The sequence below is a fragment of the Microcystis protocystis FBCC-A270 genome, assembly GCF_050500235.1.
Lineage (GTDB): Bacteria > Cyanobacteriota > Cyanobacteriia > Cyanobacteriales > Microcystaceae > Microcystis > Microcystis ichthyoblabe_A.
Map to the genome: position 1 here is coordinate 341,488 of NZ_CP191407.1, position 57,671 is coordinate 399,158.

Below are 57,671 nucleotides of genomic sequence, written 5' to 3' on the forward strand. Positions count from 1 at the left end.
CGACGAAATAGAAAGACAGAGTGTTTAATTAAATGCCTTGAGGAGAATGATGAAATTAGTTCAAAAACATCTAATTAAATTTAATCACAAAAATTATTCAGTAATTGATAAATTAGGATTTTTATCGAAGAATCTGTATAATTGTGCTGTTTATTTAAACCGTCAAGTTTTCTTTTCACATCAACCATTTTTAACAATGACTGAGTTACATCATGCCTTAAAAATGAGTCCAGATTATCAAGCCTTACCGGCCAAAGTAAGTCAGTTAGTATTAAAGCAAGTAGAAAAAACCTTTAAATCCTACCAAAAAGCGAAAGAACAATACAAAAAATCGCCAGATAAATTTACAGGAGAGCCTAAGTTGCCAAGATACAAAGACAAGGAAAAAGGTAGAAACGTTTTAACTTATAACTATCAAGCCATTTCTAAAAAAGCGTTGAAGCAAGGTTTAATCAAGCTATCAGGGACTAATTTAGAATTTAAAACTAATTTAAAGGAAGTTTTAGAGGTCAGGATTATTCCTAAATTGGGTGCTTATTGTTTAGAGATTGTCTATGAACAACCATCCTCATCAAGTCAAGAGGGAGAAAGATATGCTTTTATCGATTTAGGCTTAAATAACCTAGCTGCTGTTACCTCTAATATTCCCGAATTTCAGCCAACTTTAGTATGTGGAAAAGCCTTAAAATCCTGCAATCAAAAGTACAACAAGACACTAGCTAAACTCAAATCGGAATTACCCAGTCTCCAGAAGACCAGTAAAAGAATACAAGGTTTAACTTTAAAGCGTAATTGCCAGGTGGATTATTACCTCCACACCGCTAGTAAATATATTATTGATAAATTACTAGCTCATCAAATTAACCTTTTAGTTATTGGTCATAATCAAGGCTGGAAACAAAACATTAATATTGGAGATAGAAATAACCAGTCCTTCGTAAATATTCCTCATTCAAGGTTTATCGAACAACTTACCTATAAAGCAAATTTAGTAGGAATAGAGGTCAAAACAACTAATGAAAGCTATACCTCTAAATGTAGTTTCTTGGACTTAGAGTCTATTCAAAAGCAAAAAAGCTATTTAGGCAAGAGAATTAAAAGAGGACTATTCAGAAGCTCGTCGGGTTATTTCTATGGAGCAGATATTAATGGTTCCTTAAATATTGGAAGAAAGGTAGTCGGAGAGGCCGCCTTTAGCGGGAATCCGATAGAGAGGTTCGTAGTTAACCCAGTACGGGTCAAAGCGTACAAAGCTAATTCTAGATGCAATATTTGCGTACAGAATTAGTAACTATTAGGGAGTAATATTTAGATAATCAACAGCTTAACATTGCCGTCTTTTCACTGATTACTGATTACTGATTACTGATTACTGTTCCCTGAAAAGCTAGATTACTCTACGACAATTCGCCATTCATGGAGTTCGTATTCCACACAACCATTCTCGATTAAAGGATCGCGAACTATAATTGCTTGGGCTTCCTCAAGAGAATCGGCCTTAAATAATAACATTCCGCCGCCCCTTTCTGCCCAATAACCAGTTTTTGCTGCTCGTCCTTGGCTAATTAAATCACGCACATAGTCCTTATGGGCGCTGACATAGCGATCGAAGGTAGTTTTATCAACAATGCCTTTTTCTATCTTGACAAACCAGGGCATAAATTCTCAGGAGGCTAGGACTGATTAACAATCATATAATTATACCGATTAATCTTGGCCGTCGAGGGTGCAATATAACAGAGATATACAATTAGCTAGAGTTGTGGAAGACTGCTAGAATCGAGGTGACAGCTTTATTTCTGTAGCTTTGCTTGCTTCCATGAATCAACCCCAGGGATCTCTATTTTTTATCGCACTTTTGCCGCCGCCAGAAGTACAGGAAATTGCCACAAAAATCAAGTTAGAGTTTGCAGAAATTTACAATAGTCGCGCTGCCCTGAAATCGCCTCCCCACGTCACTCTCCAACCCCCTTTCCGGTGGAATTTAGAACAATTACCGGATTTAGAAAGATGTTTAGAGGAATTTGCCCGCTTGCACGCTCCTATTCCCCTGATTCTCCAGAATTTTGCCGCCTTTAAACCGCGAGTCATTTATATTAATGTCCAGAAAACCCCAGAATTATTAACCCTGCAAAAACGGCTTTTACAGCAGCTAGAATCTTCCCTGAATATCATTGATAATGCCTCAAAAAGCCGAGCTTTTTCGCCCCATTTAACCGTTGGCTTCCGAGATTTAACTAAAGATAATTTCTGGAAAGCTTGGTCAAAATATGCTAATCAAGAGCTATTTTTTGAGGTGATGATCGATCAAATTACCCTCCTAATTCATAACGGTAAGCGCTGGGAAATTTATCGGGAATTTTCTCTATAATCCAGACCCTTGCAGGTTTCTATCTACAGAGGAAGGGGTTCTAGTGGTAAAATAGGAGAGAGCAGTTTTTAAAGCTTAATTTCTGGCTTTTTTGCGATATTTTAACCTATAGAGCCATTTTACTGCGACTCCGCCGCCCTGAAACCTATGTTACTCAAAAATCCCCCGAAAATCTCCCCCAATCTGATCAAACAGCTAGAAGCGATCCTTGGCAAAGATGGAGTCATCCGTCGCAAAGATGAATTATTAACCTACGAGTGCGATGGTATCACAGGATACAGACAAAGACCCGCTCTTGTGGTGTTGCCTCGCAGTACCGCAGAAATTGCGGCGGTGGTGAAACTCTGTCACGATAACGAGATTGCCTGGGTAGCAAGGGGTGCAGGAACGGGCTTATCGGGAGGGGCGTTACCCTTAGAAGAGGGGATTCTCATCGTCACGGCGCGGATGAATCAGATTCTCAGGGTTGATTTAGATAATCAAAGGGTGGTGGTACAGCCCGGGGTGATTAATAATTGGGTGACGCAAGCGGTAAGCGGGGCGGGATTTTATTACGCACCGGATCCCTCTAGTCAAATTATCTGCTCGATCGGCGGTAATGTGGCGGAAAATTCCGGCGGGGTTCACTGTTTAAAATACGGTGTCACCACCAATCACGTTATGGGCTTAAAAATCGTCCTTCCCGACGGTTCAATTATCGATGTGGGGGGTGCGGTACCGGAACAACCGGGCTACGATTTAACCGGTTTATTTGTGGGTTCCGAGGGAACTTTAGGCATCGCCACGGAAATCACCTTAAGAATCCTGAAAACTCCGGAGTCTATCTGTGTTTTACTGGCTGATTTTACCAGTATCGAGGCGGCGGGCCAAGCGGTGGCGGATATTATTAAATCGGGAATGATTCCGGCGGGGATGGAGATTATGGATAATCTCAGTATCAACGCCGTGGAAGACGTGGTGGCTACCGGCTGTTATCCCCGGGATGCCGAGTCAGTTTTATTAGTGGAATTGGATGGTTTAGGAGTAGAAGTCGTCAGTAATAAACATCGGGTTGCCGAGATTTGCCGTCAAAATGGGGCGAGAAATATCACCACGGCTAATGATGCCGAAACCCGCTTTAAACTCTGGAAGGGCAGAAAAGCGGCTTTTGCGGCGGCGGGGAAAATTAGCCCTAATTATTTTGTCCAAGATGGGGTGATTCCGCGCACTCAATTGGTGTCTGTTCTTCAGGAAATTAAGGCTTTAAGTGAAAAATACGGTTATAAAATCGCCAATGTTTTCCACGCCGGGGATGGCAATTTACACCCGTTGATTCTCTACAATAACAAGGTAGAGGGGGCCTGGGAAGAAGTGGAGGAATTAGGCGGTGAAATTCTCAAACTTTGTGTGCGGGTTGGCGGCAGTTTATCGGGGGAACACGGTATCGGCATCGATAAAAATTGTTATATGCCTGCTATGTTCAACGAGATTGACTTAGAAACTATGGGCTATGTGCGGGACTGTTTTAATCCCAAAGGTTTAGCTAACCCGGGGAAATTATTCCCCACCCCGCGCAGCTGTGGGGAAGCCGCTAATGCGAAAATACAAGGGTTTGCGGGGGTGGATGTGTTTTAGGTTATCGGTAAGTATTGACTGATGACTGATTACAGTCCAGCTTGGGGTGCTAGGGGCAGATTGATATTAGAGGGGAAAACTGGGACTTGTCTTTCCAGAAAACGCTGAATGATTAATTCTCGGAAAATCTCTAGGTCTTTTTGCCATTGTCCCAGATATTGTTTGAGCAGATTGAATCGATCGCGGCCCTCGGACAGATTATAGTTAAAGTTGCCGGCAAATAATAGCGCCCCTAAAATTTTGCCATCGGGTAATTGCAATTTTGCCTCGTTAATCGCCACGGATAGCTGAGAGGTTTCTAACTGATAAAATAGATTGATGCCGGCTTGTAGGGGGGCCGTACCGAAATTGTGCCAGGGACCGGGGGCGAGAAGAGTTTCGGTGATGTATTTTTTAGCGGCATCGGGGCTACTGGGGAGAGGAACAATACTTTTCGGGGCGATATTCAGGGCTTGATATTCGGCTAAAGGGAGTTTATCTAGATATAAACCGACAATTTCTGGCAGTTTCAGGTTCAGGCTATCGGGGGATTTAATTATCTCCACAAAGGTAATTTTCCGGGGTTGAGCGACGATGCTGATGCCATTTTGAAAATTAACTTGAGCGTAATTGGGATTGAGTACCGGCTGGCCATTTAATTCCCAGTCGGGGGGAACTATTCCCGAATATTTGAGGAAATCAATCGTTAGCATGGCGGGATTGAGGCTTTTGGCGGTAATTGCGATGGCAAGTTCTTGTATTTCCCGCAAACTAGCCAGTGGTTGATTGGAGTTATTGTCAGTAGTGGCAATCATCAATTTTCTCCTTTTGGATATTTATCTTTTCTTTCTAAGTGGGTGGGGGTTAAAAATTGTTCAGATATCCCCCTTATTAAGGGGGGATTAAGGGTAGGGTCGTTTCATTCTCTCAAATGTCATTCTCTCAAATCCTTATCTGGTAACGTTTTTAGTCGATTTCTCCGAATAAATAGCTGAAAATTTCTAAAAACGTCGTGCTTTGCTTACCGCATAAGCGATTAAAGGTAGCAAAAAAAGAATTAGATTGCGAGAATGAAACAGCCCTAGGGATTAAGGGGGGATCAAAGACAAAATCTATCTTCAATTTAATTGAAACCACTTAAGTAGGTAGGCGTTAAAAGTTGTCAGACACCCCCCTTATCAACTATCCCTTATAGGGATCTTTCTTAACAATTTTTGCAGTAAGCACTCCAACCCTTATCCTGACTTGATTTCAGTTTTTTCTTTGTCAGTAAGGGTGTCAACAAGGAATATTACAAATTGTTAACCGAGTCTTGAAAGCCTTGTGCTACAAAGGTTTGAAATGTTAAGAAAGATGTGACTAAAGGACAGCTTATCAAGGGGGGCAGGGGGGATCCCCCCGCCTATCGGCACCCCCCTTATCAAGGGGTGAAGGGGGGATCGAACCTAAAATCCATTTTTAATTTAATTATAACCAGCTACTTACTTAGGGTTACAGTTAAATTATTCCGGGTCTCGGTGGCTTAGTTACTAATCAACTCAGACACAGGACAAGAGAGCCATTCTAGATAAGTATTACTCAATTCTTTCACCGCTAATTCATAGAATCTCTGACCGTGTTCGGGAGTCGCTAAAGCAGGATTGGAACCCATACGACCATCGGGGTAATTTTGGCGAAAATTAGCCGCACCGTAAATACCATGACCAGAAGCCACTTTTTCCGATAAAAAGGCATTTTTACGGCTTTCAGGGTAAAGATACTGAGTTAATGCCACTTCGCTCGGTGTAGCGTGGGAACCTTCCTGATCTCCATACAATTCTTTGGCTAAAAGATAAACTTCTCGCACCATAAACCAGTTGGCCACTTGACATTTAACCTCGTTTGTGTTAGGCAAATTGAGGGTATCCAAATGATAATAGGTTTCCGAAAAAGCGGCTTTTAGGGTGGCAATATTGCCCCCGTGACCATTAATAAAGAAAAATTGACGAAAACCAGCTCTAGCTAAACAAGTCACATAGTCGAGGATGACTTGAATCAAAGTGCTAGGACGAAGACTAATTGTACCAGGGAAAGCCGTGTGATGTAGGGCCATACCCACATTTAAGGTGGGTGCTACCATTGCTCGTACCTGTTTCCCCACTCCTTTAGCGATCGCCTCAGCACATAGAGCATCTGTACCAATAAGTCCCGTCGGCCCGTGTTGTTCCGTGGAACCAATAGGAATAATAATTCCCTGAGATTGTTCTAGATAGGATTCCACCTCTAACCAGGTGGATAACTGTAATAACATTCGGCTCTACCCCCCCGAGTGCAGGTTGACCAATTGAGATAAAATTAGGACGAATAATCAAGTATTTTTATGTTAACCCTTGACACCCCCCCCTTGTCGGCGAGTACGGATTTCGTTCCCAATCATCGGATTTTAATCGTTGAAGATGAAGAAGTGATTCGGGATATGATTATTTTGGCTTTGGAAGAAGAAGGTTACGAGGCGCTCGGTGTTAGTGATGGTCGGGCTGCTTTAGAATTGCTGCAAAGTCAAGAATCTACTAATCACGGTGAATCTCGGTTTGATTTGGTCGTTTTGGATTTAATGCTACCCCAAATCAGTGGTCTTGATATCTGCCGTCTGTTGCGCTATCACGGCAATATTATCCCGATTTTAATCTTAAGTGCTAAGGCCAGCGAAACCGATCGAGTTTTGGGTTTAGAAGTGGGTGCCGATGATTATCTGACTAAACCTTTTAGTATGCGCGAATTAGTCGCTCGTTGTCGCGCTCTGATTCGTCGTCAAGGATTTACTTCCCTAGCTGCCGCTCCCGTGCGAAAATTCCGCGATGTTCTTCTTTATCCCCAGGAATGTCGGGTGACGGTGCGAGATGAAGAAATTAACCTTTCTCCTAAAGAATTCCGTCTCCTCGACCTATTTATGAGTTATCCGCGCCGAGTTTGGTCAAGAGAGCAGTTAATTGAACAAATTTGGGGGCCAGATTTTTTAGGAGATACCAAAACCGTCGATGTTCACATTCGCTGGTTACGCGAAAAACTGGAAATCGATCCCAGTCAACCAGAATACCTGATTACTGTACGCGGTTTCGGTTATCGTTTTGGCTAGGTGAGCGATTATATTTTCAAGTTTAGCGATCGCCGCTCGCGCAGACAATGACTATTTTCGCTTTTATTTTCGGAGTAGTTTTAGGTTTGAGTATTTGTTATTGGCAAGTCTCACGCTTAAATAGAGAGTTAAAGCGAACCCTAAGCGCTCTCTCGGATTCGGTGGATTTGTCGGCCTCTTTTCCCGTTACCTCCCTGGTGCGTCGAGAATTACAGTTTCTCTCCCAAAGTCTGCAAGAGCGAGAAAAGAGTTTAGAAATTCAGAAATCCTTGCTAGAACTAGCGCCGATCGCCTATCTTCATATAGATACCGATAATCAACTGCTCTGGTGTAATCAACAGGCAATTACCCTCTTAAAACTCGATCGCTGGCAGCCAGATCAAGTGCGTCTGCTGCTGGAATTAGTGCGCTCCTACGAATTAGATCAATTAATTCAAGAAACTCGCCAAAAACAGAGTCCACAGGTGCAAACTTGGACTTTTTACCCGACTAATTATCCTGTCAACCCCATTAGCGATCGCCAAGTGATTGCTCCTAAATCGATTGCCTTGAAGGGTTACGGTTATCCCTTGCCAGAAGGTGAAATCGCTGTATTTATCGAAAATAGACAGCCTTTAGTGGAATTATCGCAAAATCGCGAGCGAGCTTTCTCTGACTTAACTCACGAGTTACGCACTCCCTTAACCTCCATTTCTCTCCTTACCGAAGCTTTACAAAAACGCCTCCAAGCTCCCGAAAGACGCTGGTTAGAACAAATGGGGAAAGAAGTGGAGCGTTTGAGTCAATTAGTCTGCGATTGGCTAGAAATCAGTGAATTACAAGCGGATGCGGGGCGATCTTTACAATACCAGATGATTAATCTAGAGGAATTAATCAGCGCTGCTTGGCAGACTGTCACCCCAATAGCCGCCCAAAAACAGATTAGCTTAGATTATTCCTCTCCGGTGGATTGGACGGTAGAAGTCGATCACTCTCGTCTGCTGCAAGTTTTCCTGAATCTCTTTGATAATGCCATTAAGTATAGTCCCGATCAGGGGAAAATTCGCCTAGAAATTCGAGAAATATCCGATACTATCGGGGAAAAATGGCTGAAAATTGACGTTATCGACAACGGGAAGGGATTTAACGAAGCGGATCTACCCTACGTTTTTGATCGCCTCTTTCGTGGTGATCCTTCCCGCACCCGTCAAAAACAAAGCACAAAGGATTATAGTACCGGTTTAGGTTTATCGATTGCCAAAGAGATTATTCAAGCCCATGGCGGTTCGATCGTCGCTCAAAATGATCCTAACACCGGTGGCGCTCGCCTACAAGTCACTCTCCCCCGTCAAAAAAAGGCAGTGGGGTGATGGGTGTGGGGTGTGGGGAGAAAAAAATCTGTCAAGTTCTCTAGACAACTGTACAAAATCGAAAATTTTCTTGTTATCACTGTAGAGAAAGAGTAGTTTTATGTTAAGCGAATCTGACCGTGAGCCTATCCAAAGAAACCAATCATCCCGATCGCACCTATTTCGCTCGTTCTCTCCAGCGATTGGAACAGGATGTGCTGAGAATGGGAACCTTGGTCGAAGAATCCTTTCGTCTTAGTCATCAATCCCTTTTTGCTAGGGATTTAGAAATGGCGAAAAAAATCCCCCCCCTTGACAAGGAAATCGATCGCTACTACCGTCAAATCGAGTTAGATTGCGCCACTCTCATGACTCTACAGGCTCCCGTAGCCCAAGATTTGCGGCTTTTAAGTGCTTTTATGCAATTAGTGCGCGATTTGGAACGTATCGGCGATTATGCTAAGGATTTAGCCGAAATAGCACTCAAGTTATTCGCCTACACTCCCCACGATTGTATGGGTGAGATCGAGGCTATGTCCCACCATGCTCAGTATATGTTAGCCACGAGCCTGGTTGCCCTGGCCGACCTCGATCAAGAAGCCGGTCCCAAGGTCAAAGAACTAGATAATACGGTCGATCGAGCCTATGATTATCTCTATCACACTCTCGCCCATCAAAGAGATATCAAGGGTGTGGTGGAACCAATCTTGCTGATGGCTTTACTAATCCGTCATCTGGAACGCATGGCCGATCACGCCACCAATATCGCCCAAAGGGTATCTTACATCGTTACCGGACAGAGAGGCTGAGGGTGTGGAGGCTCCTGAGATGATTTCTCTCGAACTCTGGCCCTTGCTTTTAGCGTTTACGACTCAGGGGGTTTAAAATTTCACTTAACCCCTCTCCCAAGAGAGATAAACCCACCACCATCGTGGTCATTGCTAATCCGGGGAATAAAGTGGTCCACCAGATACCTGTAGATAAATCCGCCAAAGCTTCCTTGAGATCATGACCCCATTCCGGCACTTCTTCTGGTAATCCTAAGCCTAAAAAGCCTAAACCGCCTAAAACAAGGATCGCATCCGCCGCGTTGAGGGTAAACAGAACCGGGACACTCTGGACGACATTAAAGAAAAGATATTTTGATAATATACGACCCGGTGTAGCTCCGATCGCTCGCGCCGCTTCGATAAATAACTCATTTTTAACGCTGGCGGTTTGATTTCTGACCACGCGAAAATATTGGGGAATATAGGCAATGCTAACAGCGATCGCTACATTGAGGATACCACGACCCAAAACGAAGGCCAGAGCCACCGATAATAATAACCCCGGCAAGGTGTAGAGGGTATCCATGAGAAAGAGGAGAACGCGATCGATTTTACCTCCCAAATAACCGCTAATTAACCCCAAAGGAACCCCGATGACTAAAGATAATCCTGTGGCCAAAAATACCACGGACAAGGCCGCTCGCGCCCCGAATAGGGTGCGGGAAAAGACATCATAACCGCGCACATTCGTCCCGAACCAATGGGCAGAACTGGGGGCTTGTAGGGGATAATTGCTTAAAATGTCGGTTGGATCCTGAATCAGTCCGAACGCTTGCAGAAGGGGCGAAAACAGGGCAATCAGGATAAAAATAATTGTCAATACCAACCCAACCCCTAGGAGTTTAGTGGTTAGGTTGGGTTTCAGAAAAGGATCGATCGGCAATTTAACAGGAGTCATCGACAAAATTTAGCCATTGCATAGAACGCTAATTGTACAAGAGCAGTGTTTTTTCAAACAGCCGGGGCCGAAACGACCATAAACCAGAGCAAGACTGCTAAAGCTAAAACAGTTAGTTTAATCAGGACATAAAGCAGTCCGTTGGGATAAAGGAGATCGTGAAACATATTGCCTCCTCGGGAGAGAGTAGCGATTGTCCCTCTCTATCTTTGATCCTAAGTCTTTTTCTGTTCACCTGACGCACAACTTAACAAAACGTGCGATTATAGGGAAAAAGATTTTTTTTACTAGCTATGGCATTACTGACCACAGGAAAACCATTTATTCGCGATCTGGAACAATACGGTGCTTTAGGCGTTTACGCACCCTTAGAAGGGGGTTACGAGGGACGCTATCAAAGACGTTTACGGGCCACTGGTTACAATGTCCTGCATATCACCGCTAGAGGTCTAGGGGATTTAAGTGCCTATCTTACCGGCATTCATGGAGTCCGTCCCCCCCATTTAGGTAAAAAAAATATTGGTCGGGAAGCAGCCGTGGGACCGGTTTATTTTATTCCTCCCATTGCTACCTATCAATTGGAAAATTTACCCCCCAAATCTAAAGGTTTAGTGATTTGGATTATTGAAAGTTTTGTTTTATCCTCGGAAGAAAAACAATACTTAATTAGTCTTAGTCAACAGGAACCCCGGTTAAAATTTGTCCTCGAATTGGGTGGGGAAAGATATTTCCGTTGGCAACCTTTGAGCAAATCTTTAGTCGCTGCCTAAATTACCGAAATAACACGGTTATTGAAATATCTCATCCTCAAACCCTCTCCCCGGAGAGGGAAACTTCAATTCTTGAGAGTTTGTTGTTCCTTTCTCACCCTTTGGTAGCTATTCATTTAATTTTCTTAATTTTGCGAGTTGGCCTAGGGGAATTTGCCATAATATGGGATATCGTTGCCGCAAAAAACCTAGGAGTTAGATCGTGACAGTAAGAGTTCGTATTGCCCCCAGTCCCACGGGAAATTTACACATTGGAACCGCGCGCACAGCCGTGTTTAACTGGCTTTTTGCCCATCATCACCGGGGTAAATTTATCTTGCGCGTGGAAGATACAGATTTAGAACGTTCTCGACCAGAATATACCGAAAATATTCAAGCGGGCCTACAATGGTTAGGACTGAATTGGGATGAAGGTCCTTTTTTTCAAACTCAACGCCTTAATTATTATCGTCAAGCTATTCAAACCCTGCTCGATCGAGGTTTAGCCTATCGTTGTTATTGTACCCCGGAAGAATTGGAAAAAATGCGGGAAGAACAAAAAGCCCGCAATCTTGCCCCCCGTTACGATAATCGTCATCGTTATCTCACCCCCGAACAACAAGCTCAATTCGAGCAAGCGGGAAGAAAAGCAGTAATTCGTTTTATTATTGATGATGATCGAGAAATTATTTGGCAGGATTTAATCCGGGAAAAAGTTATCTGGAAAGGTAGTGATTTAGGTGGCGATATGGTGATCGCTCGTACCTCGGAAAATGCGGAAGAAAACTTCGGTCAGCCTCTCTATAATTTAGCGGTAGTTGTTGATGATATCGATATGGAAATTACCCATGTTATTCGTGGGGAAGATCACATCGCTAATACGGCTAAACAAATTCTTTTATACGAAGCTTTAGGGGCAAAAGTGCCGGAGTTTGCCCACAGTCCTTTGATCTTAAATCAGGAGGGTCGCAAGTTATCTAAACGGGATGGAGTCACTTCGATCGATGATTTCCGAAAACTGGGTTTTTTGCCGCAAGCTTTGGTTAATTACATGACTCTCCTCGGTTGGACTCCTCCCGATTCCACTGAAGAAATTTTTACCCTTGAAGCGGCCGCTGAAGTGTTTAGTTTAGAACGGGTAAATAAAGCGGGCGCAAAATTTGACTGGACGAAATTGGATTGGATTAATAGTCAATATCTTCATCGTTTAACTGGTGAGGAATTAGTGCCTTTACTTCTCCCCTACTGGCAAGAAGCGGGGTATAATTTTGATGCTGAAACCGATCGAGCTTGGTTGATCGGTTTGGCTACTCTCATCGGTCCGAGTTTAACTCGTTTAAGCGATGCTGTCGCCGAAAGTCGCTTACTTTTAAACCCTCTGGCTAATTATAATCAGGAGGCTTTGAGTCAATTACAATTAGAGGGAGTTAAGGATATTATCAAGGATATTCTCGCCGCTATTACTCCCGCTTTGACTGGAGAAGTTGCTAAGGGTATTGTGGAGACAACAACTAAAGCCCATCGGGTTAAAAAAGGTCTGGTGATGAAGTCTCTACGCGCTGCTTTGATGGGGGAGTTACACGGTCCGGATTTAATGCAGTCTTGGCTACTTCTCAATCAAAAAGGTTGGGATCTATCCCGTCTTCAGCAAGCAGTAAATAGTTAAATTGATCGGCTATCAGTTATCAGAAAATTTCTCGTATATTAGGGTTGACAAATGCCCTAATATTGCTATATACTTTCTAGTATAATGGGAATCCGTGTCGCCCTGCATACCCTGCTCGTGATCGATTACTGAGGGGATGGGGGCGAATTTTTCGTTTTTTTCCCCTAGCTGTCAGGGACGATCTAGAAACTTTCTTAATTTTCAGGCATTATCCACAACTTTTACCTAAATATAGATTTGTTAATCTCCTGACAAAAAGCTATGGGTGAAAAAAAACGAATTGGAATTCTCACCAGTGGTGGCGACTGTGCGGGTTTAAATGCCGCCATTCGTGCCGTTGTCCACCATGCCAGTGGCAATTATGGCTGGGAAGTGGTGGGTATTCGAGAAGCAACTAACGGATTAGTTAGCCGTCCCCCAAAAACCACTATCTTTGATATTGAAGGAGTCGATCGCCTGTTAGTGATGGGGGGAACAATTCTCGGTACTACCAATAAGGGGGATCCCTTCGCTTTCCCGATGCCGGATGGAACCCTGATCGATCGCTCTCAGGACATCATCGACGGCTATCATAGTCTGGGACTGGATGCCCTGATCGGCATCGGTGGCGATGGTAGTCTGGCGATTTTGCGCCGTATTGCCCAACAGGGAGGCATTAATCTGATTGGTATCCCAAAAACCATCGATAATGATGTGGGAGCTACAGAAGTCTCCATCGGCTTCGATACAGCTACTAATATCGCCACAGAAGCCCTCGATCGCCTCCATTTTACCGCCGCTAGTCATAACCGGGTGATGATTCTAGAAGTTATGGGTAGAGATGCCGGCCATATCGCCCTGGCTGCCGGTATTGCGGGGGGGGCCGATATCATTCTCATTCCCGAAATTCCCTACCGATTAGAGAAGGTCTGCGAGAAGATCCGGCAACGGCAGCGTATGGATAAACAGTTTTCTCTGATTATTGTCTCCGAGGCTGTGCGTACCGAAACTGGCAATCGCCTAGTGCAAAAGGAAGCCCTAGGAGAAGATCGTCTCGGGGGTATCGGTCGCTATTTAGCCGAAGAAGTTGCCAGGGAAACCGGGGCCGAAACGAGAGTGACTTTCCTGGGCCACATTCAACGGGGGGGTATTCCTTCTCCGATGGATCGCTTACTGGGGGCGGCTTTTGGCGTGGCGGCCGTGGATCTGATCGCCAGGAGGGAATTCGATCGCATGGTGGCCTGGCAAAATCGGCAAGTGGTCAGTGTTCCCATTGAGGAGGCGATTAAAACCTATCGCATCGTCGATCTCGAAGAAACTTTAGTCAAAACCGCCAGGGGTTTGGGTATTTGTCTAGGGGATTGAGATTAAATCTAGGGGAATCGGTGCGAGAATTAACCCTTAAGTATCGCCCTTTCCCCACCGATTAAAATTACCCCTCAAATAAAGAAGTTATTTCACCATTAATATAACTGCTGTAATTAACTTACGTTATGGTATAGAATTACAATATTTATTAAATTTTACCCTATCGATCCAAAAAATCTTTTTCTACCACAATAAACTACTTTTGAGCAATTAATTAATAAAATTTAATAAGTAGAAGCACAGGCAAAAAATAAAACCCTCTCAACTGACTGAATGAAGGGGCATTTATGGTATTTTTGTCAGCAATTTAGCCTACTTTTATGGTTTGAGTTTGCGTTTGAGGGTTGAAGCTGCGCCGAGAGTGCCGAGGGTTAATAAGCTGAGGACTGTAGAGGGTTCGGGAACTGTAGTTGAGATCATAAAGCTTCCACCATCCGCAGCAACTGTTAGACTAGGATTTCCCTGTAGCTTGATGTTCAAGGTGGAAAAAGTCCCCAACAACGCCACAGAACCGTAAGCGGAACGAGCACCAGTAGTCGGAGGGGGAGTGAAGGGAGAAAGACCAACGCCAGTAAACGGATTCACATCGGCGATGATTTTGTTCGTGGTATCGACTGTTAAACCATCGCCACCACCACCGTTACCGCTCAATAAACTGAGTGCGATTGAACCATTGCTGGGATCGGAGAAATCATAGATCATCTCGTCAAGATTGGCAACGTGGAAGGTGGGATTGGTCACGGGCGAGCTAAACTGAATCGTTAAAGTCGCACTCTGGCTGCTTGCTCCTGCGAACATACCATAACCTACCCGATCACCTAAATTTTGGGATGGAGTATAGATGTTGCTGTAGCTGTATTGGGGAGTAGTATTATCGATTGTTGTTCCTGCCCAATCTGTCGGGTTAATGCCTAGAATCTGAAAGTTAGAGGAGCCACCAGCGAGTATAGAACCTGTAACGTTCACTCCCCCTAGGGTTCCCGCGAATGTTCCTGTGCCTGGTCCCCCAGGGGTAAAGGTATTCAAGTCAAGGAAAACTACTGCTGCTTTCGCTTGGGGGGTCGCGATGAGGATACTGCTTGTGAGCGCAGAGATGGATAACAATGAGACAAATTTCATTTTTTAGTGGTTTTAAGATAAACGTCGGCAAATATACACACTTCTCCCCCCCCCATTGTATTAAAAGCTACAATTTTATAAATCTTTACATTTCTCTCCCTCATGGCTGACGCTAGTATCTGCGCTACTTCCTTGTCAGCATCAGGATTTTCAGCGATTTTGGGATTTTCAGGATTATTGGATGACGATGTAAAATAATACACCACCAATGCCGGGCGATATGGAATCACTACACTCCGAAGGAAATGCGATCGCTAAAATATTGAAATGTTTCCTTAAACTGATTATTATATGAAAGAGATTGTTTTCTATCGTACCCAGTCAGGAGCCAGCCCCGTTGAAGATTTTTTAAATTCTCTGTCTGGAAAACAAGCTCAAAAAGTTGGGTTTTACGCTTAATTCAGGAGTTAGATTCTGTCCCGAGTCAATACCTGAAAAAATTAGTCAATACTGATGATATTTGGGAAGTGAGAGTTTAGGTTGGCAATAATATATTCCGTCTGCTGGGCTTTTTTGGAGAAAGTGATTTAATGATTTTAACGAACGGATTTGCCAAAAAGACTCAAAAAACACCATCCCAAGAGATTAATTTGGCACAGCAACGAAAACGAGACTACTTAAACAGGAGATTCGACGATGAGTGATGTGGAACAATATATTAACAGAAGAAAACAAACTGACAGTCAATTTTCCCAAGGCTTCGAGTCTGGTTATCTCAGTTTCAAGCTGGGAGTTATATTAGCGCAGGCAAGAGAAGAAGCTGGACTGACCCAGGAAGAATTAGCGCGTAAGTTAAATTGGGATAAAGCAACAGTTTTCAACCTAGAAGAGAACGTGGAATCTGTCGGTATTTCTACTTTCTGGGAAGGTCGATTAATTGCCAAGCTAATTTAGCAGCCCCCACCATCCCGGCGCGATTACCTAACTCAGCCGTTAACACCTCTAATCCTTCTCTGGAACTAGGTAAAACCCGTCTTTCGATTTCTGTGAGGAGAGAGGGAAAGAAAAACTTAGCACTGGCACTAATACCGCCGCCGATAATTACCGCCTCTGGGGTGAGAACATAGAGTAAACTGGCGATACCAGCCCCCAGTAAACAACCGTAACCCTGCCAGAATTCTAAAGCCTCTCGATCGCCTTTTTCGGCCAATTCCGCCAATTGCTTCGGTTCTTTGCCAGTCATCCGGCGAATAGCTTGCAGGGAGGCGTACTGTTCCAAGGAACCCTGATTACCGCTATTGCACAATGGACCGTCAAAATTGAGGGTTATTAAGCCTAATTCTGCGGCCGCTCCCTTGCTGCCCACAAATAAGTTACCATCGAGGATAATTGCCCCTCCTACTCCCGTTCCCAAGGTCAACAGGATCAAGTTTTGAAAGCGTTTGCCCGCTCCTAACCAAGCTTCTCCCAAACCGGCACAATTGGCATCATTGGCTAAAATTGTCGGCATTCCCGTACTTTCTTCTAACCAATCGGCCAGGGGAATATCCCGCCATCCTGCCAAATTAATCGCTATTTTGGCAATTCTTCCCTGAGCATCCGTCGGACCCGGCGCTCCCACACCGATGGCTTGACAACTTTTATCTAAATTTACTTGACAAATGCCTTGATGTATGGTATGGGCGACTTCTTTGGGTGTAGCGGGTTGGGGAGTGGGCAAGGTGAGAGATTCGAGACAATTGCCCTCTTGGTCAAATTTACCAATTTTAATAGCGGTTCCACCTAAATCGACACCTATGACTGTTTTCACCATCGGGCTTTCCTTGTTACTCTGGGAATAGGTAGGTTTATTATCACTCTTTTTGGCGGTTTTTTTCGCAGTTAGATGTGATCGAGAGGATAATTAGGCTAAACTGGCAAAACTAGCTCATTGATTAGCCCCAAATTTCTTCTATAGTTTAGATACCTGCACCTTATTTCCTGATTTTTACCCATTTTAAAAATGATGAATATTACCATCCCCACTCTCTACGATAGCGATTATCAGCTTTGGTTAGAAAATACTATCAACCAATTGCGTCAAGGGGATTTTCAAGGGGTAGATTGGCAAAATTTATTAGAGGAGTTGGCAGATTTGGGGAAAAGTGAACGACGAGCATTAGAAAGTTTATTAACTCGACTTTTAGAACATTTACTGAAGTTAACTTACTGGCAATCCCAACGGGATTATAATCAAGCTGGATGGAAAAAAGAAATTCGCAATTTTCGGATTCAGATCAAAAAAATTCTTAAAGAGAGTCCCAGTTTAAAGCTCTATTTAAGAGAAATTTTGCAGGAATGTTATCTCGATGCTCGCAATCTGCTTATTGACGAAACCGAATTAGATGCTAGTATTTTCCCTCTGGAAGTGTTAGCTAATCTAGAGGAGATTCTCGATCAAAATTGGCTGCCGGATTGGGAAGCTATCAGCAAGGATTCTGAACAGTGCAATTAAGGAGTAAAAAATGATGAATATGACCATTTCAAATCTCTACGATAGGGATTATCAACTTTGGTTAGAAAACACTATCAACCAATTGCGTCAAGGCGATTTTCAAGGGGTAGATTGGCAGAATTTATTAGAGGAGTTGGCAGATTTGGAGAAAAGTGAACGACGAGCATTAGAAAGTTTATTAACTCGACTTTTAGAACATTTACTGAAGTTAACTTACTGGCAATCCCAACGAGATTATCATCAAGCAGGATGGAAAGGGGAAATTAGAACCTTTCGGAAACAAATCAAGAAATTACTGAGAGATAGTCCCAGTCTCAAACCCTATTTATCCGAGATACTTGAGAAATGTTACAGCGATGCTCGGGAGATAATTATTGATATAACCCAATTAGATGCCAGTATTTTCCCCGGGGAATTGTTAGCTAATCTCGAGGAGATTCTCGATGAAAATTGGCTGCCGGATTGGGAAGCTATCAGCAATGATTCTGAAAAGTGCAATTAAGGAGTAAAAAATCATGAATATTACCATCCCAAATCTTTACGATAGCGATTATCAACTTTGGTTAGAGTCCACTATCAACCAATTGCGTCGGGGGGATTTTCAAGCGGTAGATTGGCAGAATTTATTAGAGGAGTTAGCAGATTTGGGAAAAAATAATCGACGAGCGCTTAAGAGTCTCTTAACTCGACTTCTAGAACATTTACTGAAGTTAACCTACTGGCAATCCCAACGAGATTACAACCAAGCGGGATGGAAAAAAGAAATCAGGAATTTTCGCCTACAAATTGCTGATCTTTTAGCAGATAGTCCCAGTTTAAAGTCCTATTTAAGGGAAATTTTAGCAAAATGTTATCTCGATGCTCGCAATCTGCTTATTGACGAAACCAAATTAGATGCCAGTATTTTCCCCGGGGAATTGTTAGCTAATCTAGAGGAGATTCTCGATGAAAATTGGTTGCCGGATTGGGGAGATATAAACAGGGATCAATCTTCCGAGGTGAACTAAAGATTAGCTTCACCTACCCGGTTTACAGACATTATAGTCCTCGTGAGAGATCACCGCCTCTGGGACGAGAAGATTGCCGTGGTCGCGACAGATGAGGCGATAATTGCGGGTAACGGGGATACTGATAATAAAGCGATCGTGTCGCAATCGTTTACCGTGGAAATCTCGATAATTGCGGTGATTTTGCAATCCTTGCAGGATTTCCCTAGCTTTAAGTACCACATTTTTCGGTAATTCCCGCAGATCGATCGGATCCTGGGAAAAAGTGGCTTCCCAAGCATTTTTTTGACGTTTTCTTTCTTCCCAAGCGGCATCTAGTTGAGCGCAATGATGGCAGACTTGGCCATAACCCTTGTGACCACAGGGAAACTTCTTCTTTCTTCTGGACATAATACCATCTGTCTGTAAGGCTGTGAGCGACTATTCAAGAGCGGTAAAGCTTGCTTCACTTTTGGCAGATGGAGAAGAAAGTCTTTACCCAGTGATTATCTATACTTACCAGCATACAGGGATCGATACCTCGTTTGGCCATTGACCAGCCAGAAAGTTGATCTTGGTTAGTTAGGGACTGCTGTCACCAAAAGGATTAAGGCTGCTTAGAATAATTCCCATTCTTGGGTTCTTAAACGTTTGAGAATAGCTAAACGGCTACTAAAATAATTAGCACAGAGACGACTATAATCGGTTAAACGCAGGTTATTTAAGCTAATTGACCAAGACCAAATATAGGCCGCTTGGGTGAGATACTGAAGACAAGATAATTCACCATCGGTTAAAGGCACTGTTTGCTCGTAACCTTGGATAAAACTGTGGCGAATCTGGCGATTTAAGCCGGATTGTAGGGAAACTTGCAAAAATTTAGCGATATCAAAAACTCGCCAACCATAACCGCACTGATCGAAATCAAATAGGGTCATCTGATTATCAGGGGTGATATGCACATTACCACTATGAGGATCGCCCCAACAAATGCTCCAATAGGGAGATTCTGTCGGTAATTTGGCGGTTTCTTCCTCTATTTCCCCAATGGTTTCTAAAACACAGTCTAGGTCCCTCGGTCGTTGGTGCAGAAAAGGTGCGATAATTTGCAGGGAATCCTCGAGAAGATATTTGAGGTTGAGGGGATGACGATAGGCTAGGGGGTGAAAATCTGCCGTCACCCGATGTAAATTAGCCACGATCGCCCCTAAATGATAGGCTTGTTCTATATCTATATCCCCAATAGCAATTCCCCCAGGAGCATAGGGAAAGAGGACGGCGTAACGTTTCCCTTCCGGAGCATTAATTTCTAGGGATAAATCACCGTTTTTGCTGCGAATTGGCGCGGCGACGGGAACCTGAGAGCGATCGAGATAATCTAATAATTCTAGCTCGAAGTCTATTTCCATTTTGCTGCGCCAATGGCAGTGAGATACGCGCAAAATGTAGGGAGTTGTCAGGGTTTCGAGGAGATACACATCACTTAAACCCCGATGCCAAAATTGACAATTTTTCGGCATATCAATCTCGTAACGAGAAAAAACCAAATCTGCTAGGGCAGCGGGAGCCAGAGTGGAGTAGAGTGTGGGAAAAGTCCATTCTCCAGTGCGAAAATTGGCAGCGGGAGAACTAGAAGGCAGTAAATTGAGCGAAGCCAGAAAAGTCGTCACGATTCCCTCCCGATGCAAGTGTGGACAACGCTCGCATCATCCTATTTTATAGGCCACATATATTACAAATCGGTTCGATCGCTCCGTATATTTCGCTACATTCCTCTGTTAATCAGTCTTTAAGTAGTCAGGCAAAATTAATTACCAGCCACAGAGGGCTGAAAGCCTTGCTAGACAAGGATCGCTATGGGTAAATAATTTTACCCAGATACTTAATATCCCCTACTGCCCGCTCTCGACGATTATTTTAAATGCCTAAAAGTTTAGCCTGAAAAAATATTGCTTATCTTGATTCTTCCTGACTGAGATGACGTAGTTTATCTCGAAAATAGCCAAAGCTGGGCGATCGATTAATGTCCACATTCATCTGAGGAGAAATATTTTCTGCCCAGACTGTTTTCTCTTGACCCACAGAAGCTCCACCTAACTTAGATAATTGTTTCGCTCCACCTCTGTATATAGCATCTGCCAGTTTTTCCCAAGTACCACAGATACTATCATTAATATAGGAATCCAAGATAGCACTTTTGGCCTGGGGATAAGCAATTTTTATGGCATTAATATCACCTAAATACCAAGCTTCTCCTTCTTCAATAGCAATACAGAAGTAAATTTGGGATTGGATAGCAGATTTTTCCAGACAATTGCTTAATTCCTGTCGAAATTTCCGAAAACATCGATTATCCAGATCGCAAACCACAATCAGTACAGCAGCATAATTATCAGGGTAACTAGAAAAAGGGCTCTCCCAGCTTTGGTGGGTAAAATGTATTCTAAGATACATTTCTCAAGAGCGAGGGGGTGGAACGAACCACAAAGACACAAAGGACACAAAGATCGATCGATCATATAGTAAGTTAAACTTATCACACAGAACCTAGAAGAGCCAAAAAAGTTTTATCATATCCTTGAATCAGTTTAGGTAGTCGCTCAAGAAGAATCCTTTTACTAGGATCGGAAACAGACTGTAAGTCTCTGGGAATATGACCACTGCCTTTATAGGAATGAACCCTAAATGTATGACCTGCATTCATGTCAATAATCTTAGGAATTAGAATATCAAGTGCTTTTTTTCCCGACAAATCCTCGACCAAAATTTCAAAGTGCATGACCTTATCTCTCATCTAAGTAATCACTATACCAAAGACTACCAAGGGGCAATCCTTCTGAGACGAGATTCTTAATTAAAGGATTGTCACTGGCCCGTTTAATCCGAGAAAAACCATCATCACCCTTTTCCAGAATCCAAACTTCTTCCGGCTGGAGAGCATCAACAAAATAAGGTTGATGAGTGGTGATAAAAATTTGAGAACTTCCTCTCTGTCCTGTGGCGTGTTTTCTAAATTCTTGAGCCAAGGTTTCTAATAGTTTATGGTATAAGCCGTTTTCTGGCTCCTCAATACAGATAAATGGCGGTGGGGAAGGGTTTTCTAACAGTAAGAGATAGGCCAATACTTTTAAAGTACCATCGGACATTTGCTGTACATAAAATGGGTCTTGGAATCCCCGATCATTAAATTTTAATAGTAGTCGATTATCGGGACTTTTTTCGGTGCTAATTTTTTCTATACCCGGTATCTTACGAGAAATACTATTAAGTATATTCTGAAATTTCTTGGAATGCTCTCTTTCCATAAACTGCACCACATTACCGAGATTATCTCCATGGATATTCAAATGTTTCTGGGGTCCTGCTAGGGGCAAACTTCTGGCCGCATCGGGAGTAAAATAGCTGAGATACCATCCCTCAATAAATCTCCGAAATAGGGAAATTCTCGGATGCTGTTTGAGAGAACCTAACGTAGCAATTCCTAGTTTGCGCTTATCATTCAGTTCCACTAACTCGGTTTCCTTGCTTTCCTCATCAGCTTCTCGTTGAATTTTTTCTATTAACTTAAATAAATCAAAATGGTCTTGACCTTCTTCTACTTGTTTCCCTTCTTCTTCTCCTTTCCAGACGATTCCTTTCCCTTCATCGAGGATTAAAAATGAAAAAGGCCATCCGGTCTTTTGACCTTTTCTTCTCTGTCTGAGTCTTTCTTTAGAACTCTTGCAAATTAATTATATGTTATAATGATGGGTTAACTAATTTTCCCCAAAAAATTAGTTAATCAGTACATTCGTCCTGAATGAAAACTTGAAGTTTAACTTTTAACTCAAAACTCTTTAGAGCTGCTTTAATTTGGTTATCAAAACCTCTTTATTTAAGCGGCACAAACTATCTCAATTATAAAAATTGAGAATAAATTCTCCTTGACTTGATTAATCTTTAGGCAACTTTTAAGAAGCTGCTATACCTATCCCTAACTCACAGTTATAAATAGCCGCCAACAAGTTAACTCTTAAACTATATCTTCGACGACGATTCCGATATTTACAGGATAAGATTTTAAAGATTTTGAGTTTCCTATTTATATGTTCAATGATAATCCTTTCTTTGGCTAAAGCCTTGTTATACTCTTTTTCTAACTCTGTTAATTTTCTATTTTTCGATTTCTTTTTCGGTGTATAACTATTACTATGGTATGCAGCTATTCCCTGATAACCACTGTCTTCTATGCTGGTAGTTAAAGGATGAAAACGAACTCGACTTTTTTTAAATAAACTAAAATCATGACCTCTACCTTTCCCACAGAAGACACAGATAATTTCCTCTGTATTTTGATCAGCTACTAATTGGGATTTTAAAGTATGATAACCTCTTTTACCCGAAAAAAAATCTTTCTGTTTCTTTTGGGGGCGTTCAATGGGAGTTTCCGTTACATCCATTACCGTTATGACCGGTATCTCTGCTTGATTGAGTAAAGCTTTTTTTCCTTTTAAACGGAAGTTTCCCGATTGTAAAAGCATTTTTTCCGTCTTATTTACAATCCGACATATAGTTGATTCTGATAGTTCCCAGCTTGTACCAATGTGAAAATATGTTCTATATTCTCGCCAATATTCTAACGTTACTAAAACTTGTTCTTCTATAGATAGTTTAGGTTTCGGTCCCCTTTTAGATGGTGAATTAGAGTCGGCTTCAACACTTTTTACTGATTCTACCATCTTTCTATATGTTTGTTTGTACACACCGAAACGGCGTTTGAATTGTTCATCTGATAAGTTTTGATAATCCATAATTTTGCTAATAAACATAGCAAAATTATAGATGATTTCCTGACCTAAGATCACATTTTATTCTTTTTTCCACTTCAATCTAAGAATTGAGAAAAAAGCAAAACCTTATATTATACCATAAAAAAATTATGCAAGAGGTCTTTTTTTTACATAAGGTCTATTATCGGTATCTAGATCAATAGCTAATTCATAGGTAATTGGTCGGGAATTGTAATCTTCTTTGTAATAAATCTGAAATTCAATGCTTCCTTCCTGACCCTGGGAACGAAGACGCTCAAAGCCGCCCCGACCCCGCGCATCACAAGCTTCTTCTACTCCTCCTTTAAGACAATCAGATAAAAAACCGAAGGCATCAAAAAGTGTGCTTTTTCCCACACCATTTTTGCCGATAACGGCCGTCATCGGTGTCAGAGAATCTCGATTTTGAGTATTCCATAACTTGCCCAGGGTTATATCCTTGAGCGCTCGATAATTTTTAATCCTCAATCCCTCAATTCCGGCCATTATTTAGTCCCGTTTCTCATTACTAAAGTAATTTGAGCAATTTCTTGATAGATTGATTCTAGACCAGTTATCAATTACTGACCCGATTCGATCGCTCCTTCGGCCTCATGGACAATTGCCCTCAATTGATCTAAAGTTTTCTGGTCCACCTGGGTCCATAATCCCCGTTGTTGAGCCTCTAATAATCTTTCGGCCATATCTCGCAATGCCCAGGGGTTTTTCTCCTGAATAAATTGTTGTACCTTCTCGTCAAATAAATAAGCTTCGGCTACTCCCTGATAGATAAAATCCTCCACCAGATGAGTAGTGGCAGAGTAGGCAAAAATATAATCTACGGTTGCAGCCATCTCGAAAGCGCCTTTATAGCCGTGTCGCATCACTCCCGCTATCCATTTGGGGTTAACCACTCGCGAACGGTAAACCCGGCGAATTTCTTCCTCTAGGGTTCTGATGCGGGGATTTTCCGGTCGGGAATGATCACCAAAATAGGTGACGGGATTTTTGCCGGTTAAAGCCCGGACACTGGCAGTTAAGCCGCCTTGAAATTGATAGTAGTCATCGGAGTCGAAAATATCGTGTTCCCGATTGTCCTGATTGTGCAGCACTATCTCTAATTCTTGCAGTCTATTTCTCAATACTTCCGGTAAAGAATGGGCAGTTCCTTGGCTATCATAGGCATAACAACTCCAGTTAATATAAGCATTAGCTAAGTCTTGATCATTTTGCCAGTTTTGTGACTCGATTAACCCCTGTAAACCGGCCCCATAAGCACCCGGTTTGCAGCCAAAGATTCTGGCAGTAGCTCTCAGTTTCGCCTCTTTTTCTCCTAAGCCCTGACTTAGCCAAAACTCCCTCTCTGTCTTCACTTTCGCCGCTAAAGGATTAATTTTTTCCTCTTCCTCTTGACAAGCTACCGCATTTATGCCAGAATTAAGAAGATGTAGTATGCTGGGGAAACTGTCCCTAAAAAAGCCGGATACCCGAACAGTAACATCAATGCGAGGACGGCCTAAGCTAGACGGGGTAAGGATTTCAAACCCGACCACCCGACGGAAAAAACCATCCCAAAGGGGACGAATTCCCAGTAAAGCCATGGCTTCGGCCACATCTTCGCCACTATTTCTCATCGTCGAGGTTCCCCAGATAGAAATCGCCAAAGTGCGGGGATATTCGCCATTTTCTTGGGTATAACGTTCAATTAGTGCCTCTGCAGCCTTTCTTCCCACTTCCCACGCGGTTTCTGTGGGGATTGCGCGGGTATCGACGGAATAGAAATTTCTGCCGGTGGGGAGAACATCGGGACGGCCGCGGGTAGGAGCGCCGGAAGCACCACTGGGGACGTATTGGCCAGCGAGACCTTTTAAGAGATAGGTAAGTTCATCGGGAGTTTGTTTTAAAGCAGGAATTAACTGATTTTCTAGCCAAACCAATTCTTTTGCCGTATTTTCGCCTACAGGTTCAATTTTCTGGCTAATTAAATCCTGAGCGAGACTTTCCAGATAGGTAGTAGTATCGTTATATTCCGTCAGGGGGTCGCAGTCGAGATGGAGGTCAAGGGCGATCGAACGGGTTAAACCGGGGCGGTCGGGACTGGGAGAACGAGCGATCGATTGGATTAAATCAATTAACTGCTGACCCTGGGGACATTGACCGAAGATATGTAAACCGTCGCGGATTTGTGCTTCCTTGAGTTCACAGAGATAACCATCCACGACGGTGAGAAATTGACCAAAGGAGGCGCTAATCGTGCCTAGCTCTCGATCGAGATTAGTTTTCGCCACCAGATCGTTAATCCGCTCGCGAATCAGAGCTAAACGAGAAGGATCAAGAGATTCTGCTTGATAATATTCATCGATGAGGGACTCTAACTTTTCCCAATCCCCATACAATTCCGCTCGCGTCATTGGGGGAGTGAGATGGTCGATGATAACAGCTTGGGAACGTCTTTTAGCGTTGGAACCTTCTCCGGGGTCATTGACAATAAACGGATAAAAATTCGGCAGCGACGAGAAAGCAATTTCGGGATAACAATGGGGAGAAAGAGCGAGACTTTTCCCCGGTAGCCATTCTAAATTGCCGTGTTTACCGAGATTAATCACGGCAGTGACTTGGAATTCCCGTCGTAACCAATGGTAAAAAGCGAGATAGCTGTGGGTAGGTTCCAGGTCGGGGGAATGATAATTAAGAGTCGGGTCAAGGTCATAACCGCGAGAAGGTTGAATACCGATAAAGACATTACCTAACTGGAGGCCCGGGATAGGAAAATCCTTGTCTGGATGTCCCCAACGGTCAAGCAGAGCGCTTTGATTATCGGGGGGAAGGGAGGAGAAATAATCTAGATATGCTTCTAGGGAGAGAGATTGATAGATAGGTTTTAATTCCCTTGTCTCCAGGTCATTAGTGATACCAGAAATAAGCAATCGCATTAATTCATCGCTATGGTCGGGTAGGTCGGTGAGGGTATAACCTTGGGTTTGTAGTGCGCGAAGAATTTCCAAACCACTAGCGGGAGTATCTAAACCAACTCCGTTAGCGATACGACCATCCTTATTGGGATAGTTGGGGAAAATGAGGGCAATTTTTTTCTGGGAGTTGGGAAGGGAGGAGAGTTGACAATAGTTTGCGGTTAAATCAGCGACAAAATCAACCCGGTGGGGGAGGGGTTGATAGATAACTATTTCCGTTTCTAGTTTGGGATGTCGGGTGAGGACAGATTTAAAGGAAATAGCGCGGGTGATAATTTTGCCATCCATTTCCGGTAAAGCGATATTCATGGCCACATCCCGGGGGGAAAGACCTTGATAACCCTGTTGATAAGCTTCTAAACTGCTGCTGCTGAGGATAACTTGGAAGATGGGTTTATTGAGGGACTGCCAGAAGTGATGATTTTGTTTGTCTTCCGGTCGCTGGATAGAGAAGCTAGTGGTGTCGAGAATTAGGTCTGGGGGATGCTGGGAAAAGAGGGTTAATAGTTCCTCTTGCACTTCGATTTCCCGGAGAGAGGAGAGAAAGATAGGGACAGTTTCAATGTTTCTTTGGGTGAAAGCACTGATTAAAGCATCGATAGCTTTGGTATTACCCGCGAGATAATGGGAACGATAGAAAAGTATCCAAGTCCGTGCTTGGGGTTGGGATAGGGTTGTCTGGGAATAGATTCCCAACCTAGGGACAACCCTAGGTGGAGAGGGAGAATAGTCGAGATGGAGACAGGTATGCGCGATAAATTTAGCAGCATTAATCCAGTTATCTATCCCTGCTTCCGTGAAATAGCACCATAACTGGTTAACAGTAGTCAGGGAAGCAGTGGAATGACTCATCAACTCTAAATCCGGTTTATCCTCTCCCGGGAGGACAAATAAAGTTGCACCGGTTTCCTCGACAATTTCCTTAACTACTTCCAATCCGTAGGACCAACTCCCCCGTCCCCCCAATAAGCGAAGAATAATCACCCTTGCTTGGGATAGTACCTTGTCCCCATAGTTATCAATACTGTATTGCTGCTGTAACTGTGATAAATTCAGGGCGCGAATTGCGGGAAAATTATCCGGTAGATGGTCGATAGCTGCCGCTAGAGTTTGAATATCGGTATCAGCCATGGTGAGGAGAACAATCGGGGCCGGATTTTGGTCAATAATAATCACCCCTTCGGTATCTGCTGTCCAACCACCCGCTTGGGGAGCAATACGGTGCATAAGTTTTGAGAGTCAGGTTAAATAATGATTAGGTTTTGAGAATCAGGGTCTCGATCGAGGGATCATTGTTGGGTAGATAGAGATGATTATATCTGTCTGCGGCAATTTATAGCAGTTATCTTAATGGTGAGGTGCGAAGTTTTCGTTTTGGGGAGCCAGTGGTCGGTCGTCAGGAGTTGATATCAAATTAGGTTACATTTCCCACTTACGAGAAACAATGTTAAGAATAGGGATTGGGGAATAGTAGGGGATAGGGACTAAGAAAACTTGACCAAACCCCAGTCCCCAGTCCCCCCATCACCTTACTGATAACTGATAACTGATAACTGATAACTGATAACTGATAACTGATAACTGATAACTGATAAATGAACGCTTCTCCCGCTTATGTTTGCTGTCAAGTGTTGTCATCTACTCACCTCGAACAAATTCGTTCTTGGTGGGGACAGTTGGCAATACAGGTAACAGGGCCCAGGATTAGTCTCAGTGAAAGAGATATTCCCCCACAGACGGGGGAAATCTATCAACTCTTGCTTTCCACTGACCTACAAGCTTTATTGTTAGCCAGTCCCCAAGCACATAACTTTGATTACGAAGTCCGCATTAGTTTTGAAGCGAACACGATTAAAAGTTTTCTGCAAGGACTGGCCGTCAAGTCTCTCCACCACCCAAAAATTCAGCAGGGTTATCAAATTTTAAATTTGCCTCCATCCATTAATGTCAGCAGTTTTCAAAATAAAATTTTAGTCAAAATTCTCTCTATAACTTCTTCTCCGTCTGCTGAGGGGGGTTGTCCCCGCATCTTCTCCGTTTGTCAACCGGTAGAAGCGGCCCTATCCCAACAAATCGAACAGGAAAGATTATTAAACCAAGTCATCACCCAAATGCGTCAGAGTTTGGAGTTACCGGTGATTCTGGAAACCGTGGTCAGGGAAGCGCGGGAATTTCTGCAAGTGGACCGATTGTTAATTTATCAATTTTTCCACGGTATCAGTGAGGGAAAGGGAAAAATAACTTCCGAGTCGCGCGTTTCTGACCAGATAAATTCCGTGTTAAATTTAACCCCTGAAGACGATTGTTTTTCCTATATTCCCCAATACAAGGAAAAGTATCGTCAAGGATTAATTCTGTCCGTGGATGATGTGGATGTTAACTATTCTTCTTCCTTCTGTTTGTCCGAATTTTTGCGACAACACCAAGTGCGATCAAAATTAATCGCTCCCATTGTGGTACAAGAAGAATTGTGGGGTTTATTAATTGCCCATCAATGTGGAGAAAAACGCCAATGGTTGCCGCAGGAAAAGAAATTTTTAGGTCAGATTGGTGAACATCTCGCCATCGCTATCTATCAAGCGCAATTATATTCCCAAGTACAGGAACAAAAAGATATTTTTGAGCGCCGGGTAATCGAAAGAACCCAAGAATTACAAGATACTTTAATGGCCGCCGAAGCTGCTAACCTCTGCAAAAGTGAATTTTTAAATAATATGAGTCATGAGTTATTAACTCCCCTAACTTGTATTATCGGTTTGTCCAGTACCCTGCAAAAATGCTCGGCAGCCAGTAATTTTTTACCTCCCGATAAACAAAAACACTATCTACAAGTTATTCAGGATAACGGCAATAAACTATTAGAATTAATTAATGATTTGCTTAATTTCTCGCAAATTTCGGCAGGCAAAGCCGTTTTAGATATTAAACAATTTTCGCTAAAATATCTCTGTAATCATGTTTTAGAAATTATCAAAACAGAGGCAGAAATTAAAGAAATTAATCTGATTTTAGAGATGAAAATCACCGAAAAAGAGCATTATTTTTATGCCGATTACGATCGAGTTCAGCAGATACTTTTGTACTTGTTAAAAAATGCCCTAAAATTTACCCCCGAACAGGGTGCTGTCACGCTGAGACTGTGGAAAGAAGGCAGTCAGGTCATTTTTCAGGTAGAGGACACGGGCATCGGCATTCCTGCTCAAAAAATACCGCTTCTGTTTGAAAAATTTACCCAGTTGGATGGCTCTCGTAAACGTCGTTATGGTGGTATGGGATTAGGACTGGCTTTAACTAAACAATTAGTGGAACTCCATCGCGGCACGATCGAGGTAGAATCTTGCTTAGATAAAGGTTCCATCTTTACCGTCCGTTTACCTCAACAAAAGCCACCCAAATCTCAACCCCAACCCTCGGATCATAATCCCCATTTTAATCAGCACCATCCCACTATAGTTTTAATTGAAAGTGACGAAGAAATTGCCAATCTTATTTGTGAGTTATTGATGGTGGCACATTATCAAGTTATTTGGTTAATCGATAGTGTCTCCGCTATCAAAAAAATTGAGATCGTGCAGCCAAGTATTATAATTGTCGATCGAAAAATGCCCGATATATATCATCTTTGTCATCTCTTAAAAAAATCCAGGCAAACTCAAGCCAGTAAAGTGCTAATCTTGAATGATACCCCTGAAATCAGCGTTAATTTCCTCGGTCGTCATGGCATTGATGACTATCTCCTCAAACCGATTCAACCCTCCCTATTGTTGGAAAAAATCCGCTATCTAACCGCTTTATAAGTGGGGTTTGCGGCAAAAAGTTTTTCGGTGGGGGTAGGGTTGCATCTCATTTTCATCTGGTCAATTTTTTCCTTTTTCCTCAGAAAATAGGGCTTGAAAACTAACTATCACATAGCTAATTTTCAAGCCCTTAATTGTAGGAATCCTAGGCTAAATTAGGATTCACTTTCGATATAGATAAATAACAACCCCATAACCACGGCTGGCATTAACCAACAGACGATTGGGATTAAAATCCAAGGCAGATAAGAAGCTGCGTAGGCACCAGTCATGTCAAATGCTCCTAGTAAAAAAATAAGGAAATGATAATCAGGTAGAACAAGGGTTAATTATTGATTAAAAACCCCGCGCATGATGCCATCAACGACACCAAGATTTTCTAGGAGGAAATAGGCCACAAAAGCGCCACCCATACCACCAATAAAGAAACCGGCGGCGAATTGACTCCAACCCTCGGAGGATTGCAGAGGATCACCACTAGCGGCCTTACCTTGGAAGGAGACAAGACCATAACTAGCTAAACAACCCGTAGCCAAGAGAACCATGGCTAAAGCGGGGATTAAGCCGCCGAGATTAGCATATTCCGAGTCTCTCAAGGGACCCAGGACAACCCAGGGACCACCGAGGAAATAACCGTGGGCCATACCCACTTCTAGACCGCGCAGAATCGGAGCTAGACCGGGACGATAGGCAGGTAAGTTACCAATAAAAGCTTTGGTAAAACCAGAAGCGGAAATGGGGGTAGCTAGATGACCAATGAACGGATCATCATTGTAGGGTGTCACCACCTGTTTGTATCCAGTTTCAGCCATTGTGTTTGAGTTCTCCTTTTTCCGATCAACAGGAAAATTGATCATAAAACTTTAAGATTACACTTTAGGCCTAAGAATTACTTCAAGCAACCCCATCGATCGAGTTTTCAAGGGTTGACGGCTGAAACTCTCACAATTCGTTACATTTCTCTCAGGAGACGGGGGAGTGGGGAGCTTTGTTTCAGTGTTGCCAAAGGCACGGCGTAGCCGTCCAGTAAACAGTAATCAGTGAACTGAAAACTCACATCTGATACTAAATCCGTTGAGTATAGGCTACATATCAGGATAGGCAAGAGGCAAGGGGCAAGGGGCAAAAGGAGGAATAGATAATCAGTCTTTAATAACTGGATTTAGTATGATATAGCCTTTTTCAGTCTGCTGAGCTACAAAAGTTATGGGTTTTAGGCACTCATGCACTCATGCAAGAGGAAAAAGGGAAGAAAAATAGGTGTACCTCACTAGCTTAGGAAACGCTATAACTGCTCACTGATAACTGCTCACTGATAACTGCTCACTGATTAAGGGATAATCAACACTGGACAGGGGGCAAGGTTAATAACTTTGGTGGTGACGCTTTCGGACACACCTTCGCTAGTTAATCCTAAACCGCGACAACCCATAACAATCAGGTGAGCATTAATTTCATCGGCCACATCACAGATGACAAAAGAAGGCATTCCCTCCCTTTCAATCATTTCCGCCTTGATGCCAGCTTGGGCGAAAATGGCCTGTGCCGATTGTAACAATCTATCCACCGCTTCGATCGAACTCATCTTATCGTCGGCGGCAATTTCTCCGGTGGGTGTCGTTTCCACCACCGACAACAGCACCAAACGACTGTCAAAGATTTTGACTAATTCGATCACACTACTGGTAGCGTCACGACTTTCGCGGCTGTGGTCGATGGGAAATAAAATCGTCTCAAACATAATTAGCAAGTCTCTCCAATCAAATTTTTCTGGGCAAATCAGTCTTGGAACTGCAACACTGATCCCCAAATCTGAAATAATCTTTGTCAAAGTAATTGCCGCAAGTAGCGATACCCTGATTTAATCTTTATTGTACGGTAAGCAATCTAGGAGGTTATGGGCTGTGCCAAAAAAAACAGTAGCGAATTTAACAGAGGCTGATTTAGCGGGCAAACGGGTCTTAGTCCGGGTCGATTTTAACGTTCCCATGGACAAAGCCACTGGGGCAATCAGCGATGATACCCGTATTCGGGCAGCACTGCCAACTATTGAGGATTTAATCAAAAAAGGGGCTAAGGTTATTTTATGCAGCCACATGGGTCGTCCCGACGGTCAAGTTAAAGAAAATTTGCGTCTGACTCCTGTAGCTAAACGTCTCTCGGAATTATTGGGCCAAGAAGTAATCATGTGTCCCGATTCTATTGGTGAGGGAGTGACGGCAGCGATTAGTCAAATGTCTAACGGTCAAGTGGCCCTGTTAGAAAATCTGCGTTTCCACGGTGAAGAGGAGGCAAATGACCCCGATTTTGCCAAAAAATTAGCCGCTAATGCCGATTTATACGTTAATGATGCTTTTGGTACCGCCCACCGCGCTCATGCTTCTACGGAAGGCGTTACCCACTATCTCAGCCCCTCGGTGGCGGGTTATTTGATTGAAAAAGAGTTAAACTACCTACAAGCAGCTATTGAAACTCCCCAACGTCCCCTAGCGGCGATTATCGGCGGTTCTAAGGTTTCTAGTAAAATTGGCGTGATCGAAACTCTATTAGAAAAGTGCGATAAACTGCTCATCGGTGGCGGTATGATCTTTACTTTCTACAAGGCCCGCGGTTTAAGTGTTGGTAAGTCTTTGGTGGAAGAGGACAAACTGGAATTAGCCAAATCCCTGGAAGCGAAAGCTAAAGAAAAAGGGGTGGAATTTCTCCTTCCTACTGATGTGGTGTTAGCGGATAAATTCGATAAAGATGCCGAGTCCCAAATCGTCAAGGTCGAAAATATTCCCGATGGTTGGATGGGATTGGATATCGGACCTGAATCAGTTAAAGTTTTCCAAGAAGCTTTATCTAACTGTAAATCTGTCCTCTGGAATGGCCCCATGGGGGTGTTCGAGTTCGATAAATTTGCGGCGGGTACAGATGCGATCGCTCACACTTTAGCCGATTTAACCGCTACGGGTACAACTACCATTATCGGTGGTGGTGACTCGGTAGCGGCGGTGGAAAAAGTGGGAGTGGCGGAAAAAATGAGCCATATTTCCACCGGTGGCGGTGCTAGTTTGGAATTACTCGAAGGGAAGGTTTTACCCGGTATTGCCGCTCTCGATGAAGCCTAATTATCGCTAATATCTCAGGTTTAAACAAGGTGGGTGTTGCCCCACCTTTTTTTATGAATTAGGGAGTGGGTTTTTAAAGTTGGATTGGGAGTTAATCATACCATGAATTTTGCGGCAAAAATAGCTGAGCCACTAGGATACTTCAATCGCAGTAAAATCGACTCGCTGATATAAATCTGTCAGGGATATTTGAAAATCTAGAGAAAACAAAGTTAAAATCGCTTCTTGATCGTGATAATCCCGGAATGCCCAATGATCGCCCCTTTTATGAAATTGTTCTATATAATAACCATATTGATCGATTAAAATATATTCTTCAAAACTATCAAGAGAGCGGTAAAATTTAAACTTATCACCCCGATTATAGTCTTGAGTAGATTTTGATAAAACCTCGATAATCACCTGTGGATTGGTAATCGTATCGGTGCGTCCTCTTTCAAGAATTGGTTCTCCCTTAACGATCATAAGATCGGGATAGGTGTACACATTATAGGCGGGTATTGCCAAGCGTAGATCGGTGATAAATATATCATAGGCTTGATTCTGGATAGTTAAGGGAAATCTTCTATAAAAATTTCCCGCAATGCGATTATGGTTAGGAGTTCCCCCAGTCATAATAATAATTTCTCCATCTCGATACTCGTGTCTGTCGGTGGCAGTTTCCTCTAGTTGAAAGTATTCTGCGACTGTGTAGCGTTTCTCAGTGGTTGCGACCATATTGCCCCCTTGAAAGCAAAGCTCTGTCTTTATAATAACCTGTTTTCTGAAAAGGTAAGTAGCTGGTTATAATTAAATTAAAAATGGATTTTAGGTTAGATCCCCCCTGCCCCCCTTGATAAGGGGGGTGTCTGATAATTTTTAACGCCTACCTACTTATAATTATCGGTTTTAATCAGGTGCTGACTACTGTATAAATATCGAGAGACCTTGTTAACAAGGTCTCTCCAAAGTGGGTGGGATTATTGTTGCTAATTTGTTAATCCGGTTGGGATAATTTGAGGATAGCGCTAGTGACTTTCATGCTTTCTTGATAAAGCACGTCCTGGCCCCAACGCTGTAACTGTTTACCTAGGAGAGTTTCTGTTTTTTGGTCTTCCAGATGGGACACTTGTTCAACCCGGCAAGATTGGGCCCCTCCCGAAGCTTCCATCCGCATACAGCCAGTAGTTCCCGAACAAATTACCGTACAACAATCAGCCTGAAGATTAGTAGAAGTGAGTTTAATACTAATCAGATCCCCTTGTACCTCACCCCAATCGGCCACGGGAATACCGGCTAATTCCGCCTCAATTAAACGCTGGTCCTGACCGAGGAAGCTAATCCGATGAATAGCGTAATCTCCCGACCGGTGACTATATCCCACCGGTCGCCATTGTAACCGGCTGGCCATCCAACCGAGGAACATAAAAGCTTGACAAGGATTGCCCTTTTCGTAATCAATAGTGATGCGATCGACTTCCAGAATAGCATCCCGGCGCTCCGGTGGATCAAAAGCCTCGGCGGTTAGTTCTTGCCAGGGAGCGAGACGACTCCAGTTTAGGTCAGCTAATGGCACATCTGTTGCTAATAAATCCCCCACTTGCAGCAGTTCCGTTTCCGGTTCCCGAAAAGTGCTGGAATCGACGATAATCGTATCACATTGACTGGCCAGACGCTTAAATAGTCCATATTCCCCATCGGGACTGGCTTTCCACCAGAGAAATTTGGGCAAACTGGGAATAGTTAACTCGGAAATAATGCCACCAATTCGTTCCAAGGCTTCCGCTGTGCCGCTTAAAGTGACGTATTCACAGCAAACTAAAGTGTTCTGACTACGTTTGTTAACGGGACAATAGGCAGAAACAGAGGCTTTTACCCCTTCATCGGCCTCGGCAGTGGGACAGAGGGTAATAATGCGACAGGGATTGGAAGCAGCGATCGCATCTGCCACCCCAATCGCATCCAAATCGGCGGCGTATTGACGATGATTAGCCCCATCCTCGGCGTTTTTTTCCGCTTCCCAGGCCGCCCTTAACCGAGCGACAAATTCATCGCTAGAAAGCCCAGTTACTTCTAGTTCTAGGTCCTTCTGGGCCACTTTGATGGCGGCGTGGGTCCGCGGACCGGCAATACCATCAATCGGGCCAGTGTAATAGCCGAGAAGGGTTAACAATTCCTGTACCGCATCGGGTTCATAGACAATAAAGCTAAAGGTGGTGGCCCGGGTGGCGGCCATCCCATCCTCATTATTATTATAGGATTGCCAGATATCGCGCAGTTCCTGCTCGATCACATCGATGGAAACATCTTTCGGTGCTTGCAGGGAGACAATGGGGGGGCTTTGGGTAGTCATGTCAGTTATCAGTTATCAGTTATCAGTGATTCAGTTATCAGTTACCAGTTATCAGGTGTGAGTTTTTAGTTTACTGCTCACTGATTACTGGTCACTGTTCACTGTTTTAGAGTCGTCGCCAACGACGGCCATCGCGGTTAAGGAGAAATTCCGCTTCTGTGGGTTCCCAGGTACCCGCTTCGTATTGGGGTACGGAGGCAGGATCGGCGGGGGCATCCCAAGCGGCGAGAGCGGGAGTAACGATGCGCCATGCTTCTTCTACCTCATCAGAACGGGTAAATAGGGTTTGATCTCCCAGCATAGCGTCTAAAAGTAGGCGATTATAGGCATCGGCGCTGGTGACACCGAAGGAGGAACCATAACTAAAGTCCATTTCTACCGTGCGCGTGCGTAATTCCGAGCCCGGCATTTTCGCCTCAAAACGGAGGGCAATACCTTCGTTAGGCTGAATCCGCATACTCAGTACATTTGCATTAGTTTGTTGAGCCGCCGATTGGAAGATTAATAACGGCACATGGCGGAATTGGATGGCAATCTCGGAAACTTTTTTCGGCAGACGTTTACCGGTGCGCAGATAGAAAGGGACACCCTGCCAACGCCAGTTATCTACCATTAATTTCATGGCCACGTAGGTGGGAGTGGTCGATTCGGGATTAACCCCCGGTTCTTGCCGATAGCCCAGAATGGGTTTTCCTTTCATCCAACCGGCTTTATACTGGCCGCGGATGGCGGATTTTTCTAGGTTATTAATATCGGCCAGGTGAGTCGCTTGCAGGACTTTGACTTTTTCGCCACGGACACTATCGGCGTTAATAGCGTTGGGTGCTTCCATCGCCGTCAAGCAGAATAACTGCATCAGGTGATTTTGCACCATATCGCGCAAAGCTCCCGATTTTTCGTAATATCCGGCCCGCTCCTCCACTCCCACGGTTTCGGCCACGGTAATCTGGACGTGATCGATAAATTGACGATTCCAGAGGGGTTCAAAGATGGCGTTAGCAAATCGGAACACCAGTAAGTTTTGGACGGTTTCCTTGCCTAAATAGTGGTCAATGCGATAAACTTGGTTCTCCTGACAAACCTCTTGTACGACTCGATTGAGAACTTGGGCAGAACTGAGATCTTTGCCAAAGGGTTTTTCGATCACTAAGCGGTGTTTAATTGGGTCTTTCAGCATTCCGGCTGCCCCGAGGTTTTTAAGACCGGGGGGAAAGAAATTAGGAGAAACCGCTAGATAAAAGACTCGATTGCCGCGGGTTCCCCGGATTCCGTCTAATTCTTCCAGAAAGACTTTCATTTTGGCGTAACTTTCTGGGTCGTCCATGTTGCCGGGGAAATAGTACAACCCTTGGGCGAAGTCTTGCCAATATTCCTCACTACCAATCCCGTCGGAAAATTCTTCGATGCCTTGGCGCATCTGTTGGCGAAAATAATCATGACTCCACTCTCGGCGCGCTGTACCGACGATGGTTAATTCGGCCGGTAGTCGTCTTTCCCGTTTCAGTTGATAGAGAGCAGGAACCAGTTTTCTTTGGGTTAAGTCTCCCGATGCCCCAAAAATGACTAAGATTAAGGGTTCTGGGGTTCTTTCTTGTCGCAATCCCACTCGGAGAGGATTTTCGAGCAGCTTTACCATAGGATTTTGTCTAGCCGAGGTGCATTATTTTCCAGTCTAGCGGGAATACTCGACGGCATACCTAAAGTAAAAATTAATAACCACAATCAGTAATCAGTAATCAGTAATCAGTAATCAGTAATCAGTAATCAGTCATCGGTCATCGGTCATCGGTCATCAGTCATCAGTAATTGGATAATATCTTTAGGCCTTTTTGAGATCAAAAAGTTCTGGGCAGGGGAGTGAGCGGGGGGAAAATTCAGGGAAAAAGTCCCTGAATTTTAGGTAATTGACCACCCAAAAATGGGTGAAACCCCACACCCTACCCCTAGGAAAAACTTTTTGCCGCAAACCCTACTTATTTTTTGGCGGTTTTAACACAATCGAGGGTACGGACGATGGCGGCCGCTGCGTAGTTACGACGGGTGGGATCATTTGGTACAAAAGCACTACCCTGTTCGTTCAAGGGAGAGGCCACAGCGCAAAATCCCGACATCTGGGTAATTAAACCAGCGGCCCAATGACCAGAAGTATCGGAAAAATTGGCGGGGGTTTTAGTTTGGGCCAAATCGGGGGCTTGTTTTTGCTGAGTTTTCAGGTAGGTGGCGGCCTGTTTGAGGATCGCCATCAATTCGGCCCGGGTGATGGGGTCGCCCGGACGGAATTCGCCGTTAGCTTTGCCGGCAACAATACCATTAGCCCGGGCCCATTGGATTTTTTTGGCACTCCAACGCGTCGCGTCCACATCGTTAAAACTGCCGCTGCCGGGGGGAATCTCTTCTAGGTTAATTTTGGTGACAGTTCCCATCCCCTCAATAATCATCGAGATGAATTGTTCCCTGGTAACGGGATTTTCGGGGCGGAAGCTGTTATCTTCTTTAAAACCAGCCACTACCCCAAGCGCGATCGCTTTTTCGATCTCAGTTTTATAGATATCGCCGCTAATATCCCGGAAACTGGCCTCAGCAGTGGGGGGAGGAGTGGTTTCGTTGATAGGAGGTCTGCCGGCGGCTGCGAGAACTTCTGTTTCTTTGCCGCTAAAGTAGAAGTGGCCTAAACTTTTGCCTTGGAAAGTACGACGGCTGAATCTCCAACCCGGTTCGAGGATAATTTTCATAAATCCTGTTTGCATTCCTCGGGTTCTTCCCACCACTAATTCCGGTCTGCGAGCATCCCGGGGAGTTCCCACTAAGTATAATTCGCCATTGCGTTCCACAATACGCAGGATGTAATCTAGCCCAAAATCCCGGCCATCGAGACGGATAGAATAACCATTACTATCGGTGGCGCGGCGACAAATGCCGGTAAAGTCAAAGTTGAGAAGCAGCGGGTCGATCATGACGGGATTTGAGCCGCTTTCGCTCCAACACTTCTGTTTTCCCTGGATTTGTTCCAAGACTAGCAGGTCAAATTTATTACCTCCGTAGGGACGAGCGATCGCTACTACCTGGGTCTGCTCGATGTCCTGTTCGTCAAAGTTGGCCGCTGGTGTGGCAGTTATGCCCAAGGTCATTAGGGCGGTTAGGGCGATCGATAATCTAGCTTTCATGATCTTTATCTATAAGACGATTTTTGCAGTAAAAATAATAGACGTGCTAATCCCACTATTCTAAGACTGAATACTTCCGGTTGTTGTTCCAGACTGCGCCGGATTGTTGTCTGTCTGCACAACTTTTCTCTCAATCTTCAATTTCCGAACCTATTCATCCTAGCAATATTCTGCTTGAACTGGTGGGTTGATCAATATTAATTCGGTTAGCTGTTGAAACTGGCGAGATGTTGGCGAATTGTTGAAAATTTTAGCCAGCCATTCGAGTCTTAGGCTAAGATGGGGAGAGAGGCTTTTAATTGGCCGCAGCCCTTGACTTCCCCACAGGATTTAAGCCCAATAATTGCCTAAAAAATGGCAATTAATCGATTGAGGGCTATCAGTGCCGCGGTGAATTATCATAGTTCATTAGCTCTGGTGAGCCATTGCCCTTTCTTTGGTGTGTGTGAGGTAGACAATTATGAGTAACTCCCCTGGTGATCCTTCTCCTCGTCCTAATCTTTTTCTGAGTATCGGTCGATTTGTCCGCCGGCCTTCTACTTTAATTGTCGGGGGAATTACTCTCCTAGGAATTACCTCCCTTGGCTATTTTACGACTCGTTATTTAGTTTATGAACGTCTCACCCCAATTTTAGACAATATCTTCAGTGAAATGCTGCACAGACCTGTCAGGGTAGGTAAGATAGAGGGCTTTTATTTTAATCGCATTCGTATCGGTAAATCGGAAATTCCAGCTACGGCCAATTCTGCTGATAGTGTATCTGTTGATGCGATCGAATTGGGATTAAATCCGCTGCCCTTACTTTTAGGTCTGCCGCTGCCAGTTGATGTCAAATTAATTAATCCCAGTATTTATCTCGATCAGCATAAAAATGGTCAATGGCTCGATAATTTAGAAAAAATAGCTAGTAACTTAGATCGGGAGGCACTCATCAGGTTAAACCTGGGTTTTCAGGTGGAGAAGGGAGACATTACTATCCAACCCTATGCCCTGAAAAAACCGATAGAAATTAAGGCCGATGGTCAGGGAAGATTCATCGATAATCAAAGGCAACCTCTCACCTACGATTTTAGCGCAGAAATTCTCAAAAGTCAAGTAAAAATTCAAGGAGAAACGGCGTTAAAAACGGGCGAAAGTCAAACTAATCTTCAGATTGATAGTTTGAACTTAAATGAACTATTAACTTTAATTCCTCGGAGCAATTTCCAATTAAATCAAGGACAAGTAAATGCTAATATTGCTCTCAATATTCCCAGTTGGGCAAAGCTAAATCAAACCGAAGGAAATGGCAATTTTCAGGTGACAGATTTGGCGGGAAAATTCCAACCGTTCCAGTATCCAATTAAGCTAACAACTAAGTTAAATTTACAGGGAGATAAAGTATTAGTCGAACAGGCGACCGCAAGTATTGGCAAGATTAAAACTGAGGTGAAGGGAGAAGTAAATTGGCAAACTGGTTATCATCTCAAGGTCGCGCTAGAATCGGTGGATTTACAACAGCTTTTAAGAATTATTTATCTGCAATCACCTCTAGATTTACGGGGAGAGGCACGCTCTACTTTTCAAGTGACGGGAAAATTAGATCAACCTCTAATTAAAGGAACCGTTAGCAGCAGCAAACCGATTATTTTTGAGCAAATTCCCATTCAATCAATAACCAGTAATTTTCAAACAAATCTCAATCGTCTTAGTTTAGATAAAATTCAAATTAAACCCGTCGCAGGTGGAGAAATTAAAGGAGAAGGAAAATTGCAATTAAATATTCTGCAATCCCTGCAAAAAAATCAACCTCTTGACGGGACAAAAATGCCGATTGATTTGAATTTACAAGCAAATTTTCCCACAAGAAAAATTTTATCTCAATTGGCCACAATTCCCGCTCAAATTAATATAAGCGATCTGCAAGCTAATATTAAAGCTAGAGGGAGTTTAGGACTGCCCCAATTATTAATTAATTGGCAAATACCCAGGGTTAATCAGTCAGGATTAATCAATGTTGCTGGGGAGGGCAAAGTATTTTTAGGAGGCAACAAAATCAATTTAACCGATACGGTCATTAAAACAAATACTGGCAAACTACAGGTTAATGCTAATAGTGATTTTACTAGCAAATTAGTCCAAGCAAAAATCACGGGTAATAACTTTTTATTGACTTCTTTTCTGCCTATCTTTTGTCAATATGTAGATATTATTTGCCCCTACTTAGAAACCTTAGAACCCTTGAATTTAGAGACAGCTAATATTCAAGTTAGTGGCAAAATTGATCAACTCAATGTTAATACTTTAAACGGAATTGCTAACTTAAGAATTAGCGGTAAACAAGGCACAATTTTAGTCAATAGTCAAGTATCGCAAGGAAATTTTCAGGCTAAAGCTGTCTTAGCGGGATTGCTGATTAATTCCCTATTGCCTAACTTACCAACTCAGGTTAAATTAACGCAATCGCAAATTAATTTACAGGGTTATTTAGGGGAATTGCTGAATAATAAAAATAATATTTTCAGCAGTTGGCAAGGTCAAGGGAATATGGAGTTATTAGTAGATAATAATCCTTTAATTGCCACAGCCAAACTGAATCGAGGTTTCCTGACAGGAACAGTTAACACCGGGGGAATTAGTCTCAATCCTCTAGTGGAAAATTTAACAGTTCCCGTTAGTTTAGGCAGGACAAAAATCAGCTTTGCTGGTGGAATAAATTCTCTGATTAGTGGTACTTTAACGGATTTAAAAACTTGGCGCGGAGAAGGAGATATACAGTTATTTGTCAATAATCGATTTTTAAGAACGACAGCCCAACTGGAACAAGGTATTTTAAGCGGTATAATTAATACGACTGGGATTAACTTAAATCCGTTTTTACCCAAGATAAATATTCCTGTTAGTCTAGGAAAAACCCAAGTCAATTTCACTGGTGCAATCAATAATTTACTAGCGGGGAAAATACCAAATCTGTCCACCATCAATGCTAGAGTAAATACTCGCTTGTTAGTGGATAATAATCCGATTAATACTGATATTCAGTTAAACAAAGGTATTTTTAATATTCTCGGTAGTTTAGAGCGTTTTCAGACTAATATTCCCCTAGCGTTGAATATTTACCAAACGAAGTTTCAAGCAACAGGAAATGCCCAAACTATTTTCGACTCTCTGCTAGAAAAACGACTGAACTTAAGCAGTATTAAAGCAGTTTTTAACTCTCGTATTAATGTAGCTAAAGGAGAGATTAAAGCTAAGGCACAACTGAATAATAATTTCTGGCAAAGTGATATTATTGCCGCTAATCTTGATCCCGCTGTCCTACTAAGGCAATTGGGGGGAGTAAAATCAATCTCGATTCCTAACCTAGATTTTAGTGCCAATTTAGCGGGAAATATTAAAGAAATTTGGCAGGGAGTAACACCAATTCAGATTAATAATCTTTCGGCACAGTGGGGAGAAAATAGCTTTAATGTGCGAGGAAATATTCTTTTAGCTAATCTTACCAGTCAACCCGATATCGCTGAGGTTAACTTAAATCTACAGGCAAAAACCGACCTTGCTGCTGTACCGCTAACTCAGATTATATCGCTTTTACCGATTGATTCTAACCTAAAACCCAAAGAATCGACACTAACAGGGATCGGAGAATTTCAAGGACAAATCACGGGAAAAAATCTCTTAAGTGCTTGGCAAAAAGTGGGAAATATACGAATCAAAGGAGATATAAATTTAGCTAACTTTAGCATTAATGAGCGACTCTTTGAACCCCTACTAAAAGGAACAATTCAAGCAGGAATCGGTCAAAATATTAGTTTAAATCTGCGGGGAAATCAGGACATTATTGACCTAACTTTCGATCCTTGTCAACAAAATAATTGTCTGCTGCCCTATCTTCCCTTAGGGATAAATATTCGCCAAGCTTTTGGAAATAAAACTCCTTTTTTAGCAACAGCTAAACGAAGCGGAGAAAATTTAAATGTTCAGATTGCCGATTTTCCCCTAGAAATCCTGAAAATATCTCCGACGGCAGCCTACAATATTCCGGGGATTATTACTGGCCAATTGAGTGCTAATTTAGACATCAATTTATTTAACCTACAGGGTGAGGGACAACTAGAGATTAATCGACCTAGTTTAGGTAACTTAATCGGGGAAAAATTAACGGCAAATTTGGTTTATCGGGATTCTATAGTTCAACTGCAAGAAGGTAGTTTACAAGCGGGTGCAAGTCAATATAATCTGCAAGGTTTATTTAATTGGCGAACCCAAGAAATAGAAGCTAAACTCAGGGTAGATCAAGGTTATATTCAAGATTTATTATCAGTTGCTAGTATCTATGATTTAACCAGTTTAATCAACTTTTTCTCCTCTGAGAATAACCCAGCTATTCAACTTAGTCCACTAGGAGTAGGTAATCCCGAAGCTTCCCTAGCAGAACAGGTAAATTTGCGGGCAAAAATTGAAGAAATAATCCAGCAATTAGCAGGGGAAAGGGGGGTAGTTGGGATACCGTCTGAACTAGATTTTCGTGGTCGTTATCAAGCAAATATAGCCTTAACTGGGACTTTAAAAAATCCCGATCTTAGCGTACAATTTCAGGGCAATCGATGGGAATGGCGACCCCAAAGACCGACAGTAAATATTGTTAAACCTCTCGGAATTGTCACCACCGATACCCAATTAATTCCCATTGATGAAGTAACAATTAATCTTAACTTAAATCGTCAGTTGCTCAGGATAGAACCGATTAGATTAAAATCACGAGATTCTTCCTTATTTTTAGCGGGTGATTTTTCCTTAAAAAAAGTAGAGGGGACTTTTGCCGTGGAAAATCTTTCTCTCGATCTCTTGAGAAATTTTGTGCAGTTTCCCTTGGATGTATCTGGTAGTCTAAAAACTCAAGGTCAAATTACAGGAACTTTATTAAATCCTCGTATTCAGGGTAACTTTGGCTTTATTGATGGTGCAATTAATGCCCAAAATATTAATCAAGATATAATTGGTTTATTTACCTATAATCAGTATCGTTTTGATTTGCGGACAACCTCCTCCGAATCAATCCAACTCTATGCCAGCATTCCCTATCCTCCCTTACCGAGTAATGATCAATTAAAAATCCAAGCAAAATTAGGAACCGATGCACTCAAATTAATTGAAGCTATCAGTCAAAACGCCATCGAATGGGTTAAAGGTGAGGGAGAGGTAGTTCTTTCAGCGACGGGAAGATTAGATATAAAAGAAGGCTTAAAAATCAAAGATTTAGAAGCAAATGGTATAGTTACTCTCAATAATGCCGCTATCCGCAGTGTTGCTTTTCCAGAGATTTTAACCGTAAATGGCCGCATTGGGTTAACCCCTGAAAGCTTAACAGTAGAGGAATTACAAGGCTCGATCGCTGACAGACAAATTTCTGTGGTGGGAGTTTTACCTTTCTTTCAAGCCATCAAAAATAATCCTAATCCCTTAACAGTTAATATTCAAGAGGGAGATATAGCAATTAATGGTCTTTATCGGGGATTAATTGCTGGGAATGCCATGGTAACGGGAACAATTCAACAACCAATTATCGGGGGTAATGTACGTCTTTCTCGGGGTAAAGTTTTTCTTCCTCGCACCCCAGAAATTAATCAAGAAACGGATAAATCAGTAAGTCGCTGGCTGCAGCCTCTCAACATTCCTCAGACGACCAATATTACTCCAGTTTTAAATAATTTCCAAGTGTCTTTAGCGGGATTATCCATCGAACAAGAACCTTTGTATCAATTTGATTTTAGTGGTGCTTTAACCTTGAACGGTTCGCTCACTTCACTGGAGAAATTACAAACCAATGGAGTGATTAATCTCGATCGGGGACGGGTTAGCTACATCGATACTCGTTTTCTTCTTAACCGACGCAATCAAAATGTTATTGTTTTTGATTCTAGTCGCGGGTTGGGACTTTTTAATCCCTTTGTTGATATTCAACTGCGAACAATTCTCAGCGAATTTTCTCAATCTCGCGATTTTGCTATCTCCCGTCCGGGGGGGGATTTTCCTAGTAATGAAATTCCCGATGATAGTCTGAATCGCATTCAAAGGATCGATGTCACCCTCAGCGTTGAAGGGGAATTAAACCGCTTGCTACCAAATTTAGGCCGTAATATTAATGAAGTGTGCCAAATTCGTCCCAATAGTCCCCCTTTTCCCCTAGAGGAAAACTACACAAATGCAGAATTACAAAAAGCTGCTAATTGTTTACAAGGAGTGGCTTTTGCTAGAGGTGAAGATGAGGGATTGCTTAATACTCCCCTAGTTAAATTAACTAGCACTCCCCCCCGCAGCCAAGGGGAAATCGTTCGACTGTTGGGGGAACAATTGCTGTCGGTTTTTAATGGTTTACAGGGGAAAAATACAGAACAATTAATTCAGTTTGGAGTGGTTCAGTTGGCGATTCCCCTCTTAGCTCAAGGAGTCGTGTATGATGTGGAGAATGCGGTTAGTAATGCGATTGGAGCAACCGATTTTAATATTCTTCCCAATTTGGAAACCGTCTATCGAGTTAATTCCCAGTCTTTTATCCGCTTCTCCTACGATTACAATTTGAATGAGTTTACCGTCCGCTATCAAACTCAATTTTAAGGTAAGATTGAGAGATATAGGAGAGTTCAGAAGTTAGGAGACAAGGCAAAATTAGGTTATACTTCATCTTACTTGATATTCTATGATTATTCGCGAGGCTAAAGAAACAGATTTACCAACAATTATCGAGATTTATAATGCCGCTGTTCCCACTCGCAAGGCAACCGCAGATTTAAAGCCTATTTCCCTCGAAAGTCGGCGAGAATGGTTTAAAAAGCACGATCCTGAACAGTATCCCATTTGGGTAATAGCGATCGAAGGTCGGGTGGTGGGTTGGCTAAGTTTACAGATGTTTTATGGTCGTGTCGCTTACCAAAAAACGGCAGAGGTTAGTTTATATATTTCCCCCGATTATCAAGGTCGTGGAATCGGTAAATTATTAGTAGAATATGCCCTGAATTGCTGTCCGAAATTGGGTATATCTAATCTTATCTGTATTATTTTTGCCCACAATCAGGCCAGTATTCGTCTCTTTGAAAAATTCGGCTTTCAACGATGGGGTTATTTACCCCAAATTGCCGCTCTAGACGATTTTCTGGCTGATGTGGTCATTTTAGGGAAAAAAGTCGCTTAAATAGGCAATTCTCCCCATAGCTAGACTAAATTCTAGACTTAATTGAATATCAGTATTTTCTGGTTCGCCTAGAGATGATTTCTAGGTGAGAGAAAAGAGATAGTATTTATGGCTCTTCCTTAGCATAATTTTTTCCTCATCAAGAAACTACTATCAAGGCTTAAGTTTTCTTACCAGACTCAGTTAATTTATCGATTAGGTCAAGCTGTGTATCGAGATCATCCCAGATATCCTATACTTATTTTACAGCGTTTCTGGTCAAGACGAAGTATAACCTAATTTGGTATCGACCATCGACTCCCCAAAAAGGAAAACTTTGTACATCATCATTAAGATAACTGCTATGACCATGAATAATTTTAAAATACTGCTCATCGGCTATGGTAATACTTTAAGAAATGATGACGGAGTGGGAGTGAGAATAGCCGAAATTATTGCCGAGGAGAATTGGTCTAATCTAGAGGTCATCGCTACCCATCAATTGACTCCTGAGTTAGCGGCCGATATAGCTGATGCTTCTCTAGTTATTTTTGTTGATGCGGTATTATCTAATCAAACTGATATCCAGATAGAAAAATTAGCGGCAGTTACCGAATGGAATAATTTCGGTCATGCAGAAAGTCCTGCTTCTTTATTAGCATTAACTCAAGCAATTTATCAACAAACTCCTAGGGCCTGGGGAATATTTATTCCTGCTATTAATTGTGAATTTGGTGAAGAATTATCAACAATAACTCAAAAGGGCTTGACAAATGCGATTAAAGCTATTAGGAAAATTATTACTTCTGAGGATTTGACTGAATACCAAAAGCAGGACTTTGATAATCTTCCGGCAGATAATTTTCAGGAATAGTGCTGTGATTGCCATCCCGGAGAGCCTTGTAGTGAGGAGACATAATTTCGATACCGACTTCGTTACATTTATCCTGAATATTTTGGTGTAATTCAGAATAAATATACACCATTTTGTTAGGATGATCGGTGTAGGCATTTAGCTGATAGCTGACATAAAAATCATCGAGACTGGTTTGCAAGACAAAAGGAGCAGGTTCTGAGACAATAAATTGGGTGGCTAAGGCTGCTTCTTTCAGGGTTGCGTGAACCTTACGCCAAGGTAAATCATAACCGAGAGTGACTGTGGTTTGCAAAATTAAAGGCTGTTTGAATTCCCTTTGAGAGACACTAAAGTTAATCACATTAGTGTTTAACAGCGATGAATTAGGAATCGTGATAATTCTATTAGCTGGTGTGCGAATACGGGTGACTAATAGTCCTTTTTCAATCACATCTCCAATAACATCACCAATAGAAATTTTATCTCCTAGTTGAAAAGAGCGGGTATAGATGAGGATAATTCCCCCCACCACGTTAGCAATAGCAGAGGTGGAACCCAAGGAAAATAGTACCCCTAAAAATACCGACACCCCCTGAAAAGCAGGAGAATTAAATCCAGGTAGATAGGGAAAAGCGATGACTATAGCTAAGGCAATTATCAGCAGTGACAGTAAATTATAGGTTGGTTTTGCCCAATCGGGATAGAAACCATTAATTACTAAATTTTCTCTTTCCAATCCAGTGAAAAATGGTTTAATTGCTCTCAACAGATAGTGAGTTATAAAAATAATTAGCAGTATGATAAAAATACTGGGTAAATATTTTGCTATCTCTTGGGAAACAACTTCTAAAGCACTAAAAAAGTATTGCAGAAAACCATCACCAAATTTTCTAGTCCAGGGAAAAAGACGAAGGACAAAAGTTAAATAAAAATAGAGAATAGTTAAAATAATTAGAGTGCGGATAAATTGCAAAACTCTTAGGGAAAAAATTCCTATTGTCTGGGAACTAATAATCTCAAAATTTTGGAATACGACCCCAGGAACTAGGGAGGTGATTAACCTCTGAATCTGGGGAAAAACCCGCGAAGATATAAAAATTATTACCCAGAAAATTAAGACCGTGGCCAAGGTAGCACTTACCGTCAAAACTGCATCTTTTAAGAGGTTATCCGGTTGACGTTCTTGACGATAACGGACAATGGCCGCTTTAATCTTTGCTAAAGCTCGTTCGGCTAATACTTCTTGACTGACCGCCTGTAATTTGGCATCTTTAGAAGTAATAGTAGCAATAACCGTATCTCCCAAAATAATCGAAGGGTTTTTGTCTTCAGGATCAATTTTTATAGTTAAATCTTCAGGAGAAAGAGCATCGTCATCGGCAATTTTTTCAATTCTGTCTGTAATCGATTTCGCTCTTTCTTGCGCTGAAAAAGAACCTATTCCCTGCCGAATCGTAAAAAGTTCTTGATTATCAAGCATGACGGGAAAAACTTCTCCCAAAGTTTCCAGGGGTGTTTCCTGTCCCTGTTTAGCAGGATTATTCTGGGCTGCTATCATGAAGATAGGGGATAAAGTCAGTAACAAAACTAAACAAAACAGTCCTAGGTAACGCCAGATTTTTTTCATCTTCTAAGCCACAATTGTACAGGAGCGATCGAGTTTAATACCTCTTTTTTTCATCGTAGCATGGAATAGTTCTGTGGATAACACCTGTTCCACGGGATAAATCCCAGCTTTTTGGAGTTTTGCCGCTAAGATTAATTCTGCCACGCTGCCAGTTCCCCAACCCGCTGCTTGAGCAGTATTCTCGTGAACCATAGTTGCTTGATAAACTGCTTTTTGCTGCCCTTGCCATCCGACGACTTTTGCCAACATTGCCACCCCAATTCCCGAAAATTTATCGGTTACTTCTGTCATGCGATAACTAACTTGGGAAAAAAACTCAATTCCCCGATAACTTTCTACCCAAGCATCGGGAAAAATATGGGCAGTAATCCAAGTTAAATGATTATAAAAATCGGGAATAGAACCAAATTTTGTGATCACATTTTGCACTGGAAAAGATTCGGCAAAAGTATAGGTTTCTGGCATATCAAACCAATAAACACCAGTTTTACCCAAAGGAGCGGGAAAGTCAATTACTTCCCTGGCAGTATAGGGTTTAATCTCTTGCCATTTTCCCTCAATCCAAGCTAAAAAAGGCTTTTTTAAACCGAGAAAAGTTGTCCGCATCACAGTTAATCCCGCACCTCCTGAACCGGCTACGGCATAATTTAAACGGATCGTTTCTACCCTATCTAAGTGTTCCACTCCCTCCCGCACTATACTATTAGAAATACCAGGAAAAATTCCCGTATTAACCACGGCAGTTATTCCCGCTTTTATCGCTAATTCTCGATAGGGAATTAACTTTTGATAAAAAGAACGATGATCACTAACATCAATATAATTGACTTTTTCTTCGATGCAAATTTTTACTACCCTGCCATCGCGATAGTGAAAGGGACCGGCACAATGAATGACTAAATCACTATTTTTAATTGCTTGTCTAAGCTTGTCTATTTCTTCTAAATCTAAAGCCAAAAACTGCATTCTTGGCAGTAATTTAATCGCTTTTTCCTTGCGTCCTGTGATAATAATTTTAGCTGAAGTATGATTAATAATATCTAGGGCGACACTTTGACCAATGCGACCGGTGCCACCTAAAATTAAAACAGTTTTTTCCATGGCAACTATCAATAATATTTGTTGCCCTAGTATAGCATCCTCTTGGCAATTTTGCCTATTTTACAAGATGAAAAATTGAGAATAATCCCAACTTATTTAATGCGTCCGAGGGGCAAGAAAATAGTTAAAATCTCACCTTCTTCGGGTTTTTCACGCACAATCAATTTACCTCCCAAAGCTTGAAAAAGGTTTTTAGTCACCTTCATATTCAGACTTAAACTACCGGTTTCTGGTTGAAACATTAGGACTTTTCCCAAAGCTTTGAGGGTAAGATTAGGTGATTTTATTTGAGTTTGAAACTGCATTTTTAATTGATTTCCTGCCGTTGATATATGTACTTGCAACAGTCCACCACTAGCCATACTGCGAGTACATTTTTCCACGACTCCATTTAACATTTGATCCAATAAATTCGGGTCGCTAATTACCGAAGGCAATTTTTTCGGTACATTAACTTCTAAATTGACATTGCGCCGTTTAGCCTGTTTTTGCCACCGAGGAATACTATCTTGAAAGACTTTTTCTAGAGCAATTGGAATTAATTGAATTGGTTTATCTCCCAGAGGATTAATACCCAATTCTGCGGCTCGGAAAATTAATTCCATGCGCTGAATTTGTTCACTACATTCTAAATCGATTGTTTCTAAATATTTTTCTACATCTTCCGTTACTTTGGCCCGTTTTAACAATAATCTGGTAATGGTGCGAATGGTGGTTAAAGGGGTGCGAATTTCGTGGGTTAAAGCGCGCAATAATTCCAAATCACAACCCGATTCTAAATTAGAATTATCTTCCTTTGGCGGAGTGATTTCGGCATTGATAGGCGATTTCGTTTTTTTCAGGTCTAAATTAGGCTGGTTGGGTAAATTTTGCAGTAATTGGCGACTAAATTGGCTAACTAGACGATAATCCGGCGAGGGACTGCCATTAGCCTCGATAATTGCCTCTAAAGTCTCGATTTGCGGATAACGCAGATTAACTAATCGTTGCCGCAACTGCTGCCAAGCTTGCTGAGTGAGGACGGGATCAAAGGAAAATTGAAAAGAGGACAAACCCCACTGATCCTCGCCTAAAACCAGCAAAAGAGCGAAACTTTCGCTAAAAACCAGACAAAATCTTTCATTAGCAATCGGATCCGTTGGCAAGAGAGGCAATTCATGAATCTCTGTCGGGGAAATATCGGCGGCGGATTTTTCCTGAGAAGGCAATTGCAAACCCAGCCATTGTAAATGTTTTAAAGCTTTAACGGTAAAAACACCGAATTTAAAACCCGTTAAAGCCTTGCTTTCTCTGACTAAAGCCGTCGGACCGGAGAGAATTAAACCCCGACTGGCGGCATTATTTGGGTTTTGTAATAAGATATTTTCTAAAGATGCGATCGCTGCGAACCATTCACTTTCCGCTTTCAGTTGCGAGCGCTTGAGCCATTCCGATAAATTAGGATAAAAAGCATTGGGGGTGAAAGTTTCCCGGTCCTGATGGTCAGTCGGCGGGAAAATATCGCTTAATTTCGGTAAAGACCCCTTTAACATCGTCTTCATCACTGACTAGATACAAATTCCTTACCTAGAATATTACCCCCGTTAATGCCCATCCCATAACGGTAAAACCGAACTCTATTGGCAGTGATATCCGCGTTTTGATAACAGTTATCTTAATGGTGAGGTACAAAGTTTTGCTTTTGGGGAGTCGGTCGTCGATAGCAAATTAGGTGGCTCTTCTGGTTTCTGTGTGGAAACGAGGTCTATACTGATAGTCTCTTCGACAAAATAGTCCTAAAAGTGTTACCCGATAAGTATTTCACGATTCCATAAGCAAAAATTATCACACAAAGTCGAGAAGAGCCATTAGGTTACACTTCGTCTTGATCGGAAAGGCTGTCAATCGGCTTAATGATTTGTAATATAGGTTAGTCCAGTTGATTACCTATGCTGGTTGTGGGTTTAGTAGCTCAATTCAACCTCGATAAGTCTAATATTTAACTACACCTCCCGACTTATGTGTTTTTTTGTTACATTTAAGTATTTTTTTTGTTTATCTATGGTTATCATAGAGCGAGTTAAATTGTTCCCAAATGATTTCCCTAACTAACCGATCTTTGCTCCCAAACCCTTTGTCCTTGACATTACGTCAATAGGAGGAACCATCGGCTCTTGGTTTGCCTGTTTAAGTGTTGCTTTCAAGCTAGGTAAACAGTTGAGTAGTGGTAACTTTCGAGCAATAGTTGGGGTCGGTTATTGACTATATTTTGCCGTGAGCAAATTCTGAGAATTAATCAGAACTAAGTGCGCTTGTCTGTCTTCCGAACCCGTCGCTGCTGCGGATTTGAGGTTCATTTATCCTTTGTCTGAGAGAGAGTAAAAAATATGCTGCACATTCATATTCTTCAGGATACGTTTTTCAAGTCTTCCACAGCTTTTTCCGAAACCCTCAATAGTGGGCAAAAATCCTTAATCAAAGCGGGAACTAAACTGCCAATTAAATCTTATTTTCGCCAAAATAATCATTATTCTGTCAAGTTAGCCGCAGAACAAGGTTCAGTGGGGAAAGCGGGATTTTTCTTTGATGATCATGTACAAGTAGAAGAAATACGGGGCGTTTGGCTCACCAATGTTGACAGTGATATTCTCAAGTCTAAAGATAACCTAAAAGCTGGGTTGGAAAAACTTAAAAATTTAGGATTTAATACTCTTTATCTAGTAGTTTGGAACAAAGGCTATGTGTTTTTTCAATCACAAATTGCTGATAATGTCTTCACTGCCGATAAGGAAAAACTCAAAAAAGTCAACCTTGAAAAAGAGTTAGTCGGTAGAGATCTACTAGCAGAAATCATTGAGATTAATCAGACAGAAAAGTATAACTTTCGGATTATTGCTTGGTTTGAATATGGTTTAATGGTTCCCCCAGCTGCTCCCTTATTTGCCCAAAAACCAGATTGGTTTATGCTTACTCATCAACAGAAAAATACCGTTGATGGTGATGGAAATTGCCGCTTAAATCCCGCTCATCCTGAAGTTAAAGATTTTTGGGTTAGTCTTATTCGTGAAGTAGTTAAAAACTATGAAATTGATGGTATTCAATTAGATGATCACTTCGCTATTCATCACGCAAAATTCTTGCCTAATGGTACTAAAAATTTTGATTTTAGCATGGGGTTTGAATCCTTTACTATCAAACTTTTTCAAAAGGAAACTGGTTCAGTTAGTCCCTTAAGCAATCCCCAATTAGCGAAATTTAAAGATTGGCGTAAGGAGAAGTTAACTCAATTAGTGCGATTGATTTTTAAAACCATTAAAGCGGAAAAAGACGATTGTATTCTCTCCATTTCTCCCAATCCTTTAGGATTTTCTGTTGATCATGCTTTAGCTGATTGGGAAGCATGGGAAAAGGAAGGATTAATTGAAGAACTGGCATTGCAAACTTATCGTGGAGATGTCCAGAGTTTTGAGAGAGAAATCGATAAATCAGAGGTAAAAGCAGCGCGGGAACATATTCCCACCGTCATCGGTATTCTCACAGGTTTAAAACCCAGTGATAGACGAGTAAATTTCCAATTAATTCAAGCACAAACTCAGGAGACTCGTGAGCGAGATTTTGCCGGTTTTGCCTATTTTTTCTATAGCAGTTTATTAGACCATATTCCCACCACAGAAACCGTGGCTGACAGGGAGAAGAAATTGGCTCAAATTCTTGCTACCGATCAATTTGTTTAATTTATTCTTTGAGATTCAAAATTATCCATAAAAGGAGATAAATTCATGACTCAATCTTCCCTTTCCTTGAATAGCATGGCTACAAAAACTGAAAAATTTTTGCTAAATAATCCCTTCTGGTTTTTGCTGTTTTTAGTCGGATTGGTGGCTTTTCTACTGCTTGCTAATATTGCCATTTTTCCCTCGTTAACTATGCGGGGAGATATCGCCCTAGATAAGATTTTCATTGGCACAATTGCTATTGTTGCGGTGGTGGAACGCAGCGTAGAATTTTTATTGCTGCTTGGCGTAATCCCCAGAAAGAGGTTTTAGAACAAGAGATTAGTGTTTTGAAAAATATTGCCTCTCGAACGGAGGAACAAGAAGCACAATTAATCTCAAAACAAAAAGAGTTACTCCAGTACATAACTCTAACCAAAAAATATGCTCTCTTCTTAAGTCTTGTCTTTGGTTTTATGGCAAGTTTTACAGGGATTCGTATTCTAGAACCTTTGGTAAATATGACGACAACCAAACCTGAGCAAATCGCTACATTCTACAAATTAGATTTAGTTTTGTCAGCCTTAGGTATTGCCACGGGAACTAAGCTATTTCATGGTTTGCCCGCTTTAGTCTCTGATACCATTACTGCCACCAGAGGGCAAGTTAATAAATAGTTAACTGTTATCATTAAGTCACGAAACATCAATAAATTCTAGATTTCCTGGTTATAAAAACTGGGAAAATTCCTGTTGAATTAATTTCAAAAATACTTAATAAGAAATATTAAATATTTGCCAATTATGTCGAGGTTTATGAGAGTATAATAGCTGTACGAAAAATAGTCAAAATTTGACTATCCTCAAGAGGAAAATTAAATATGGAAATTTCGCAAATCTGTCTTGACTTAATTAAAAAATGGGAAGGATTTCGTGCCAATGCTTACTTAGATCCAGTGGGAATACCTACTATTGGTTATGGAACGATTCGTTATCCCAATGGGCAACCTGTGGAGTTAGGAGATATTGTCACCGAAGCAGAAGCGGAGGACTTATTAAAATTAGAAGCTGACGATTTTGCTGAGTTAGTTACCAAAAAAGTAACAGTAGGACTCAATCAGAATCAATTCGATGCTCTAGTTTCTTTTTGCTACAACGTGGGTGGTGGGGCGTTTCAAGGAAGTACTCTACTGAAAAAACTTAATAGTGGTGATTTTACTGGAGCGGCAGAACAATTTTTAGTTTGGAATAAAGCAACAAAAAACGGAGTGAAAATTGTTTTAGAAGGTTTAACTAATCGTCGCCGTGAGGAAAAGGCTTTATTTGAAAAATCTGGAAGTGAAGGAAAACCTTTAGACAAGCCTGAACCCTCCTTACAAGCTCAAGTTGATTGGTTAGAGGGCTATCGAGACAGAAATAATGATGATACGATTATTGTGGCTCGAAAAGGCTCTGATGTTATAGAAATTTTGACTGTAGAAAGCCCAGATAAAGAGGACTTAATTACCGTCATACGTCAATATCCTAATGCTAAAAATTTCCTCATTGCCCCCCAGGAAAAACAAGTACCTACGGGGGAAAGAATCTTAATTCAAAAAAGAGAATTTGCGACAATCACAAAAGTTGCTGCTCCTCCCTCATTGGATAATCAACTTTTAATAATTGGAATGGGAGCAGACGAAGATACTCCCGCCAGTTTAAAGCAAGATATTGAGGAATTGCAGGTACGTTTGCGAGATTTGGGCTACTATCAAGGGGAAATTGACGGCAACTTTGGTTCAGGAACGGATCAAGCTGTTAAAGCTTTCCAAGCCAAATTTTTTGGAGCTAATGAAGCAGATGGCAAAGTCGGCCCCCTGACTTGGAAAAAACTGTGGGAAGGAAATCCAGTTCCTGTAACTCCTCCTGTCGGCGTACCCAGTGCGGGTAAAAATTATCTTAAATTAACCAAAATCAACAAAAAAGATGAATTTGGTTGTTTCGTTTTAAAAATGGAATACTTTAAAGATGGACAACTGAAAGACAGTCTTAATGTGTGTTCTGGTACGCCATCGAGACAGATTTTTAAGACGGCTACCGCTAGTGTACCTAAATCATTTGAGCCGCTACCAGAAGGGTTATGGCGAATTGAGAATATTAAATGGGCAGGGGGTCCTGCACACAAAGATGATTACTCTGGAAAATTTGTATTTCCTGATCCTGGAGTTGGTCCAGTGTCAACGCCTTTAACTTATCAAAAGCCCAATTCAACCCGTAGAAGTGCTATTGAAATTCACATCGACTGGAATCGCCGCAAGAAGTCTCCGGGTACCGCAGGATGTGTGGGAATTTATACGATTGGCGATTATCAACGTTTTGTTCGTTGGCTTCGGGAAACTGACCCACGAGACTTTTTTGTGGATTGGGGTTTAGGAACTTGTCCCAAACCCTAGCCTATCTTTAACAAGGGGCAATTGAATTGTTTAATGATGATTCAATTGTCTCTAGTAATTATTGGTACATTGAAAATTTTTCTAACCATAAATGTTACGCAAAATCACCCTTTTTACCTTATATTTATTGCTAACAGGTAACTCAATTATTGGCACAGAATCTTGTCAAAAATTTTTTGTTACTGCCACCGATGGTTATGTGAATATCCGTTCCTATCCTCAAATACAAGGGAATAACGTTATTGCAACTTTACCTAGCGGCAGTTCTGTACAATTAAGTGAGGGTCATCAAAAATGGCTGAAAATTAAATTACCTCTTGCTGGTTGGTTAGCTGGTAGTCAAATTTCTCGAATTTCTTGTGATCAAGGTCGTGATTTACTTATAGAATTGGGACTGCCGACTATAATTAAACTTGGAAACAAAGCAGCAAATGGCTATCAAAAAGATGCGGAAACTTTGGTTAAAATGTCTCCGTATATAGATGGGATAGTAGAGGAAAATTATGCCACAGTTATTGTACAATGGGCTAATCAAAATCCGAAATTTTTAGTTGCCATTCTCGATCGTCAAAGTCCAACCATTCGCCGAGCAGTTTTATCTTCTCTCGATTTTGGATTAGGGACTAACACAAATGAGCGTAAAAACTTGGAAAAATTTATGCAAAATATTTCTCCAAAAAGTTTAACCTACGTTGATTGGTATAGGCGTAATCCTGTTTATCCTTAGTAGCAAATACAAGATCAATATTATTCTTTTAATTCATTAAGGAGGCTCTTCATTGAAACCTAGCGCAGTCATCAGAACATCAATTATAACTGTCATGGGAACTATTTTAGTTGCCTGTGGAGCTTCCCTTGAAGAATATCAGAAGTTTGCCAAATCTGGTCAGGAATACGCCACCGCTCTTGATAGCCTGTTAGTTATTTCTGGTGATTATTTTGTGGATGCCAGTTCGGAAAATTTGATTGCCAATGATTTACAGGATCAAGATAGAGACAGTAGTAACTATGCTGAGACTACCAAAGAAGATGATGAGTGGCTCACTTTAATTGCCGAAATGCGTCAACACAATCATCTATTAAAAGAATACTTTTTTGCCTTAGAAGATTTAGCCACTTCTACTGCTCCTCAAGAAGCGAGAAAAGCGACTGATAATATTTTTAAACAGTTAAATAGTATCAGTAACATTATTCAGGCTAACCCTAGAGTTGGTTCGATTCCTGTACCTTCGATTTCCGAGATTATCCTAAGTCAAAAAATCAAGGGTGAACTAAGAAAAGAACTAGAGGCAAGGAAGGAAGCAATTTATCGAGAAATTGCTATACAGGAAGCTTTACTGAAACTGCTTACCAGTCAGATTAAAACTGATTTAAAGGATATTCAAAACCTCAAAGATGAGCGCTCTGTTTTACCCGCATTTGCTGCTGAACAACCAATTGAAAAACCCGATGATTGGATAATTAGACGCAGACAAATTAGAACGATGACTCTCTCAGTTCAAGGTTTAGATGACGCAACTAAAGCAACAGAATCTTTTAAGGAGTCTTTTAAATTGCTCTTGGAAGATAGATTTACCATCGGACGTGCCAATGCTTTATTATCTGAGATCGAATCTCTCATCAACATATCGGAAGATTTAAAAAGATCAATCAACCAAAACAAGACTACCACAGGAGTAAAAGACAATGACCACAAATACTGATACACAAAAATTACTTGAGGCACTGCAAGAATTTCTCGATGAAATTAGTGCAATTCAAAATCAATTGACCATTCCTGGTATTCTGGGTAAGTTTCCTGATGATGACCAAAAAAGGCAATTTAAGCAGTTTCGTACAGAGTGGAAAAGACTTGTTAATAAAACTCGTATCAATATTGCTAGTGTTTTAGTTAGTGAACTAAAAGCTAATGAAATTGAACTACATGAAGGAATAGATGCTATCAATAAAGAAATAAAAAAACTTGATGATACGGTTGGTTTTCTAAACCTTTTGGGTAGAACAATCGAAATCCTTGGCAGAATTATTAAACTTTAGTTTATGTCACTGCTTTTTGTAATAGTTCGCCAATTCAAAAAAGATAGCAAAAACAGTTGTTATTTGATATAATTTTAGAAAGTCTTGGTACTCTAATTATGACACTCGAAAATTTTTTTAACCTAGAAGGAATTAGTTATTCAAATTAATCCTTTCTCAGATTATTTCTAGTCAT

At 41.9% G+C, this 57,671-nt stretch carries 48 protein-coding genes and 4 pseudogenes (1 of these 52 running past the window's edge); 27 read left to right on the forward strand and 25 right to left on the reverse strand.

Features of this window, described 5'->3' with window-relative positions:
* Nucleotides 1–78, forward strand: the 3' end of a protein-coding gene (locus ACQY1X_RS01705; RefSeq protein ID WP_430013838.1) for an IS607 family transposase. It extends 516 nt beyond the left edge of the window; 78 of the gene's 594 nt are visible here — the last part of the coding sequence; its start codon lies beyond the left edge, outside the window; its stop codon occupies nt 76–78.
* A complete protein-coding gene (locus tag ACQY1X_RS01710) occupies nt 50–1,288 on the forward strand; it encodes an RNA-guided endonuclease InsQ/TnpB family protein (protein ID WP_046661938.1) in 1,239 nt (412 codons plus the stop codon). Before ACQY1X_RS01705 ends, ACQY1X_RS01710 begins: the two co-directional genes overlap by 29 nt.
* 104 nt (nt 1,289–1,392) lie before the next feature.
* On the opposite strand, the gene ACQY1X_RS01715 is transcribed toward ACQY1X_RS01710, so the two are convergent.
* Nucleotides 1,393–1,659, reverse strand: coding sequence for a YciI family protein (locus ACQY1X_RS01715; protein ID WP_002736524.1), 267 nt, complete (start codon nt 1,657–1,659; stop codon nt 1,393–1,395).
* Between the two features lie 160 nt (nt 1,660–1,819).
* On the opposite strand from ACQY1X_RS01715, the gene ACQY1X_RS01720 reads away from it, so the two are divergent.
* Complete coding sequence (locus ACQY1X_RS01720; protein ID WP_002776116.1) at nt 1,820–2,371, forward strand: 2'-5' RNA ligase family protein; 552 nt, start codon at nt 1,820–1,822, stop codon at nt 2,369–2,371.
* 147 nt (nt 2,372–2,518) lie between these two features.
* The gene (gene glcD / locus ACQY1X_RS01725) at nt 2,519–3,985 is read left to right on the forward strand and encodes a glycolate oxidase subunit GlcD (RefSeq protein ID WP_430013840.1); all 1,467 of its coding nucleotides are present in this window, start codon (nt 2,519–2,521) and stop codon (nt 3,983–3,985) included.
* A 29-nt stretch (nt 3,986–4,014) separates the two neighbouring features.
* Here the strand turns inward: glcD and ACQY1X_RS01730 are convergent, their stop codons facing one another.
* Both ACQY1X_RS01730 and ACQY1X_RS01735 read right to left on the reverse strand, forming a co-directional pair.
* Nucleotides 4,015–4,779, reverse strand: a complete 765-nt coding sequence (locus ACQY1X_RS01730; protein ID WP_430013841.1) for a hypothetical protein — start codon at nt 4,777–4,779, stop codon at nt 4,015–4,017.
* A gap of 707 nt (nt 4,780–5,486) precedes the next feature.
* The gene (locus tag ACQY1X_RS01735; protein ID WP_430013842.1) at nt 5,487–6,254 is read right to left on the reverse strand and encodes a creatininase family protein; all 768 of its coding nucleotides are present in this window, start codon (nt 6,252–6,254) and stop codon (nt 5,487–5,489) included.
* Nucleotides 6,255–6,323: 69 nt separating this feature from the next.
* Between ACQY1X_RS01735 and ACQY1X_RS01740 the strand changes: the two genes are divergently transcribed.
* From ACQY1X_RS01740 to phoU, 3 genes are all read left to right on the forward strand, one after another.
* The gene (locus ACQY1X_RS01740) at nt 6,324–7,079 is read left to right on the forward strand and encodes a response regulator transcription factor (RefSeq protein ID WP_430013843.1); all 756 of its coding nucleotides are present in this window, start codon (nt 6,324–6,326) and stop codon (nt 7,077–7,079) included.
* A gap of 47 nt (nt 7,080–7,126) precedes the next feature.
* The gene (locus tag ACQY1X_RS01745) at nt 7,127–8,428 is read left to right on the forward strand and encodes a sensor histidine kinase (RefSeq protein ID WP_430015304.1); all 1,302 of its coding nucleotides are present in this window, start codon (nt 7,127–7,129) and stop codon (nt 8,426–8,428) included.
* Between the two features lie 119 nt (nt 8,429–8,547).
* Nucleotides 8,548–9,216: a phosphate signaling complex protein PhoU gene (gene phoU, locus ACQY1X_RS01750; RefSeq protein ID WP_046662732.1), complete on the forward strand. Its 669-nt coding sequence runs from the start codon at nt 8,548–8,550 to the stop codon at nt 9,214–9,216.
* Nucleotides 9,217–9,265: 49 nt separating this feature from the next.
* On the opposite strand, the gene ACQY1X_RS01755 is transcribed toward phoU, so the two are convergent.
* A complete protein-coding gene (locus ACQY1X_RS01755) occupies nt 9,266–10,135 on the reverse strand; it encodes an ABC transporter permease (RefSeq protein ID WP_016515633.1) in 870 nt (289 codons plus the stop codon).
* 293 nt (nt 10,136–10,428) lie between these two features.
* Here ACQY1X_RS01755 and ACQY1X_RS01760 point away from each other — a divergent pair, with 293 nt between their 5' ends.
* The 3 genes from ACQY1X_RS01760 to ACQY1X_RS01770 all read left to right on the forward strand — a co-directional run bounded on the left by ACQY1X_RS01760 (nt 10,429) and on the right by ACQY1X_RS01770 (nt 13,894).
* Nucleotides 10,429–10,905 (forward strand): NAD(P)H-quinone oxidoreductase subunit N, encoded by a 477-nt coding sequence (locus ACQY1X_RS01760; protein ID WP_430013845.1) that lies wholly within the window; start codon nt 10,429–10,431, stop codon nt 10,903–10,905.
* 202 nt (nt 10,906–11,107) lie between these two features.
* Complete coding sequence (gene gltX / locus ACQY1X_RS01765; RefSeq protein WP_430013846.1) at nt 11,108–12,550, forward strand: glutamate--tRNA ligase; 1,443 nt, start codon at nt 11,108–11,110, stop codon at nt 12,548–12,550.
* A 261-nt stretch (nt 12,551–12,811) separates the two neighbouring features.
* Nucleotides 12,812–13,894, forward strand: a complete 1,083-nt coding sequence (locus ACQY1X_RS01770) for an ATP-dependent 6-phosphofructokinase (protein WP_002735114.1) — start codon at nt 12,812–12,814, stop codon at nt 13,892–13,894.
* 321 nt (nt 13,895–14,215) lie between these two features.
* Here the strand turns inward: ACQY1X_RS01770 and ACQY1X_RS01775 are convergent, their stop codons facing one another.
* Both ACQY1X_RS01775 and ACQY1X_RS01780 read right to left on the reverse strand, forming a co-directional pair.
* Nucleotides 14,216–15,016 carry a PEP-CTERM sorting domain-containing protein gene (locus ACQY1X_RS01775; protein WP_430015305.1) on the reverse strand — a complete coding sequence of 267 codons (801 nt, stop codon included), beginning with the start codon at nt 15,014–15,016 and terminating at the stop codon, nt 14,216–14,218.
* The gene (locus ACQY1X_RS01780) at nt 15,013–15,246 is read right to left on the reverse strand and encodes a hypothetical protein (protein WP_430015306.1); all 234 of its coding nucleotides are present in this window, start codon (nt 15,244–15,246) and stop codon (nt 15,013–15,015) included. Before ACQY1X_RS01780 ends, ACQY1X_RS01775 begins: the two co-directional genes overlap by 4 nt.
* 300 nt (nt 15,247–15,546) lie before the next feature.
* On the opposite strand from ACQY1X_RS01780, the gene ACQY1X_RS01785 reads away from it, so the two are divergent.
* Nucleotides 15,547–15,660 carry a type II toxin-antitoxin system RelE/ParE family toxin gene (locus tag ACQY1X_RS01785; protein WP_430013847.1) on the forward strand — a complete coding sequence of 38 codons (114 nt, stop codon included), beginning with the start codon at nt 15,547–15,549 and terminating at the stop codon, nt 15,658–15,660.
* Nucleotides 15,653–15,910 (forward strand): helix-turn-helix domain-containing protein, encoded by a 258-nt coding sequence (locus tag ACQY1X_RS01790; RefSeq protein WP_002736118.1) that lies wholly within the window; start codon nt 15,653–15,655, stop codon nt 15,908–15,910. The genes ACQY1X_RS01785 and ACQY1X_RS01790 overlap by 8 nt, the downstream gene beginning before the upstream one ends.
* Here ACQY1X_RS01790 and ACQY1X_RS01795 read toward each other — a convergent pair.
* On the reverse strand, nt 15,870–16,769 hold the full coding sequence (locus tag ACQY1X_RS01795; protein WP_430015307.1) for an ROK family protein: 900 nt from the start codon (nt 16,767–16,769) through the stop codon (nt 15,870–15,872). The two genes, ACQY1X_RS01790 and ACQY1X_RS01795, sit on opposite strands and share 41 nt — an antisense overlap.
* Before the next feature lie 189 nt (nt 16,770–16,958).
* On the opposite strand from ACQY1X_RS01795, the gene ACQY1X_RS01800 reads away from it, so the two are divergent.
* From ACQY1X_RS01800 to ACQY1X_RS01810, 3 genes are read left to right on the forward strand one after another with little or no spacing between them, the layout of a single operon-like run.
* Complete coding sequence (locus ACQY1X_RS01800) at nt 16,959–17,450, forward strand: DUF29 domain-containing protein (protein ID WP_272071883.1); 492 nt, start codon at nt 16,959–16,961, stop codon at nt 17,448–17,450.
* 10 nt (nt 17,451–17,460) lie between these two features.
* Nucleotides 17,461–17,952 carry a DUF29 domain-containing protein gene (locus tag ACQY1X_RS01805; RefSeq protein WP_430015308.1) on the forward strand — a complete coding sequence of 164 codons (492 nt, stop codon included), beginning with the start codon at nt 17,461–17,463 and terminating at the stop codon, nt 17,950–17,952.
* Nucleotides 17,953–17,965: 13 nt separating this feature from the next.
* Entirely contained in the window at nt 17,966–18,457 is a 492-nt protein-coding gene (locus tag ACQY1X_RS01810) for a DUF29 domain-containing protein (RefSeq protein ID WP_430015309.1), read from the forward strand.
* A 9-nt stretch (nt 18,458–18,466) separates the two neighbouring features.
* On the opposite strand, the gene ACQY1X_RS01815 is transcribed toward ACQY1X_RS01810, so the two are convergent.
* The 8 genes and pseudogenes from ACQY1X_RS01815 to cobN form a co-directional block, all read right to left on the reverse strand.
* Nucleotides 18,467–18,847 carry a DUF7682 family zinc-binding protein gene (locus ACQY1X_RS01815; protein WP_002747647.1) on the reverse strand — a complete coding sequence of 127 codons (381 nt, stop codon included), beginning with the start codon at nt 18,845–18,847 and terminating at the stop codon, nt 18,467–18,469.
* 206 nt (nt 18,848–19,053) lie between these two features.
* Nucleotides 19,054–20,106 (reverse strand): phosphotransferase enzyme family protein, encoded by a 1,053-nt coding sequence (locus ACQY1X_RS01820; protein WP_004162191.1) that lies wholly within the window; start codon nt 20,104–20,106, stop codon nt 19,054–19,056.
* Nucleotides 20,107–20,389: 283 nt separating this feature from the next.
* Nucleotides 20,390–20,845, reverse strand: a pseudogene (locus ACQY1X_RS01825) (DUF4276 family protein); the annotation flags it as partial.
* Between the two features lie 154 nt (nt 20,846–20,999).
* Nucleotides 21,000–21,215, reverse strand: a pseudogene (locus tag ACQY1X_RS01830) (hypothetical protein); the annotation flags it as partial.
* A gap of 4 nt (nt 21,216–21,219) precedes the next feature.
* Nucleotides 21,220–22,149, reverse strand: a pseudogene (locus ACQY1X_RS01835) (AAA family ATPase); the annotation flags it as partial.
* A gap of 237 nt (nt 22,150–22,386) precedes the next feature.
* The gene (locus tag ACQY1X_RS01840) at nt 22,387–23,244 is read right to left on the reverse strand and encodes an IS5-like element ISMae4 family transposase (protein ID WP_002732125.1); all 858 of its coding nucleotides are present in this window, start codon (nt 23,242–23,244) and stop codon (nt 22,387–22,389) included.
* Between the two features lie 114 nt (nt 23,245–23,358).
* Nucleotides 23,359–23,730 (reverse strand): annotated as a pseudogene (locus ACQY1X_RS01845) (AAA family ATPase); the annotation flags it as partial.
* A gap of 74 nt (nt 23,731–23,804) precedes the next feature.
* Entirely contained in the window at nt 23,805–27,422 is a 3,618-nt protein-coding gene (gene cobN, locus ACQY1X_RS01850) for a cobaltochelatase subunit CobN (RefSeq protein ID WP_430015310.1), read from the reverse strand.
* A gap of 368 nt (nt 27,423–27,790) precedes the next feature.
* Between cobN and ACQY1X_RS01855 the strand changes: the two genes are divergently transcribed.
* Nucleotides 27,791–29,992, forward strand: coding sequence for an ATP-binding protein (locus ACQY1X_RS01855; RefSeq protein ID WP_430015311.1), 2,202 nt, complete (start codon nt 27,791–27,793; stop codon nt 29,990–29,992).
* Nucleotides 29,993–30,147: 155 nt separating this feature from the next.
* Here the strand turns inward: ACQY1X_RS01855 and ACQY1X_RS01860 are convergent, their stop codons facing one another.
* The 3 genes from ACQY1X_RS01860 to ACQY1X_RS01870 all read right to left on the reverse strand — a co-directional run bounded on the left by ACQY1X_RS01860 (nt 30,148) and on the right by ACQY1X_RS01870 (nt 31,733).
* A complete protein-coding gene (locus tag ACQY1X_RS01860; protein ID WP_002737043.1) occupies nt 30,148–30,264 on the reverse strand; it encodes a photosystem I reaction center subunit VIII in 117 nt (38 codons plus the stop codon).
* 57 nt (nt 30,265–30,321) lie between these two features.
* Nucleotides 30,322–30,804 carry a photosystem I reaction center protein subunit XI gene (locus ACQY1X_RS01865; RefSeq protein WP_002737469.1) on the reverse strand — a complete coding sequence of 161 codons (483 nt, stop codon included), beginning with the start codon at nt 30,802–30,804 and terminating at the stop codon, nt 30,322–30,324.
* 518 nt (nt 30,805–31,322) lie between these two features.
* Nucleotides 31,323–31,733 carry a universal stress protein gene (locus ACQY1X_RS01870; protein WP_016516027.1) on the reverse strand — a complete coding sequence of 137 codons (411 nt, stop codon included), beginning with the start codon at nt 31,731–31,733 and terminating at the stop codon, nt 31,323–31,325.
* Nucleotides 31,734–31,896: 163 nt separating this feature from the next.
* Between ACQY1X_RS01870 and ACQY1X_RS01875 the strand changes: the two genes are divergently transcribed.
* On the forward strand, nt 31,897–33,105 hold the full coding sequence (locus ACQY1X_RS01875) for a phosphoglycerate kinase (RefSeq protein WP_069473875.1): 1,209 nt from the start codon (nt 31,897–31,899) through the stop codon (nt 33,103–33,105).
* A 132-nt stretch (nt 33,106–33,237) separates the two neighbouring features.
* Here ACQY1X_RS01875 and ACQY1X_RS01880 read toward each other — a convergent pair whose 3' ends face one another.
* From ACQY1X_RS01880 to ACQY1X_RS01895, 4 genes are all read right to left on the reverse strand, one after another.
* Nucleotides 33,238–33,822 carry a Uma2 family endonuclease gene (locus tag ACQY1X_RS01880; protein WP_130756682.1) on the reverse strand — a complete coding sequence of 195 codons (585 nt, stop codon included), beginning with the start codon at nt 33,820–33,822 and terminating at the stop codon, nt 33,238–33,240.
* Nucleotides 33,823–34,081: 259 nt separating this feature from the next.
* The gene (opcA, locus tag ACQY1X_RS01885; RefSeq protein WP_002736509.1) at nt 34,082–35,437 is read right to left on the reverse strand and encodes a glucose-6-phosphate dehydrogenase assembly protein OpcA; all 1,356 of its coding nucleotides are present in this window, start codon (nt 35,435–35,437) and stop codon (nt 34,082–34,084) included.
* 106 nt (nt 35,438–35,543) lie between these two features.
* A complete protein-coding gene (gene zwf, locus ACQY1X_RS01890) occupies nt 35,544–37,073 on the reverse strand; it encodes a glucose-6-phosphate dehydrogenase (protein WP_002736082.1) in 1,530 nt (509 codons plus the stop codon).
* 337 nt (nt 37,074–37,410) lie between these two features.
* On the reverse strand, nt 37,411–38,601 hold the full coding sequence (locus ACQY1X_RS01895) for a DUF3747 domain-containing protein (protein WP_430015312.1): 1,191 nt from the start codon (nt 38,599–38,601) through the stop codon (nt 37,411–37,413).
* A gap of 460 nt (nt 38,602–39,061) precedes the next feature.
* Here ACQY1X_RS01895 and ACQY1X_RS01900 point away from each other — a divergent pair, with 460 nt between their 5' ends.
* The 3 genes from ACQY1X_RS01900 to ACQY1X_RS01910 all read left to right on the forward strand — a co-directional run bounded on the left by ACQY1X_RS01900 (nt 39,062) and on the right by ACQY1X_RS01910 (nt 46,626).
* Complete coding sequence (locus ACQY1X_RS01900; protein ID WP_430015313.1) at nt 39,062–45,199, forward strand: translocation/assembly module TamB domain-containing protein; 6,138 nt, start codon at nt 39,062–39,064, stop codon at nt 45,197–45,199.
* A gap of 82 nt (nt 45,200–45,281) precedes the next feature.
* Complete coding sequence (locus ACQY1X_RS01905) at nt 45,282–45,773, forward strand: GNAT family N-acetyltransferase (protein WP_002735254.1); 492 nt, start codon at nt 45,282–45,284, stop codon at nt 45,771–45,773.
* 349 nt (nt 45,774–46,122) lie between these two features.
* The gene (locus tag ACQY1X_RS01910; protein ID WP_002738268.1) at nt 46,123–46,626 is read left to right on the forward strand and encodes a hydrogenase maturation protease; all 504 of its coding nucleotides are present in this window, start codon (nt 46,123–46,125) and stop codon (nt 46,624–46,626) included.
* On the opposite strand, the gene ACQY1X_RS01915 is transcribed toward ACQY1X_RS01910, so the two are convergent.
* From ACQY1X_RS01915 to ACQY1X_RS01925, 3 genes are all read right to left on the reverse strand, one after another.
* Nucleotides 46,553–48,235: a mechanosensitive ion channel family protein gene (locus tag ACQY1X_RS01915; protein WP_016516022.1), complete on the reverse strand. Its 1,683-nt coding sequence runs from the start codon at nt 48,233–48,235 to the stop codon at nt 46,553–46,555. The two genes, ACQY1X_RS01910 and ACQY1X_RS01915, sit on opposite strands and share 74 nt — an antisense overlap.
* A 3-nt stretch (nt 48,236–48,238) precedes the next feature.
* Nucleotides 48,239–49,336: a saccharopine dehydrogenase family protein gene (locus tag ACQY1X_RS01920; protein WP_430015314.1), complete on the reverse strand. Its 1,098-nt coding sequence runs from the start codon at nt 49,334–49,336 to the stop codon at nt 48,239–48,241.
* Between the two features lie 92 nt (nt 49,337–49,428).
* Nucleotides 49,429–50,868 carry a sensor histidine kinase gene (locus ACQY1X_RS01925; RefSeq protein WP_002736280.1) on the reverse strand — a complete coding sequence of 480 codons (1,440 nt, stop codon included), beginning with the start codon at nt 50,866–50,868 and terminating at the stop codon, nt 49,429–49,431.
* 834 nt (nt 50,869–51,702) lie between these two features.
* Between ACQY1X_RS01925 and ACQY1X_RS01930 the strand changes: the two genes are divergently transcribed.
* The 7 genes from ACQY1X_RS01930 to ACQY1X_RS01960 all read left to right on the forward strand — a co-directional run bounded on the left by ACQY1X_RS01930 (nt 51,703) and on the right by ACQY1X_RS01960 (nt 57,496).
* The gene (locus ACQY1X_RS01930) at nt 51,703–53,049 is read left to right on the forward strand and encodes a glycoside hydrolase family 10 protein (protein ID WP_430013855.1); all 1,347 of its coding nucleotides are present in this window, start codon (nt 51,703–51,705) and stop codon (nt 53,047–53,049) included.
* Nucleotides 53,050–53,094: 45 nt separating this feature from the next.
* Nucleotides 53,095–53,361 carry a hypothetical protein gene (locus ACQY1X_RS01935; protein ID WP_430015315.1) on the forward strand — a complete coding sequence of 89 codons (267 nt, stop codon included), beginning with the start codon at nt 53,095–53,097 and terminating at the stop codon, nt 53,359–53,361.
* 17 nt (nt 53,362–53,378) lie between these two features.
* Nucleotides 53,379–53,705, forward strand: coding sequence for a hypothetical protein (locus tag ACQY1X_RS01940; protein WP_430015316.1), 327 nt, complete (start codon nt 53,379–53,381; stop codon nt 53,703–53,705).
* Nucleotides 53,706–53,908: 203 nt separating this feature from the next.
* Complete coding sequence (locus tag ACQY1X_RS01945; RefSeq protein ID WP_430015317.1) at nt 53,909–55,459, forward strand: glycoside hydrolase family protein; 1,551 nt, start codon at nt 53,909–53,911, stop codon at nt 55,457–55,459.
* A 91-nt stretch (nt 55,460–55,550) separates the two neighbouring features.
* Complete coding sequence (locus tag ACQY1X_RS01950) at nt 55,551–56,186, forward strand: hypothetical protein (RefSeq protein ID WP_430013858.1); 636 nt, start codon at nt 55,551–55,553, stop codon at nt 56,184–56,186.
* Between the two features lie 94 nt (nt 56,187–56,280).
* Nucleotides 56,281–57,162 carry a hypothetical protein gene (locus ACQY1X_RS01955; RefSeq protein WP_002737178.1) on the forward strand — a complete coding sequence of 294 codons (882 nt, stop codon included), beginning with the start codon at nt 56,281–56,283 and terminating at the stop codon, nt 57,160–57,162.
* The gene (locus ACQY1X_RS01960; protein ID WP_002736715.1) at nt 57,146–57,496 is read left to right on the forward strand and encodes a hypothetical protein; all 351 of its coding nucleotides are present in this window, start codon (nt 57,146–57,148) and stop codon (nt 57,494–57,496) included. Before ACQY1X_RS01955 ends, ACQY1X_RS01960 begins: the two co-directional genes overlap by 17 nt.
* Nucleotides 57,497–57,671: the final 175 nt, after the last annotated feature.

What these genes read in the sequence shown, in the direction of transcription:
- ACQY1X_RS01955 (WP_002737178.1), top strand. Translation starts at nt 56,281, where the DNA reads ATGGGAACTATTTTAGTTGCCTGTGGAGCTTCCCTTGAAGAATATCAG.
- ACQY1X_RS01920 (WP_430015314.1), bottom strand. Translation starts at nt 49,336, where the DNA reads ATGGAAAAAACTGTTTTAATTTTAGGTGGCACCGGTCGCATTGGTCAA.
- ACQY1X_RS01905 (WP_002735254.1), top strand. Translation starts at nt 45,282, where the DNA reads ATGATTATTCGCGAGGCTAAAGAAACAGATTTACCAACAATTATCGAG.
- ACQY1X_RS01720 (WP_002776116.1), top strand. Translation starts at nt 1,820, where the DNA reads ATGAATCAACCCCAGGGATCTCTATTTTTTATCGCACTTTTGCCGCCG.
- ACQY1X_RS01915 (WP_016516022.1), bottom strand. Translation starts at nt 48,235, where the DNA reads ATGAAAAAAATCTGGCGTTACCTAGGACTGTTTTGTTTAGTTTTGTTA.
- ACQY1X_RS01805 (WP_430015308.1), top strand. Translation starts at nt 17,461, where the DNA reads ATGATGAATATGACCATTTCAAATCTCTACGATAGGGATTATCAACTT.
- ACQY1X_RS01745 (WP_430015304.1), top strand. Translation starts at nt 7,127, where the DNA reads ATGACTATTTTCGCTTTTATTTTCGGAGTAGTTTTAGGTTTGAGTATT.
- ACQY1X_RS01740 (WP_430013843.1), top strand. Translation starts at nt 6,324, where the DNA reads ATGTTAACCCTTGACACCCCCCCCTTGTCGGCGAGTACGGATTTCGTT.
- ACQY1X_RS01840 (WP_002732125.1), bottom strand. Translation starts at nt 23,244, where the DNA reads ATGTTTATTAGCAAAATTATGGATTATCAAAACTTATCAGATGAACAA.
- ACQY1X_RS01880 (WP_130756682.1), bottom strand. Translation starts at nt 33,822, where the DNA reads ATGGTCGCAACCACTGAGAAACGCTACACAGTCGCAGAATACTTTCAA.
- ACQY1X_RS01935 (WP_430015315.1), top strand. Translation starts at nt 53,095, where the DNA reads ATGACTCAATCTTCCCTTTCCTTGAATAGCATGGCTACAAAAACTGAA.
- ACQY1X_RS01770 (WP_002735114.1), top strand. Translation starts at nt 12,812, where the DNA reads ATGGGTGAAAAAAAACGAATTGGAATTCTCACCAGTGGTGGCGACTGT.
- ACQY1X_RS01755 (WP_016515633.1), bottom strand. Translation starts at nt 10,135, where the DNA reads ATGACTCCTGTTAAATTGCCGATCGATCCTTTTCTGAAACCCAACCTA.
- ACQY1X_RS01815 (WP_002747647.1), bottom strand. Translation starts at nt 18,847, where the DNA reads ATGTCCAGAAGAAAGAAGAAGTTTCCCTGTGGTCACAAGGGTTATGGC.
- ACQY1X_RS01945 (WP_430015317.1), top strand. Translation starts at nt 53,909, where the DNA reads ATGGAAATTTCGCAAATCTGTCTTGACTTAATTAAAAAATGGGAAGGA.
- glcD (WP_430013840.1), top strand. Translation starts at nt 2,519, where the DNA reads ATGTTACTCAAAAATCCCCCGAAAATCTCCCCCAATCTGATCAAACAG.
- ACQY1X_RS01930 (WP_430013855.1), top strand. Translation starts at nt 51,703, where the DNA reads ATGCTGCACATTCATATTCTTCAGGATACGTTTTTCAAGTCTTCCACA.
- ACQY1X_RS01900 (WP_430015313.1), top strand. Translation starts at nt 39,062, where the DNA reads ATGAGTAACTCCCCTGGTGATCCTTCTCCTCGTCCTAATCTTTTTCTG.
- ACQY1X_RS01800 (WP_272071883.1), top strand. Translation starts at nt 16,959, where the DNA reads ATGATGAATATTACCATCCCCACTCTCTACGATAGCGATTATCAGCTT.
- opcA (WP_002736509.1), bottom strand. Translation starts at nt 35,437, where the DNA reads ATGACTACCCAAAGCCCCCCCATTGTCTCCCTGCAAGCACCGAAAGAT.
- ACQY1X_RS01710 (WP_046661938.1), top strand. Translation starts at nt 50, where the DNA reads ATGAAATTAGTTCAAAAACATCTAATTAAATTTAATCACAAAAATTAT.
- ACQY1X_RS01730 (WP_430013841.1), bottom strand. Translation starts at nt 4,779, where the DNA reads ATGATTGCCACTACTGACAATAACTCCAATCAACCACTGGCTAGTTTG.
- ACQY1X_RS01715 (WP_002736524.1), bottom strand. Translation starts at nt 1,659, where the DNA reads ATGCCCTGGTTTGTCAAGATAGAAAAAGGCATTGTTGATAAAACTACC.
- ACQY1X_RS01870 (WP_016516027.1), bottom strand. Translation starts at nt 31,733, where the DNA reads ATGTTTGAGACGATTTTATTTCCCATCGACCACAGCCGCGAAAGTCGT.
- ACQY1X_RS01795 (WP_430015307.1), bottom strand. Translation starts at nt 16,769, where the DNA reads ATGGTGAAAACAGTCATAGGTGTCGATTTAGGTGGAACCGCTATTAAA.
- ACQY1X_RS01865 (WP_002737469.1), bottom strand. Translation starts at nt 30,804, where the DNA reads ATGGCTGAAACTGGATACAAACAGGTGGTGACACCCTACAATGATGAT.
- ACQY1X_RS01860 (WP_002737043.1), bottom strand. Translation starts at nt 30,264, where the DNA reads ATGACTGGTGCCTACGCAGCTTCTTATCTGCCTTGGATTTTAATCCCA.
- cobN (WP_430015310.1), bottom strand. Translation starts at nt 27,422, where the DNA reads ATGCACCGTATTGCTCCCCAAGCGGGTGGTTGGACAGCAGATACCGAA.
- ACQY1X_RS01790 (WP_002736118.1), top strand. Translation starts at nt 15,653, where the DNA reads ATGAGTGATGTGGAACAATATATTAACAGAAGAAAACAAACTGACAGT.
- ACQY1X_RS01810 (WP_430015309.1), top strand. Translation starts at nt 17,966, where the DNA reads ATGAATATTACCATCCCAAATCTTTACGATAGCGATTATCAACTTTGG.
- ACQY1X_RS01760 (WP_430013845.1), top strand. Translation starts at nt 10,429, where the DNA reads ATGGCATTACTGACCACAGGAAAACCATTTATTCGCGATCTGGAACAA.
- ACQY1X_RS01950 (WP_430013858.1), top strand. Translation starts at nt 55,551, where the DNA reads ATGTTACGCAAAATCACCCTTTTTACCTTATATTTATTGCTAACAGGT.
- ACQY1X_RS01960 (WP_002736715.1), top strand. Translation starts at nt 57,146, where the DNA reads ATGACCACAAATACTGATACACAAAAATTACTTGAGGCACTGCAAGAA.
- ACQY1X_RS01855 (WP_430015311.1), top strand. Translation starts at nt 27,791, where the DNA reads ATGAACGCTTCTCCCGCTTATGTTTGCTGTCAAGTGTTGTCATCTACT.
- ACQY1X_RS01895 (WP_430015312.1), bottom strand. Translation starts at nt 38,601, where the DNA reads ATGAAAGCTAGATTATCGATCGCCCTAACCGCCCTAATGACCTTGGGC.
- ACQY1X_RS01910 (WP_002738268.1), top strand. Translation starts at nt 46,123, where the DNA reads ATGAATAATTTTAAAATACTGCTCATCGGCTATGGTAATACTTTAAGA.
- zwf (WP_002736082.1), bottom strand. Translation starts at nt 37,073, where the DNA reads ATGGTAAAGCTGCTCGAAAATCCTCTCCGAGTGGGATTGCGACAAGAA.
- ACQY1X_RS01925 (WP_002736280.1), bottom strand. Translation starts at nt 50,868, where the DNA reads ATGTTAAAGGGGTCTTTACCGAAATTAAGCGATATTTTCCCGCCGACT.
- ACQY1X_RS01785 (WP_430013847.1), top strand. Translation starts at nt 15,547, where the DNA reads ATGATTTTAACGAACGGATTTGCCAAAAAGACTCAAAAAACACCATCC.
- ACQY1X_RS01735 (WP_430013842.1), bottom strand. Translation starts at nt 6,254, where the DNA reads ATGTTATTACAGTTATCCACCTGGTTAGAGGTGGAATCCTATCTAGAA.
- ACQY1X_RS01775 (WP_430015305.1), bottom strand. Translation starts at nt 15,016, where the DNA reads ATGAAATTTGTCTCATTGTTATCCATCTCTGCGCTCACAAGCAGTATC.